Origin of the sequence: Streptomyces sp. AC550_RSS872, from assembly GCF_019049285.1 — a bacterium.
Taxonomy (GTDB): Bacteria; Actinomycetota; Actinomycetes; order Streptomycetales; family Streptomycetaceae; genus Streptomyces.
On the sequence record NZ_JAGMUL010000120.1, the window covers coordinates 160,420 to 215,731 of the forward strand.

At 72.0% G+C, this 55,312-nt stretch carries 52 protein-coding genes and 2 pseudogenes (2 of these 54 running past the window's edge); 27 read left to right on the forward strand and 27 right to left on the reverse strand.

Going from position 1 to position 55,312, the window contains the following annotated elements:
- Both KUM44_RS33685 and KUM44_RS33690 read right to left on the reverse strand, forming a co-directional pair.
- Positions 1-1,079 carry the 5' portion of a serine/threonine-protein kinase gene (locus KUM44_RS33685; protein WP_217213552.1) on the reverse strand. It extends 901 nt beyond the left edge of the window, so only the first 1,079 of its 1,980 coding nucleotides appear in the window; it begins with the start codon at positions 1,077-1,079; its stop codon lies off the left edge, out of view.
- 104 nt (positions 1,080-1,183) lie between these two features.
- Positions 1,184-2,488: an aldolase/citrate lyase family protein gene (locus KUM44_RS33690; protein WP_217213553.1), complete on the reverse strand. Its 1,305-nt coding sequence runs from the start codon at positions 2,486-2,488 to the stop codon at positions 1,184-1,186.
- 210 nt (positions 2,489-2,698) lie between these two features.
- On the opposite strand from KUM44_RS33690, the gene KUM44_RS33695 reads away from it, so the two are divergent.
- Positions 2,699-3,607: an endonuclease/exonuclease/phosphatase family protein gene (locus KUM44_RS33695; protein ID WP_217213554.1), complete on the forward strand. Its 909-nt coding sequence runs from the start codon at positions 2,699-2,701 to the stop codon at positions 3,605-3,607.
- A 57-nt stretch (positions 3,608-3,664) separates the two neighbouring features.
- Here KUM44_RS33695 and KUM44_RS33700 read toward each other — a convergent pair whose 3' ends face one another.
- From KUM44_RS33700 to KUM44_RS33715, 4 genes are all read right to left on the reverse strand, one after another.
- The gene (locus tag KUM44_RS33700; RefSeq protein ID WP_217213555.1) at positions 3,665-4,627 is read right to left on the reverse strand and encodes an electron transfer flavoprotein subunit alpha/FixB family protein; all 963 of its coding nucleotides are present in this window, start codon (positions 4,625-4,627) and stop codon (positions 3,665-3,667) included.
- Positions 4,628-4,702: 75 nt separating this feature from the next.
- Positions 4,703-5,491 (reverse strand): electron transfer flavoprotein subunit beta/FixA family protein, encoded by a 789-nt coding sequence (locus KUM44_RS33705; protein ID WP_217213556.1) that lies wholly within the window; start codon positions 5,489-5,491, stop codon positions 4,703-4,705.
- A 242-nt stretch (positions 5,492-5,733) separates the two neighbouring features.
- On the reverse strand, positions 5,734-6,243 hold the full coding sequence (locus KUM44_RS33710) for a flavin reductase family protein (RefSeq protein WP_217213557.1): 510 nt from the start codon (positions 6,241-6,243) through the stop codon (positions 5,734-5,736).
- A 209-nt stretch (positions 6,244-6,452) separates the two neighbouring features.
- Positions 6,453-6,866, reverse strand: coding sequence for a thioredoxin family protein (locus KUM44_RS33715; protein WP_217213558.1), 414 nt, complete (start codon positions 6,864-6,866; stop codon positions 6,453-6,455).
- Between the two features lie 76 nt (positions 6,867-6,942).
- Between KUM44_RS33715 and KUM44_RS33720 the strand changes: the two genes are divergently transcribed.
- Both KUM44_RS33720 and KUM44_RS33725 read left to right on the forward strand, forming a co-directional pair.
- Positions 6,943-7,359, forward strand: a complete 417-nt coding sequence (locus KUM44_RS33720) for a DUF4395 domain-containing protein (RefSeq protein ID WP_217213559.1) — start codon at positions 6,943-6,945, stop codon at positions 7,357-7,359.
- A gap of 186 nt (positions 7,360-7,545) precedes the next feature.
- Entirely contained in the window at positions 7,546-8,280 is a 735-nt protein-coding gene (locus KUM44_RS33725; RefSeq protein ID WP_217213560.1) for a 1-acyl-sn-glycerol-3-phosphate acyltransferase, read from the forward strand.
- A 113-nt stretch (positions 8,281-8,393) separates the two neighbouring features.
- On the opposite strand, the gene KUM44_RS33730 is transcribed toward KUM44_RS33725, so the two are convergent.
- The gene (locus tag KUM44_RS33730; RefSeq protein ID WP_217213561.1) at positions 8,394-9,080 is read right to left on the reverse strand and encodes a B3/4 domain-containing protein; all 687 of its coding nucleotides are present in this window, start codon (positions 9,078-9,080) and stop codon (positions 8,394-8,396) included.
- A gap of 181 nt (positions 9,081-9,261) precedes the next feature.
- On the opposite strand from KUM44_RS33730, the gene KUM44_RS33735 reads away from it, so the two are divergent.
- A complete protein-coding gene (locus KUM44_RS33735; protein ID WP_217213562.1) occupies positions 9,262-10,632 on the forward strand; it encodes a hypothetical protein in 1,371 nt (456 codons plus the stop codon).
- Positions 10,633-10,645: 13 nt separating this feature from the next.
- Here the strand turns inward: KUM44_RS33735 and KUM44_RS33740 are convergent, their stop codons facing one another.
- Genes KUM44_RS33740 through KUM44_RS33750 form a run of 3 tightly spaced genes read right to left on the reverse strand, consistent with a single transcriptional unit; the run spans position 10,646 to position 13,916 of the window.
- Complete coding sequence (locus tag KUM44_RS33740) at positions 10,646-11,722, reverse strand: low specificity L-threonine aldolase (protein WP_217213563.1); 1,077 nt, start codon at positions 11,720-11,722, stop codon at positions 10,646-10,648.
- Positions 11,719-12,468 carry an SDR family NAD(P)-dependent oxidoreductase gene (locus KUM44_RS33745; RefSeq protein ID WP_217213654.1) on the reverse strand — a complete coding sequence of 250 codons (750 nt, stop codon included), beginning with the start codon at positions 12,466-12,468 and terminating at the stop codon, positions 11,719-11,721. Before KUM44_RS33745 ends, KUM44_RS33740 begins: the two co-directional genes overlap by 4 nt.
- Before the next feature lie 50 nt (positions 12,469-12,518).
- A complete protein-coding gene (locus KUM44_RS33750) occupies positions 12,519-13,916 on the reverse strand; it encodes a DUF6421 family protein (protein ID WP_217213564.1) in 1,398 nt (465 codons plus the stop codon).
- A gap of 405 nt (positions 13,917-14,321) precedes the next feature.
- Between KUM44_RS33750 and KUM44_RS33755 the strand changes: the two genes are divergently transcribed.
- Entirely contained in the window at positions 14,322-15,005 is a 684-nt protein-coding gene (locus tag KUM44_RS33755) for a glycerophosphodiester phosphodiesterase family protein (RefSeq protein WP_217213565.1), read from the forward strand.
- A gap of 70 nt (positions 15,006-15,075) precedes the next feature.
- Here KUM44_RS33755 and KUM44_RS33760 read toward each other — a convergent pair whose 3' ends face one another.
- Positions 15,076-15,627, reverse strand: coding sequence for a GNAT family N-acetyltransferase (locus tag KUM44_RS33760; protein ID WP_217213566.1), 552 nt, complete (start codon positions 15,625-15,627; stop codon positions 15,076-15,078).
- Positions 15,628-15,694: 67 nt separating this feature from the next.
- Here KUM44_RS33760 and KUM44_RS33765 point away from each other — a divergent pair, with 67 nt between their 5' ends.
- Positions 15,695-16,087, forward strand: coding sequence for a VOC family protein (locus KUM44_RS33765; RefSeq protein WP_217213567.1), 393 nt, complete (start codon positions 15,695-15,697; stop codon positions 16,085-16,087).
- A gap of 1 nt (position 16,088) precedes the next feature.
- Here the strand turns inward: KUM44_RS33765 and KUM44_RS33770 are convergent, their stop codons facing one another.
- A complete protein-coding gene (locus KUM44_RS33770; protein WP_217213568.1) occupies positions 16,089-17,003 on the reverse strand; it encodes a GNAT family N-acetyltransferase in 915 nt (304 codons plus the stop codon).
- 170 nt (positions 17,004-17,173) lie between these two features.
- Here KUM44_RS33770 and KUM44_RS33775 point away from each other — a divergent pair, with 170 nt between their 5' ends.
- Complete coding sequence (locus KUM44_RS33775; RefSeq protein ID WP_217213569.1) at positions 17,174-17,938, forward strand: VOC family protein; 765 nt, start codon at positions 17,174-17,176, stop codon at positions 17,936-17,938.
- Positions 17,939-17,964: 26 nt separating this feature from the next.
- Here the strand turns inward: KUM44_RS33775 and KUM44_RS33780 are convergent, their stop codons facing one another.
- Both KUM44_RS33780 and KUM44_RS33785 read right to left on the reverse strand, forming a co-directional pair.
- Positions 17,965-18,501, reverse strand: a complete 537-nt coding sequence (locus KUM44_RS33780; protein ID WP_217213570.1) for a MarR family winged helix-turn-helix transcriptional regulator — start codon at positions 18,499-18,501, stop codon at positions 17,965-17,967.
- Positions 18,498-18,803, reverse strand: a pseudogene (locus tag KUM44_RS33785) (FUSC family protein); the annotation flags it as partial. The pseudogene KUM44_RS33785 and the gene KUM44_RS33780, both read right to left, overlap by 4 nt.
- A gap of 121 nt (positions 18,804-18,924) precedes the next feature.
- On the opposite strand from KUM44_RS33785, the gene KUM44_RS33790 reads away from it, so the two are divergent.
- From KUM44_RS33790 to KUM44_RS33805, 4 genes are all read left to right on the forward strand, one after another.
- Positions 18,925-19,464, forward strand: a complete 540-nt coding sequence (locus tag KUM44_RS33790; RefSeq protein WP_217213571.1) for a DUF5134 domain-containing protein — start codon at positions 18,925-18,927, stop codon at positions 19,462-19,464.
- A 79-nt stretch (positions 19,465-19,543) separates the two neighbouring features.
- Complete coding sequence (locus KUM44_RS33795; protein WP_217213572.1) at positions 19,544-20,215, forward strand: phosphatase PAP2 family protein; 672 nt, start codon at positions 19,544-19,546, stop codon at positions 20,213-20,215.
- Positions 20,216-20,289: 74 nt separating this feature from the next.
- Positions 20,290-21,033, forward strand: a complete 744-nt coding sequence (locus tag KUM44_RS33800; protein WP_217213573.1) for an HAD family hydrolase — start codon at positions 20,290-20,292, stop codon at positions 21,031-21,033.
- Between the two features lie 151 nt (positions 21,034-21,184).
- Positions 21,185-21,871, forward strand: coding sequence for a TetR/AcrR family transcriptional regulator (locus tag KUM44_RS33805; RefSeq protein WP_217213574.1), 687 nt, complete (start codon positions 21,185-21,187; stop codon positions 21,869-21,871).
- On the opposite strand, the gene KUM44_RS33810 is transcribed toward KUM44_RS33805, so the two are convergent.
- Positions 21,859-23,361, reverse strand: coding sequence for an LVIVD repeat-containing protein (locus KUM44_RS33810; protein WP_217213575.1), 1,503 nt, complete (start codon positions 23,359-23,361; stop codon positions 21,859-21,861). The two genes, KUM44_RS33805 and KUM44_RS33810, sit on opposite strands and share 13 nt — an antisense overlap.
- A gap of 64 nt (positions 23,362-23,425) precedes the next feature.
- Here KUM44_RS33810 and KUM44_RS33815 point away from each other — a divergent pair, with 64 nt between their 5' ends.
- Complete coding sequence (locus KUM44_RS33815) at positions 23,426-24,109, forward strand: DUF305 domain-containing protein (protein WP_217213576.1); 684 nt, start codon at positions 23,426-23,428, stop codon at positions 24,107-24,109.
- Complete coding sequence (locus tag KUM44_RS33820; RefSeq protein WP_254390489.1) at positions 24,106-25,485, forward strand: MATE family efflux transporter; 1,380 nt, start codon at positions 24,106-24,108, stop codon at positions 25,483-25,485. Before KUM44_RS33815 ends, KUM44_RS33820 begins: the two co-directional genes overlap by 4 nt.
- Here KUM44_RS33820 and KUM44_RS33825 read toward each other — a convergent pair.
- Positions 25,420-25,929, reverse strand: coding sequence for a DUF6214 family protein (locus tag KUM44_RS33825; RefSeq protein ID WP_217213577.1), 510 nt, complete (start codon positions 25,927-25,929; stop codon positions 25,420-25,422). The genes KUM44_RS33820 and KUM44_RS33825 overlap by 66 nt on opposite strands.
- 226 nt (positions 25,930-26,155) lie before the next feature.
- Between KUM44_RS33825 and KUM44_RS33830 the strand changes: the two genes are divergently transcribed.
- Complete coding sequence (locus tag KUM44_RS33830; protein ID WP_217213578.1) at positions 26,156-27,499, forward strand: FAD-dependent oxidoreductase; 1,344 nt, start codon at positions 26,156-26,158, stop codon at positions 27,497-27,499.
- Between the two features lie 29 nt (positions 27,500-27,528).
- Here the strand turns inward: KUM44_RS33830 and KUM44_RS33835 are convergent, their stop codons facing one another.
- On the reverse strand, positions 27,529-27,882 hold the full coding sequence (locus KUM44_RS33835) for a helix-turn-helix transcriptional regulator (protein WP_217213579.1): 354 nt from the start codon (positions 27,880-27,882) through the stop codon (positions 27,529-27,531).
- A 145-nt stretch (positions 27,883-28,027) separates the two neighbouring features.
- On the opposite strand from KUM44_RS33835, the gene KUM44_RS33840 reads away from it, so the two are divergent.
- The gene (locus KUM44_RS33840) at positions 28,028-29,107 is read left to right on the forward strand and encodes an NADH:flavin oxidoreductase/NADH oxidase (RefSeq protein WP_217213580.1); all 1,080 of its coding nucleotides are present in this window, start codon (positions 28,028-28,030) and stop codon (positions 29,105-29,107) included.
- Between the two features lie 120 nt (positions 29,108-29,227).
- On the opposite strand, the gene KUM44_RS33845 is transcribed toward KUM44_RS33840, so the two are convergent.
- Positions 29,228-33,568 (reverse strand): cation-translocating P-type ATPase, encoded by a 4,341-nt coding sequence (locus KUM44_RS33845; protein WP_217213581.1) that lies wholly within the window; start codon positions 33,566-33,568, stop codon positions 29,228-29,230.
- A gap of 474 nt (positions 33,569-34,042) precedes the next feature.
- On the opposite strand from KUM44_RS33845, the gene KUM44_RS33850 reads away from it, so the two are divergent.
- Positions 34,043-35,023, forward strand: a complete 981-nt coding sequence (locus tag KUM44_RS33850; protein ID WP_217213582.1) for a polysaccharide lyase family 1 protein — start codon at positions 34,043-34,045, stop codon at positions 35,021-35,023.
- A gap of 31 nt (positions 35,024-35,054) precedes the next feature.
- The gene (locus KUM44_RS33855; RefSeq protein WP_217213583.1) at positions 35,055-35,837 is read left to right on the forward strand and encodes a pectate lyase; all 783 of its coding nucleotides are present in this window, start codon (positions 35,055-35,057) and stop codon (positions 35,835-35,837) included.
- Between the two features lie 80 nt (positions 35,838-35,917).
- Here KUM44_RS33855 and KUM44_RS33860 read toward each other — a convergent pair whose 3' ends face one another.
- Positions 35,918-36,682 (reverse strand): PaaX family transcriptional regulator C-terminal domain-containing protein, encoded by a 765-nt coding sequence (locus tag KUM44_RS33860; RefSeq protein WP_217213584.1) that lies wholly within the window; start codon positions 36,680-36,682, stop codon positions 35,918-35,920.
- A 75-nt stretch (positions 36,683-36,757) separates the two neighbouring features.
- Here KUM44_RS33860 and KUM44_RS33865 point away from each other — a divergent pair, with 75 nt between their 5' ends.
- Positions 36,758-38,443, forward strand: a complete 1,686-nt coding sequence (locus KUM44_RS33865) for an acyl-CoA dehydrogenase family protein (RefSeq protein WP_217213585.1) — start codon at positions 36,758-36,760, stop codon at positions 38,441-38,443.
- 35 nt (positions 38,444-38,478) lie between these two features.
- Here KUM44_RS33865 and KUM44_RS33870 read toward each other — a convergent pair whose 3' ends face one another.
- Positions 38,479-39,066: a hypothetical protein gene (locus tag KUM44_RS33870; RefSeq protein ID WP_217213586.1), complete on the reverse strand. Its 588-nt coding sequence runs from the start codon at positions 39,064-39,066 to the stop codon at positions 38,479-38,481.
- A gap of 274 nt (positions 39,067-39,340) precedes the next feature.
- Between KUM44_RS33870 and KUM44_RS33875 the strand changes: the two genes are divergently transcribed.
- From KUM44_RS33875 to KUM44_RS33885, 3 genes and pseudogenes are all read left to right on the forward strand, one after another.
- Positions 39,341-40,426 (forward strand): exo-alpha-sialidase, encoded by a 1,086-nt coding sequence (locus KUM44_RS33875; RefSeq protein ID WP_217213587.1) that lies wholly within the window; start codon positions 39,341-39,343, stop codon positions 40,424-40,426.
- A gap of 380 nt (positions 40,427-40,806) precedes the next feature.
- Complete coding sequence (locus KUM44_RS33880) at positions 40,807-41,754, forward strand: MIP/aquaporin family protein (protein WP_217213588.1); 948 nt, start codon at positions 40,807-40,809, stop codon at positions 41,752-41,754.
- Between the two features lie 71 nt (positions 41,755-41,825).
- Positions 41,826-42,216 (forward strand): annotated as a pseudogene (locus KUM44_RS33885) (DUF5937 family protein); the annotation flags it as partial.
- Positions 42,217-42,225: 9 nt separating this feature from the next.
- Here the strand turns inward: KUM44_RS33885 and KUM44_RS33890 are convergent.
- Positions 42,226-42,903 carry a uracil-DNA glycosylase gene (locus KUM44_RS33890; protein WP_217213589.1) on the reverse strand — a complete coding sequence of 226 codons (678 nt, stop codon included), beginning with the start codon at positions 42,901-42,903 and terminating at the stop codon, positions 42,226-42,228.
- A gap of 159 nt (positions 42,904-43,062) precedes the next feature.
- Here KUM44_RS33890 and KUM44_RS33895 point away from each other — a divergent pair, with 159 nt between their 5' ends.
- Together KUM44_RS33895 and KUM44_RS33900 are read left to right on the forward strand one after the other, a co-directional pair.
- A complete protein-coding gene (locus tag KUM44_RS33895; RefSeq protein ID WP_217213656.1) occupies positions 43,063-44,040 on the forward strand; it encodes an N-acetylglucosamine kinase in 978 nt (325 codons plus the stop codon).
- A gap of 120 nt (positions 44,041-44,160) precedes the next feature.
- Positions 44,161-45,084, forward strand: coding sequence for a sirohydrochlorin chelatase (locus KUM44_RS33900; RefSeq protein ID WP_217213590.1), 924 nt, complete (start codon positions 44,161-44,163; stop codon positions 45,082-45,084).
- 82 nt (positions 45,085-45,166) lie between these two features.
- On the opposite strand, the gene KUM44_RS33905 is transcribed toward KUM44_RS33900, so the two are convergent.
- Both KUM44_RS33905 and KUM44_RS33910 read right to left on the reverse strand, forming a co-directional pair.
- Positions 45,167-46,219 (reverse strand): lactonase family protein, encoded by a 1,053-nt coding sequence (locus KUM44_RS33905; protein WP_217213591.1) that lies wholly within the window; start codon positions 46,217-46,219, stop codon positions 45,167-45,169.
- Positions 46,220-46,528: 309 nt separating this feature from the next.
- A complete protein-coding gene (locus tag KUM44_RS33910) occupies positions 46,529-48,019 on the reverse strand; it encodes an FUSC family protein (RefSeq protein ID WP_217213592.1) in 1,491 nt (496 codons plus the stop codon).
- Between the two features lie 214 nt (positions 48,020-48,233).
- On the opposite strand from KUM44_RS33910, the gene KUM44_RS33915 reads away from it, so the two are divergent.
- On the forward strand, positions 48,234-48,713 hold the full coding sequence (locus KUM44_RS33915) for an Lrp/AsnC family transcriptional regulator (protein WP_217213593.1): 480 nt from the start codon (positions 48,234-48,236) through the stop codon (positions 48,711-48,713).
- 19 nt (positions 48,714-48,732) lie between these two features.
- Positions 48,733-49,419, forward strand: coding sequence for an HAD family phosphatase (locus KUM44_RS33920; protein WP_217213594.1), 687 nt, complete (start codon positions 48,733-48,735; stop codon positions 49,417-49,419).
- 18 nt (positions 49,420-49,437) lie between these two features.
- Here KUM44_RS33920 and KUM44_RS33925 read toward each other — a convergent pair whose 3' ends face one another.
- Entirely contained in the window at positions 49,438-50,232 is a 795-nt protein-coding gene (locus KUM44_RS33925) for a LysR family substrate-binding domain-containing protein (RefSeq protein ID WP_217213595.1), read from the reverse strand.
- Positions 50,233-50,290: 58 nt separating this feature from the next.
- Here KUM44_RS33925 and KUM44_RS33930 point away from each other — a divergent pair, with 58 nt between their 5' ends.
- Positions 50,291-50,683: a DUF5997 family protein gene (locus tag KUM44_RS33930; protein WP_217213596.1), complete on the forward strand. Its 393-nt coding sequence runs from the start codon at positions 50,291-50,293 to the stop codon at positions 50,681-50,683.
- A gap of 75 nt (positions 50,684-50,758) precedes the next feature.
- Positions 50,759-52,924 (forward strand): TerD family protein, encoded by a 2,166-nt coding sequence (locus KUM44_RS33935; RefSeq protein WP_217213597.1) that lies wholly within the window; start codon positions 50,759-50,761, stop codon positions 52,922-52,924.
- A 117-nt stretch (positions 52,925-53,041) separates the two neighbouring features.
- Here the strand turns inward: KUM44_RS33935 and paaE are convergent, their stop codons facing one another.
- The 3 genes in view from paaE to paaC are tightly spaced (each overlapping or abutting the next) and all read right to left on the reverse strand, a layout consistent with a single transcriptional unit that may run on beyond the window.
- Positions 53,042-54,157, reverse strand: a complete 1,116-nt coding sequence (gene paaE / locus KUM44_RS33940) for a 1,2-phenylacetyl-CoA epoxidase subunit PaaE (protein ID WP_217213598.1) — start codon at positions 54,155-54,157, stop codon at positions 53,042-53,044.
- A complete protein-coding gene (gene paaD / locus KUM44_RS33945; protein WP_217213599.1) occupies positions 54,158-54,670 on the reverse strand; it encodes a 1,2-phenylacetyl-CoA epoxidase subunit PaaD in 513 nt (170 codons plus the stop codon).
- Positions 54,664-55,312: the 3' portion of a 1,2-phenylacetyl-CoA epoxidase subunit PaaC gene (gene paaC, locus KUM44_RS33950; protein WP_217213600.1), read on the reverse strand. 179 nt of this gene lie beyond the right edge of the window; only the last 649 of its 828 coding nucleotides appear in the window; its start codon lies beyond the right edge, outside the window; its stop codon occupies positions 54,664-54,666. The genes paaD and paaC overlap by 7 nt, the downstream gene beginning before the upstream one ends.

The window sequence follows — 55,312 nt, forward strand, 5'->3', positions numbered from 1 at the left end:
GGAGTCCCGGGTCCCTGAGCCGCCGACGCGCCCGGTGCCGCGGCGCCGAAGCGCGGTGCCCCGGGCAGGCCGGAAGCGGGTACGCCCTGCTGCCCGACGGGGTTCGCCCCCGCCGCGGGCCCGAAGCCGGGCGGCGCCGAAGGGGCGCTGCGCTCCGTCTCGTCCGGTACGGGCCCGGCGCCCACCGGACCTCGCAGCGCTGCCGTCGCCGCGTCCGTGCCGCCCGAGTCCGCCACCGCCTGGAGGAGTTCTCGCGCCTCGTCGGCCTCGGGACGGGACTCGGGCCGCTTGTCCATCAGCCGTTGCAGGACGGGACCGAGGGCTCCGGCGTTGCGGGGCTCTTGCAGGGGCTCGCTGACGATCGCGGTGAGCGTGGAGAAGGTCGAGGTACGGCGGAAGGGTGCGGAACCCTCCACCGCCGCGTACAGCGTGGCACCGAGCGCCCAGACGTCCGAGGACGGGCCCGGATCGGCGCCCTGGGCGCGCTCGGGGGCCATGTAGTCCAGGGAGCCGACTAGATGGCCGGTGCGGGTCAGGTGGGTGGCCGAGCCGTCGGCCGGGTCTTCCATGGTGGCGATGCCGAAGTCGGTCAGGACTACGCGGCCGGAGCGTTCGAGCAGGATGTTGCCCGGCTTGACGTCACGGTGCAGGACGCCGGCCCGGTGGGCGGCGGCCAGCGCGTCCATGACCTTGGCGCCGATGCCGGCCGCCTCCCGTGCGTCGAGGGTGCCGCGCTCGCGCAGCACCGCCTCCAGGGAGGGGCCGTCGACCAGCTCCATGACGATCAGGGGGCGGCCGTCGACCTCGGCGACATCGTGCACGGCAACGACGCCGGGATGCTTGACCCGGGCCGCCGCGCGGGCCTCGCGCTGCATCCGCAGCCGCAAATCGGCGAGTTCGGGACCGTCCGCGTCCGAGTAGGTCCGCAGTTCCTTGACGGCGACCTCACGGCCCAGCACCTCGTCGACGGCCCGCCAGACCACACCCATGCCGCCGCGTCCGAGCTGCGCCAGCACGCGATAACGCCCGGCCAGCAGCCGACCGGTCTCGTCCGCCTGTCCGTTCTCCCCCGATGACACCGCTGCCCCGTTCCTGTGACACCACTGACACGTCGATGCGTGGCGTACAGACTACGGGGCGGGGGTGACAACTCCAGCCGGTGGTTGCGAAGGTGACAGGTCCGCTACTTCGCGGAAGCCGTCAAATCGCCCCTCCTGGGCGCCGCGAAGCCCTCCAGATCGACTCGGGTGAGGCCGGTCAGGCGGGCGACCTCGCCGATGTCGAGGGCGCCGCAGTCCAGGCCGCGCAGCAGGTAGCCGCTGAGGGCCTTGGCGGTGGCGGGCTCGTCCATGACGTCGCCGCCGGCCCGGTTGGCGTAGCGGGCGAGGCGGGCAGCGGCCTGCTCAAAACCTTCACGGTAGAAGGCGAAGACGGCCGCGTACCGGGTGGGGATGTGGCCGGGGTGCATGTCCCAGCCCTGGTAGTAGGCGCGGGCGAGGGCACGGCGGGTGAGGCCGTAGTGCAGTCGCCAGGCGTCGTGGACCTTCTCGGTCGGGCCGACGGGCAGGACGTTCGTCGAGCCGTCGGAGACGCGTACGCCGGTGCCGGCCGCCGCGACCTGCATGATCGCCTTGGCGTGGTCGGCGGCCGGGTGGTCGCTGGCCTGGTAGGCGGCGGAGACGCCGAGGCAGGCGCTGTAGTCGAAGGTGCCGTAGTGCAGGCCGGTGGCGCGACCCTCGGCGGCCTGGATCATCCGGGCGACGGTGGCCGTGCCGTCGGTGGCGAGGATGGACTGGCTGGTCTCGATCTGGATCTCGAACCCGATCCGGCCGGGCTCAAGACCACGTGCCTTCTCGAACTCCTCCAGGAGCCGCACCATCGCGGTGACCTGCTCGGGATACGTCACCTTGGGCAGGGTGAGGACGAGCCCGTCGGGCAGGCCGCCGGCCTCCATCAGGCCGGTGAGGAAGATGTCGAGGGTGCGGATGCCCCGGTCGCGTACGGGCGCCTCCATGCACTTCATGCGGATGCCCATGTACGGAGCGGCCGTGCCGTTCTCGTAGGCCTCGGCGATCAGCCGTGCCGCGCGGGCGGCGGACTCGTCCTCCTCGGCGTCGGGGCGAGGGCCGTAGCCGTCCTCGAAGTCGACGCGCAGGTCCTCGATGGGCTCGCGCTCCAGCTTGGCGCGCACCCGCGCGTGGACGGGCTCGGCGAGTTCGTCGGACAGGCCGAGGACCGCGGCGAAGGAGGCGGCGTCCGGGGCGTGTTCGTCGAGGGAGGCGAGCGCCTGGTCGCCCCAGGAGCGGATGGTGCCGGCGGCGAAGACGTCACCGGGGACGTAGACGGTGTGGACGGGCTGGCGGCCGCCGGGGTCCCCGGGGTAGCGACGCTCCAGCTCGGCGTCGACCGGCGCGAGGGAGGCGCTGATCTCCTCGCTGACGGCGCCCGCGAGGCTCGTCGCCACCTTCTCCTGCTGGCCCTGACCCATCCCACACCCTCCTGTTTTCCACCATACGGAATCAACAATCCGTAGAACGAAGTTATCTGGGGATCTTCCGCCTGGTCAACACCATGTCCACGGAGAGACACTCCGCCATCTCGCCATGTTCACGTCCACCTCAGGGCGCGGTATCACACTTCCATATCCCTACGCACGCCCCGCACGACTCGTCCGGCCGTTCCCACCGAAGGAGCCCCTGTGCCGAAACACAGCCGAGTCACGCGCCGTCTGGGCCTGAAGGCCGTGCTGGCCGCGGCGGTCACCGCGCCCCTCTCCAGTACAGCACTGCCCACGTCGTCCGCCTCGGCGGGCGAACCCGCCCCCCGTGGACAGCTCCGGGCCATGTCCTTCAACCTGCGCTTCGCGAGCACCGCCGAGCCCAACAGCTGGGCCGTCCGCAGACCGGTCATGCGCGAGCTGCTGCGCCACGAGGCACCGCATGTCATCGGCACCCAGGAAGGCGTCTTCGCACAGCTGCTGGACCTCGACTCCGACCTCGGTCCGCACTACGACTGGCTGGGCACCGGCCGGCTGCACGGCAGCCGCGACGAGGCCATGGCGGTCTTCTACGACACCCGGCGTCTGCGCCCGACCGAGTACGACCACTTCTGGCTCTCCGACACCCCGGACGTGATCGGCTCCAACACCTGGGGCGCGGCCTTCGCCCGCATGGTCACCTGGGTCCGGTTCCGCGATCTGGCCGACGCCGGACGGGAGTTCTACGTCCTCAACACCCACTTCGACCATGTCAGCCAGTACGCGCGCGAGCGCAGCGCCGCGCTCATCGCCGCGCGGATCGCCGGGTTCGGCCGCTCCCTGCCGGTGGTGGTGACCGGGGACTTCAATGTCGCCGCCCACCGGAACACGGTGTACGACACCCTGCTCGGCGCCGGGCTCGTCGACACCTGGGACACCGCACGCGAGCGCAGCGCGCTGTACGCGACCTTCCACGGCTACAAGCCGCTGACGCCGAACGGCGACCGCATCGACTGGGTCCTGACCACACCCGGGGTCACGGCGCACCGGGCGGCGATCAACACGTTCTCCGACGACGGCCAGTTCCCGAGCGACCATCTGCCCGTGCAGGCGTTCCTGAGCCTGGGATGACACGAGGCCCCCGTGACCGCCGGACGGTCACGGGGGCCTCGGTGTGCCCGATCGGGATCAGCCCTTGCGGGTCTTGATCTCCTCGGTCAGCGCCGGGACGACGTCGAAGAGGTCGCCGACCACGCCGTAGTCGACCAGCTCGAAGATCGGGGCCTCGGCGTCCTTGTTGATCGCCACGATCGTCTTCGAGGTCTGCATGCCCGCGCGGTGCTGGATCGCGCCGGAGATGCCGGAGGCGATGTACAGCTGCGGGGAGACGCTCTTACCGGTCTGGCCGACCTGGTTGGTGTGCGGGTACCAGCCCGCGTCCACCGCGGCACGCGAGGCACCCACGGCCGCGCCGAGGGAGTCGGCGAGGGCCTCGATGATCGCGAAGTTCTCCGCGCCGTTGACACCACGGCCGCCGGAGACCACGATCGCGGCCTCGGTCAGCTCCGGACGGCCGGTCGACTCACGCGGCGTGCGCGCGGTGACCTTGGTGCCGGTGGCCTGGGCGGAGAAGGTGACGGACAGAGCCTCGACCGCGCCGGCGGCCGGGGCGGCCTCCACGGCGGCCGAGTTCGGCTTGACCGTGATGACCGGGGTGCCCTTGGAGACACGGGACTTGGTGGTGAAGGACGCGGCGAACACCGACTGGGTGGCCACCGGGCCCTCGTCGCCGGCCTCCAGGTCGACGGCGTCGGTGATGATGCCGGAGCCGATGCGCAGCGCCAGACGCGCGGCGATCTCCTTGCCCTCGGCGGAGGAGGGGACGAGGACGGCGGCCGGGGAGACGGCCTCGACGGCGGCCTGGAGGGCGTCGACCTTCGGGACGACCAGGTAGTCGGCGTACTCGGACGCGTCGTGGGTGAGCACCTTGACCGCGCCGTGCTCGGCGAGCGTGGCGGCGGTGTCGGCGGCGCCGTTGCCCAGCGCGACGGCGACGGGCTCGCCGACGCGGCGGGCCAGGGTCAGCAGCTCCAGAGTGGGCTTGCGGACGGCACCGTCCACGTGGTCGACGTAGACGAGAACTTCAGCCATGGGATTGCTCTCCTGCGGAATGCGAAGTCTTGAAGGGCGGAAGGGGTGTTGAGCCTCGAGCGGGCCGACGGACCCTTAGATGAACTTCTGGCTCGCGAGGAACTCGGCGAGCTGCTTGCCGCCCTCGCCCTCGTCCTTGACGATCGTGCCCGCGGTACGGGCCGGACGCTCGGTCGCGGCGTCCACGACGGTGTACGCACCCTCCAGGCCGACCTCCTCGGCCTCGATGTCGAGGTCGGACAGGTCCCAGGACTGAACCGGCTTCTTCTTGGCGGCCATGATGCCCTTGAAGGACGGGTAACGCGCCTCGCCCGACTGGTCGGTGACCGACACGACGGCCGGCAGGGAGGCCTCGAGCTGCTCGGAGGCGGCGTCGCCGTCCCGGCGCCCCTTGACCGTGCCGTCCTCGACGGAGACCTCGGAGAGCAGGGTGACCTGCGGGACGCCCAGGCGCTCGGCGAGCAGGGCCGGGACGACACCCATGGTGCCGTCGGTGGAGGCCATGCCGGAGATCACCAGGTCGTAGCCGGCCTTCTCGATCGCCTTGGCCAGCACCAGCGAGGTGCCCAGCGCGTCGGTGCCGTGCAGGTCGTCGTCCTCGACGTGGACGGCCTTGTCGGCGCCCATGGACAGCGCCTTGCGCAGCGCGTCCTTGGCGTCCTCGGGGCCCACCGTCAGAACGGTGATCTCCACGTCGTCGTCGGAGTTCTCGGAGATCTGCAACGCCTGCTCGACCGCGTACTCGTCGAGCTCGGAGAGCAGACCGTCCACGTCGTCCCGGTCGACGGTCAGGTCATCGGCGAAGTGCCGGTCGCCAGTGGCGTCGGGCACGTACTTCACGGTGACAACGATCCTCAAGCTCACGCCGGCTCTCCTACTGCGTCGACATTTCTCTGCTGCCTACTTGCAGGCAGCATAGGCGCCCCAAGCGGCTGATCCCGATCGGGGCGACCTGCGCCCCGAGCGAAATATTACTCGTCAGTACACCCAGTTCGTCCCCGCTAAGCAAGCGCTTTGAACTGTGACCTTCGCAACGCAGCGTAATCGGAAACCGACGGCTTCGCAGAACAGCGGGCGGCCGGTTCGGTCACATCGGTCCGGTGAGCTCAGTCACGCAGCCCGTTGAACCGGCCCTGGTGGTACAGCAGCGGACGCCCGGGGCCCGTGGAGTCACCCAGCAGGACCTCGGCCAGCACGATGCGGTGATCGCCGGCGGGCACGCGCCCGACGACCCGGCACGCCATCCACGCGAGTACGCCGTCGAGGACGGGGACACCCCCGGGGCCCTCGTCCCAGACCGTGGGCGGGCCGAAGCGGTCGGCGCCGCTGCGGGCGAAGGTGGCCGCCAGGTCCTGCTGGTGCTCGCCGAGTATGTGGACGCCGACGTGGTCCGTCGCGGCGATCGCGGGCCAGCTGGAGGCGCCCGTGCCGATGCCGAAGGAGAGCATCGGGGGCTCTGCGGAGACGGAGCTGAGGGAGGTGGCGGTGAAGCCGACCGGGCCCGTCTCACCGCGGGCGGTGATCACGGCCACTCCGGCGGCATGGCGCCGGAAGACGGAGCGGAGCAGATCGGGTGAGGCGAGCCGGGGAGCGCCGAGGCCGGACGTGGCCGTCATGGACTTGTCCTTCTGCGAGGGGATGCGTGCGGGCCGGTGGCTGTTCAACAGCCCGGACAGCGCGCGCTCGCGGTGCGGGCCAGATCGACGTGGGCCCGTCCGAAGAGAAGGAGTTCCTCAGGCATCAGGTCAGGCTGACGATAGGTGGTGCGCACAGTCAAGTGTGTTCCGGGATGTGGGAGATGACTCACCCTCGGCATCACAGCCCCTCAGACCGCTTCGCCCAGGGCCGCGATCACGTCCGCCTTGCGCGGCTGCCCGGTGGCCCGCCGTACGACGTTTCCGTCGGCGTCCAGGACCAGCACGGTCGGCGTCTTGAGGATGTCGAGGCGGCGCACGAGGTCCAGGTTGTCCTCGGCGTCGAGTTCTACGTGGGTCACGCCCGGGACCATGCCGGCCACCTCGCCGAGCACCCGTCGGGTGGCCCGGCAGGGCGCGCAGAAGGCACTGGAGAACTGCACGAGGGTGGCGCGTGCGCCCAGCTCGCCGCCCAACTCGGCCGCCGCGAGCCGTTTTCCGTCGTCCCGCCCGCGCACCCGTACTCTCCCGCTCCGCCGCCGATGCAGCACTCCGTAGGCGCTCGCCGCCGCGAGCACCGCCACGCACACCACCAGTCCGGTCATCACCCTCCTCAACCCTTCACGAGACTGCAAAGATTCCCGACGCCCTGAATCCTTTCCCATGCGGAATGCTTGATTCATGGACATCGATGTGAGGGGGCCGCGCTTCGGGGCGGCCGTGACGACCGCGGTGCTGGCGGTCGTTCTGGTCACCGGGAGCGCCTGGCTGCTGGCCTGGCAGACGCTGGCGTTCGCGCTGGGCGCGGCGGGCGGGGTGAGCCGTTCGCCGTACGGCTGGGTGTTCCGTACGGTCGTACGGCCCCGGATCGGGCCGCCTACCGAGTTCGAGGCGCCGCAACCGCCTCGGTTCGCCCAGGCGGTGGGCCTGGTCTTCGCGGGCCTCGGGCTGGCCGGCTACACGCTCGGCCCTCACTGGCTGGGGCTCGCCGCCACCGGGGCAGCCCTCGCGGCCGCCTTCCTGAACGCCGTCTTCGGATACTGCCTGGGGTGCGAGATGTACCTGCTCGTGCGGCGGATGACGGTGCGCGCCGGGTAAAGGGGGCACAAAAGACCGAGGTGGATCACGGGGCGACGTGACGAGGATCTCGCGCTTCCCCGGCACTTGGGCTTGGCCCTCGGCCGTTCTTGGGGCACGATCTGCGACATGCCGTAAACCTACGGCTGCGTAACTTTTCACTGGGAGCTCCCTTCCCAGGCAGAGAAGGAAGGGTCCACCCCGTCCATGGCAGAGCTTGTCTACCGTCCCGTCGTAGGTTTCGCCCAGGCGTTGTTCAAGGCGTGGGACCTCAAGATCGACTGCAAGGGATCGGAGAACATTCCACGCTCGGGCGGCGCCGTGCTGGTGAGCAACCACATCAGCTACCTGGACTTCGTCTTCAACGGCCTGGCGGCCCTCCCGCAGAAGCGCCTCGTTCGCTTCATGGCGAAGGAGTCCGTGTTCCGGCACAAGATCTCCGGGCCGTTGATGCGCGGCATGAAGCACATCCCCGTGGACCGCATGCAGGGTGAGGCGGCGTACGCCCACGCGCTGGACTCGCTGCGTTCCGGCGAGATCGTCGGGGTCTTCCCGGAGGCCACGATCTCGCAGTCGTTCACGCTGAAGAGCTTCAAGTCGGGCGCCGCCCGGCTGGCCCAGGAGGCCGGCGTGCCGCTGATCCCGATGGCCGTGTGGGGCACGCAGCGGCTGTGGACCAAGGGCCACCCGCGTAACTTCAAGCGCAGCCACACCCCGATCACCATCCGGGTCGGCGAGGCGATCGAGGCCTCCAAGGACAAGTACGCGGGTGCGATCACCCGGCAGCTGCGCGAGCGCGTCCAGGAGCTCCTGGAGGCCGCGCAGCGTGCCTATCCCGTCCGCCCCAAGGACGCGCACGACACCTGGTGGATGCCCGCCCACCTCGGCGGTACGGCGCCCACGCCGGAGCAGGTGCGCGCGGCGGAGAGCTCAGCTGGATAGTGCCGCGCGGTGTCGTCGATCGACTGCGGCGCCAACGTGGCTGGTCGCGCCCGCGCGGCAGGGCCGCACATCGAGACGGTCCCGCGCCTCTGAGGGACGTTTCCGAACCGCCTCTATCGACGGACCGTGATCTCTGCTCCCGGGCTGAACTTCTCCAGGAGTTCGGTGAGTTCGGTGGCTGCCTGTTCGGCCTCGGCCGGCGGCATCGGGGACAGGGTCTCCAGGAGGAAGATGCCGGAGACGGTCTGCTCGGTGAGCCGGGTGCGGGGGCCCTGGCGCCAGTTCCAGCGGCGGCAGGTGACGCCCGCGTCGTCGCGCCAGACGACCTCGCCCGCGTCGGGGTGCTCGACGACCTCCTCACCGCCGGCGACGGTCACGAAGTCCTCCTCGCCGGTGGCGCGCACCAGGCGCATCCCGCCTTCGATGCGGTCGATGTCCTCGCCACCGACGGGGACGAGGTGGGCGACGCTGATCGCGTTGTAGACGTCCACCAGCAGGTTGATCCGGGGCAGTCCCGCCTCCGTCAGGGCCCTCTTGGCCAGCGCTTCCGCGGAGTTGCGGGTCCTGGAGGGCTTCGATCCGAACGCCGTGTAGACCTCACGCCAGGCCGCGATGTGCGGGTCCTCGTGCGGAGCGCGCCCCTCCAGGCGTACGGCGAGCCGACGGGCCGCTTCGTCGAGGAGCGCGGAACTCTCCTCGGTGCTCGGCCCGTTGACCAGACCGTACGCCTCGACAGCCACGTGGGTGAAGCCCGGCGCCAGGGCGCGCACCTCGTCGGAGACGGTCAGCGTGAGAGTCATGGTCCACCTTGCGTCGAGGATCAGAATGCGGTGCAGCATACCGGACTGCGCAGTTCATTTCATTGGACGCTTGATCGGGTGTGAAGAACGGCTGAACATCGCCGCAACCCGGCGCCCTGCTACAACCCCTCCCCCGTCCCACGGGTCTCGGCCACCGACCGCTCATCGACAAGGGGGAATCATGAAGCATCGCCTGCTCGCAGCCGCGCTCGCCGGCTGTGCCCTGGCCGCGGTCGGGGGCGGGCCCGTGCACGCCGCGTCCGACCAGTTGTGGATCAGCGTGCCGTCCGAGACCGTGCTGCCCGTGCCGGCCGCCGGCGGTGAAGCCTCCGAGCGGACCCTCGATGTGCGGGTCACCCACGACAACACCGAGAACGGGGTACCGGCCGGGCGACTGACCGTGGACGTGAGCGAGATCGCCGCGTTCGCGCAGGTGTCGTGGCCCGCGAACTGCGTGCCCGAGTCAACGGTCAGGGCGGTCTGCGACTTCGCCGGGATGCCGCCCGGGACGGACAGCGCGGCGGCCGCCCTGCTGGGGCTTCGCGCGCTGCCGGGCGCGGAGCTCGACGCGGCCGGGTACGTGCGGTACTCGGCCGTCGCCGGGGAACTGACGGCCTACCCGGCCCAGACCCGGATCACCGTGGGCGACGGGCCGGACCTCGGGCTCAGCCAGGCCGCGAACCAGCGCGACCTCAGGCCCGGCACGAACACCCGGGTGCGGGCGACGGTCGCCAACAACGGCAGCCGTGCCGTGGACCGTACCCTGCTGTCGGTCTACGCGTCCTACGGGCTGCGGTTCCTGGAGCGGAACTCCAACTGCGAGTACCGCGACCACGCGATCGGTACGTCGGCGCTGTGCGTGCTGGACGAGGCGGTGGCTCCGGGCGAGCGGTACGAGTTGACGAGCGCCCTACAGGTGGGACGGAAGGCGCTGTACGAGCGGTTCGACCACTCCGTACTGCCGTATTCGGACGCGGCGCTGGAAGAGGCTCGGGGTGGCGGGACATGGACTCCGGGGACGGGTCCCGAGCTGGATCTGCGCCCGGTGGCCTCGCGGCAGGCCGTCGTCGGGGGCGAGGACCTCGATCTGTCGGACAACTACCGGACCGTCATCCTCGACGCCCGGAACACCGCCGACCTGAAGGTCACCGGCAGCAAGGTGCGCGGGGCCGCCGGGGACACGGTGACGGCGCGGATCACCGTTCACAACCGGGGCCCGGCGTGGGTCGCGTCGCTGGGCGCGGGCGCGGCCGTGGCCACGGTGCGGTTCCAGGCACCGCAGGGCACGACGGTCGTCGGATGGCCGGAGGAGGAGTGCGGGGAGGAGCTGCCGCCGTCCGAGGAGGGGCCGGCCGTCCCGACCTATTTCTGCCGGACGCCGATCCACCTGCACGACAAGGCCTCGCACACATTCGACGTGCGGCTGCGGATCGACGAGGTGGTGCGCGCAGCACGCACCACCGTCGAGACCCTGAACGACGATCCGGAGCTGTCCATCAGGAAGTTCGACCCGAATCTGCGCAACAACAGCGCCCCGATCGTCGTCAACTGACGGTCCGCATCCGCTAGTCCGTGCGCGCCATCTCCTCCTTCAGCGCCGCCACGAACGCGTCCACGTCGTCCTCGGTCGTGTCGAACGCGCACATCCAGCGCACGACACCGGCCGCCTCGTCCCAGAAGTAGAACCGGAACCTCTTCTGGAGCCGTTCGCTCACGTCGTGCGGGAGCTTGGCGAAGACGCCGTTGGCCTGCACGGGGTAGAGGATCTCCACCCCGTGCACGGCGCGCACGCCCTCGGCGAGGCGCTGGGCCATCTCGTTGGCGTGGCGGGCGTTGCGCAGCCACAGGTCCTTGGCGAGCAGGGCCTCCAACTGCACCGACACGAAGCGCATCTTGGAGGCCAGCTGCATGGACAGCTTGCGCAGGTGCTTCATGTGGCTGACGGCGTCCTGGTTCAGGACGACGACCGCCTCGCCGAACAGAGCGCCGTTCTTGGTGCCGCCGAGGGAGAGGATGTCGACGCCGACCGCGTTGGTGAACGTCCGCATGGGCACGTTCAGGGAGGCGGCGGCGTTGGCTATGCGGGAGCCGTCCAGGTGCACCTTCATGCCGTGCGCGTGGGCGTGGTCGCAGATCGCGCGGATCTCGTCCGGCGTGTAGAGGGTGCCGAGCTCGGTGCTCTGGGTGATCGAGACGACCTGCGGCATCGCGCGGTGCTCGTCCTCCCAGCCGTACGCCTGCCGGTCGATCAGCTCGGGGGTGAGCTTGCCGTCGGGTGTGGGCACGGTGAGCAGTTTCAGGCCGCCCATGCGTTCCGGGGCGCCGCCCTCGTCGACGTGGATGTGTGCGCTCTCGGCGCAGATCACGGCGCCCCAGCGGTCGGTGACCGCCTGGAGCGCGACGACGTTGGCGCCGGTGCCGTTGAAGACCGGGAACGCCTCGGCGGTGGCGCCGAAGTGGCTGCGGACGATCCGCTGGAGGTTCTCGGTGTAGTCGTCCTCGCCGTATGCCACCTGGTGCCCGCCGTTGGCCAGGGCCAGGGCGGCGAGCACCTCCGGGTGGGCGCCGGCGTAGTTGTCACTGGCGAAGCCGCGGACGTCCGGGTCGTGATGGCGCCGGGCGTCGGTCTTCGGAGGGTTCACGGCTTCTCGGTCAGCCACAGACGGTTTCCGTTCACTTCGGCGGCGGGCTTGTCCCAGACGTCGACGATGGCCTCGGCCAGGTCCTTGACGTCCGTGAACCCCGCGAACTTCGCGTTGGGGCGGTCGGCGCGCATCGCGTCGTGCACCAGCGCCTTCACCACCAGGATGGCAGCCGCTGACGTCAGCTCCTCGCCGCCCCCGGCCTTGCGGAAGGCGTCGGCGAGCGCCAGCGTCCAGGCCTCGGCGGCGGCCTTGGCGGCGGCGTACGAGGCGTTGCCCGCGGTCGGCTTCGTGGCGCCGGCGGCGCTGATCAGCAGATACCGGCCGCGGTCGCTGCGCTGGAGGCCCTCGAAGAAGGCCAGCGAGGTGTGCTGCACGGTGCGGATGAGCAGCAGCTCCAGGAAGTCCCAGTCGTCGAGGCTGGTCTTGATGAAGGTCTCGCTGCCGCGCCAGCCGCCGACGAGGTGGACAAGGCCGTCGACGCGCCCGAACTCCTTCTCGATGTGGTCGGCCCAGTCCCGGGTGGACTGTAGGTCGAGCAGGTCGACGGGTTCGCCGGTGACGGTCGCGCCGCCCGACGCGTAGCGGGCCGCGTCCACGGCCTCCGCGAGCCGCTCCGGGTCGTTGTCGGCGGCGGCGACGGTCGCCCCTGCCTCGGCCAGCCGCAGCAGCGCCGCCCGGCCCGCGGGTCCACCCGCGCCGGCCACCGCGATCACCGCACCGCTGAGAGCTCCGTTCCCCGCCATCTTCTTCGCCTCCTGAGCAGCGTTCTGGGTCACGCGGACGACTGTGCCGCTCACGCGGCGATCCGCTCGGCGCTGTCCGCCGTGATGCCCTTGGTGGAGGCGATCACGTTCTTCAGCTTCTTGGACAGGGCCTCATAGAACATGCTCAGCGGAAACTCGTCCGGAAGCACGTCATCGACGAGCTTGCGCGGCGGCTGGGTCAGGTCCAAGGCGTCCGGTCCCTTGGCCCAGCGGGAACCGGGGTGCGGGGCGAGGTAGGTGGAGACGAGCTCGTAGCCCGCGAACCAGTGGACGAGCTTGGGGCGGTCGATGCCGTCTCGGTACAGGTTCTCGATCTCGGCGCACAGCTGGTTGGTGACCTGCGGGGCCCGGTCCCAGTCGATGTCGAGCTTGTTGTCGGTCCAGCGGATCACGCCGTGCTTGTGCAGGTAGGCGAAGAGGAGCTGGCCGCCGAGCCCGTCGTAGTTGCGCACCCGCTCGCCGGTGACCGGGAAGCGGAACATGCGGTCGAACAGCACCGCGTACTGCACGTCACGGGCCTGCGGGACGCCGTCCGCCTGGAGCTTCACGGCCTCCTTGAAAGCGGTGAGGTCGCAGCGCAGCTCTTCCAGGCCGTACATCCAGAACGGCTGGCGCTGCTTGATCATGAACGGGTCGAACGGCAGGTCGCCGTGGCTGTGGGTGCGGTCGTGGACCATGTCCCACAGCACGAAGGCCTCCTCGCAGCGCTTCTGGTCGTGGACCATCGCGGCGATGTCCTCGGGCAGCTCCAGGCCCAGGATGTCGACGGCGGCGTCGGTGACGCGGCGGAAGCGGGCGGCCTCGCGGTCGCAGAAGATGCCGCCCCAGCTGAAGCGCTCGGGCGCCTCGCGCACGGCGATCGTCTCGGGGAAGAGCACGGCGGAGTTGGTGTCGTAGCCGGCCGTGAAGTCCTCGAACTTGATGCCGCAGAACAGCGGGTTGTCGTAGCGGGTGCGCTCCAGCTCGGCCAGCCAGTCCGGCCAGACCATGCGCAGCACGACCGCTTCGAGGTTGCGGTCGGGGTTGCCGTTCTGCGTGTACATCGCGAAGACGACCAGGTGCTGGAGGCCGTCAGCGCGGCCCGCGGCGGGCTGGAAGGCCAGCAGGGAGTCGAGGAAGTCGGGCACCTCGAAGCCGCCCTCGGCCCAGCGGCACAGGTCCTTCACGAGCGCCTGGTGGTACACGGCGTCGTGCGGCAGCAGCGGGGAGAGCTCCTCGACCGCGTCCACGACACGCCGTACGGCTGCCTCGGCGTCCGCGCGCTCGGGCGCGCCCTCGGCGCCGAAGTCGATCGATCCGTCCTTGGACTGCCATGGCCGGATCTGCTCCACGGCATCCTTGAGCACCGGCCACGCCGGGTGCTCCACCACCCTGGTCGCCGGAGGAACCTGCTCCCCCGAAGCCGCCTGCACAAGAATTTCCGTCATGTCCCATCCTCCACGGGAGAACCTCGCGTAAGGAGACCGTATACATACGAGGTTTCTCCCAGCAAGAGGAGTCTCGGGAAATTATCCTGCACACCCCCATGGTCACCGCATTTTTTCCTGTCGGTCATCCAGATGGCGCATACTCCGGCCACACCTGGGCATACGGGGGGCCGGACAGGCGCCGCGGCCCGCCGCGCGGCCGGTCAATTCCCGCGGGGACTCGCCCACGCCAGGGTGACCGCCTGGAGGCACGCACTCCAGGTACGCCAGGCCCGCCGGCGCAAACCCTGTGTACACGTGGGGTTCATCACGCGCCCGGGCCACTAGGCTGCGGATCTGCCGCGCGAACACCCCGCTCCGGTTTGCGCGCGCGCCGAGCCGCCGTCGACGGAAGCGAGTTGAACCTTGAACTTCCTTACCATCGGTCATCGCGGAGTCATGGGTGTCGAACCCGAGAACACCCTCCGTTCCTTCGTCGCCGCCCAGCAGGCCGGCCTCGACGTCATCGAACTCGACCTCCACCTGAGCAAGGACGGCGCCCTCGTCGTCATGCACGACACCGACGTGGACCGCACAACCGACGGCTCCGGCGCCATCGCCGACAAGACCCTCGCCGAGCTGCGCGCCCTGGACGCGGGCCGCGGCGAGCGCGTGCCCGTCTTCGAGGAAGTTCTGGACGCCGTGAAGTCACCGCTCCAGGCCGAGATCAAGGACGTCGCGGCGGCACGGGCGCTCGCCGAGGTGATGACCGGGCGAGATCTGGTCTCCCGGGTCGAGGTGTCCTCGTTCCACGACGACGCCGTGGCCGAGATCGCCCGCCTGGTGCCCGGGGTACGGACCGCGCTGATCGCCAGCCGCTACGGCACCGACGTCGTGGACCGCGCCGTCGCGGTCGGCGCCACGACCGTCTGCCTCAACATCCGCCGCCTCACCCTGGAGGTCGTGGAGCACGCCCGCAAGGCGGACCTGAAGATCATCGGCTGGGTGGTCAACACGCAGGACCACCTGCGTCTCGTACGGGCCCTGGAACTGGACGGCGCGACGACCGACTACCCGGAGATCAAGCGCACCGGCCGCTTCACCGCGTGAGCGCTCCGCCGGGTGGAGCGGGGTCGCGCCGTCGGTCGCCCCTGGTGGGGACGCGGCCCGACCGCCATGACTACACCAGCTCCTTGACCAGCAGCTCGAACTGAAGGTCGTCGCGCTGCGGGATGCCGAAGCGTTCGTCGCCGTACGGGAACGGGGTCATCCGTCCCGTACGGCGGTAGCCGCGCCGCTCGTACCAGGCGATCAGATCGTCGCGTACGGAGATCACCGTCATGTGCATCTCGGTCGCGCCCCAGGTCGCGCGGGCCTGCCGCTCCGCCTCCGTGATGATCACCTTGCCGAGTCCGGCGCCCTGGAACGCGGGGCTGACCGCGAACATCCCGAAGTAGGCATGGGTGCCGCGGTGCTCGAGCTGGCAGCAGGCGACGACCGTCCCGTCCCGCTCGACGGTGAGCAGCCTGCTGTCGGGCGACTTGACGACCTCCAGCACGCCCTCCGGGTCGGTCCGCTGTCCTTCGAGGATGTCCGCCTCGGTGGTCCACCCGGATCGGCTGGAGTCACCGCGGTACGCGGACTCGATCAGCGCCACCAGCGTGTCCACGTCGGCTTCGGTGGCGTCGCGGAAGGTGAGGCCGCCGACGGCGGTGGTCGCGGCTGTGTCCATGGGGTGCTTCTCCACTTCTCGGGCACGACTCGGCACCGCAGAGCGTAACGCCCTAGGATCCGACCGCATGGTGCACGTACTGAGCGGACGGACTCTCCTGCGTCCCACCCACCCCGAGCGCTCCCGGGTCTTCTACGGCGAGCAGCTCGGCCTGGATGTCTACCGCGAGTTCGGAACGGGGCCGGAGCGCGGCACCGTCTACTTCCTCGGCGGTGGCTTCCTGGAGGTCTCCGGCCGTTCCGAGACGCCGCCGTCCCCGGCTGTCCAGCTGTGGATGCAGGTCGCGGACGTGGCGGCGGCCCACGACGAGCTGCGCGGCAAGGGCGTCGAGATCGTGCGGCCACCGGTGAAGGAACCGTGGGGCCTGATCGAGATGTGGATCGCGGACCCGGACGGGACGCGGATCGTACTGGTAGAGGTGCCGGCGGATCATCCGCTGCGCTACCGGCCGGGGATCTGAGTCACCGCGGGCGGTGCTCCCAGCGGCGGTCGGTGCGGGTCAGCTCCCGGAATCCGGCCGAGGTCAGATGGTCGATCAGCGTGCCGTCGTCGGCTGCCTCGTAGGCGAGGACGCGGTCCACCCCGCCCAGTCGCAGCCAGTCGGCGGCCTGGCCGAGCAGCCGGCGCTCCAGGCCCTCGCCGTACGCCGAAGGGTCGATGTGCAGGTTGCCGATGTCGGCGAGGCCCGCGCCGCGCGTGTGGCGTTCGGCGCGGGACAGCGAGGTGTCGACCTCGATGAAGCCGAGGACGCGGCCGTCGGCGTACGCCGTGAAGCGTGTGCCGCACTCCCCCAGCGTGCGGTCGACGGCGACGTCCGGTCGTGGCTCGTGGTGCGGCAGATCGGCGACCCGCGCGATCAGGATCACCTCCGTGCCCCCGGTGTGCCGGAAGCCCGCGCGCTCGTAGAGGGCGCGGATGTGCGGCCAGTTGCGGGGCAGGCCGTAGACGGCCGGGGCGGGGAGATCGCCGCTCGCATACCGGGCGCGTACGTTCCAGTGGGCCAGCTGTGCCAGGCAGGCGTTCATCAGCAGGTCGGCGGCCTCGTCGGAGTCCGGCCAGAAGGAGGCGGGCGGACGGCGGACGAACCAGTCGATCTCGCCGATGTCCCGGTAGTCCGCAGCGACCTCGTCGTCCGCCCGGTAGCGCAGCAGATGCGCGGCGGCCACGACGTGGTCGCGCTGTTCGGCGACGAGGGTCACGCGCTCGCTCACCCAGGGGTCGGTGATGAACTCGTCCGGCTGTCGCTCCAGAGCGCTGAGCACCGTGTTCACGGAGACGGAGACGCCGGGAACGACGGCGGCTACGTGCGCGTTGATCAGTTCGGTGAGCTGGTCGCGGTCGGCGCGGCGGAAGGGGCGCACCTGAAGCGCGGGCATGCGGGACCTCCGGTCGGAGAACGGTGTCGGGAGGCCGCCACGCGATGCGGTACGGGGTCGAGGGTACGTCGGGGGCGGCACCCGGCTCCAGTGGGTTTCGCCGGCCGGCTGGCCCGCGCCCCGCGCCGGGCTTAGCGTGCTGGAGGGGGTTTTCCCCCGGGAGGAACGCCATGAAGCTCGACAAACCGGTGACCGGCGGGCCCTGCTGGACGGAGCTGGGCACCAGCGATCTGGCCGCAGCGAAGCGGTTCTACGAGGGGCTGTTCGGCTGGCGTGCCGAGACCGATCCGCGGAGCGAGGCCGGCGGCTACTCGATCGCGCACCTCGGGGACGCGGCGGTGGCCGCGCTGACGCCGCTGTACCAGGAGGGGCAGCCGGTGGCGTGGAACGTGTCGTTCGCGGTGCCGGACGCGGATGCCGCCGCCGCTCAGGTGACCGACGCGGGCGGCACGGTGCTGGTCGGTCCGATGGACGTGTTCGACGTGGGCCGTTTCGCGGTGGCCGTGGACCCGACGGGGGCGGTCTTCCAGCTGTGGCAGGCGCGTTCGTTCCCGGGTGCGGGGCTGCTGAGCGCACCCGGCGCGCTGGGCTGGGTGGAGTTGCTGACCCGGAGCCCCGAACGGGCCGTGGAGTTCTACACGACGGTGTTCGGCTGGAGCGTCAACGCCTCGGAGCAGTACACGCAGTGGGGCATCGACGGCGCCGACTTCGGCGGCATGGTGACGATGGACGACAAGTTCCCGCACGAGGTGCCCGCGCACTGGCTGCCGTACTTCGCCGTCGAGGACGTGGACACCACGGCGGCGGGCGCGACGGCGGCGGACGGGACCGTCCTCATGGAGCCCACCTCTGTCCCCGACGGGCCGCGCATCGCCGTGCTGCGGGACCCGCAGGGGGCGGTGTTCGGGGTGTACCGCGCGGCCGACGAGAAGTGACGGACGCGAGAACCAGCCGGGTCGGGTCAGCCGCGCAGCGCGCCGAGCCGCCCCTCCAGCTCGCCGAGCAACTCGCCCAGCAGAGCGGCGAGTTCGCCCTGGCCCTGCGGGGCGAGGCCGGACAGTACCGTCGTCTCGTACGCGAGTTGCTCGGGCAGGATGCCGTCGACCAGGTCCCGGCCGGCGTCGGTGAGGCGGACGTGGGCGACGCGGCGGTCGCGGGTGTCGCCGCGGCGTTCCACCAGGCCGCGCTCGGTGAGCTGCTTGAGGCGTTTGGTGACGGCGGCGCCCGAGGAGAAGGTCTCGCGGGCGAGTTCACTGGGCGTCAGCTCATGGCCGGTGCGGCGCAGCGCGCCGAGCAGGTCGAACTCGGGGCGGCTGAGGCCCGCCCGGCGCAGCGGAGCGTCCTCGGCCTGCTGGAGCAGGGCGGCACAGCGGTTGATCCGGCCGATGATCTCCATCGGGGCGGTGTCCAGATCGGGGTGGACGCTGTGCCACTGCCGGACCACGGCGGCCACCGTGTCCTGTCTCGTCCCGGTCGGCCCGCCGTTCGTCGCCGTCATGGCCGTACGCCCTCCGTCGTCTCGCCTGTGCGTCGGTCCGGGCGCGGTCCCTGACTCCGACCCGTGGCCGCGAGCGTACGGGGTCCGGTCCGCTCGGTGCGCACGACCCGCTGCCGCCGCCGGTCGGGTACGGCCACGGCGGCGGCGAGCCCGACCAGCGCGCCGACGACGGTGTCCACGACCCGCTCGGTGATCAGCCGCCCGGGTTCCTGGAACCCGGCGAACTCGGTGATGAGCAGCGCCATGGGGGTCACGCAGACGCTGCCGAGCCAGTAGTTGCGGCCGATCAGCGCCTCGGCGCCGACCTACGGTGACCTGCCGTGCTCCGTCGAATGCTCCCCGTGTACACCCTTGCGCTCGCGTGCGCGCCCGACCACGGGGGCATCGACGGACTGTTCGGGACCGTCGAGCGAGGAGGCGTGCGTGCACGGACCGGCTTCGTACGGCTGGCTGCTGGTCGCGCTGTGTGCGGCGACCGGCGCCTACTGTCTGCTGCGGATGCGCAGCCAGGTCGAGGAGCAGCGCCGGGCCGCGGGCGGCGAGGCGTTGATGGGCTTCGGGATGGCCGCGATGGCGGTGCCCGCCGCGGTGTTCACACCGCCGGCGTGGGCCTGGCCCGTCTACGCGGCCGTGTTCGGTGCCGCCGCCCTGCACGCCCTGTGGTCGGCGCGCGAGGGCGCGCATCATCTGCATCACCTGGTGGGGGCCACGGCCATGGTCTACATGGCGGTCGCGATGGCCGTCTCGCCCGGCGGTCACAGCGGGCACGGCGATCCGGGCATTCCGCTCGTGACGGGCGCTCTGCTCCTGTACTTCACGGGCTATGTGCTGCTGTCCGGCGTCCGGCTGGTGCCCGTGGCGGGCGGGGGCGGGGGCGGCGGCTGGGGCGACCGTCCGGAGCTGGCGCGGGCCTGCCGGCTGTCGATGGGGATCGCGATGGTGGCGATGTTGCTGGCTCTCTGAAACCCCGGAAAGCCCGGCAGGCGTCGCGGACCCACCCCCGCATTGGCCTCTCGCCCCATCCGTCGGCGAGGATCGCAGTATGCACACCCAGTCCGTTGATTCCCCGCCCCGCCCGCCGGCCGAGCGCAGGACCGCCCGCTGGGCCGGCGCCCTGGCCGTGGGCTCCGTGCTGCTGCTCGCCCTGGTCGCGGTCCGGTGGTACCCGCTGATGACCTTCGACGGTGACGTCGCGCAGACCACGCACCGCTGGGCGCTCGAGGAAAGCGGCGTCACGCACGCGTTCCGCATCCTGACGGACTGGGTCTGGGATCCGTGGACGATGCGCATCCTGACGTTCGCGGTCGCGATCTGGCTCGTGTGGCGGAGACGAGCGCGCTGGACGGCCGTGTGGCTGGTGGCCACGTGTCTGCTCGCCACGCTGATCCAGCAGACCCTGAAGGCCGTGGTCGACCGCCCGCGCCCGGTCTGGTCCGACCCCGTCGACTCCGCCCACTACGCGGCCTTCCCCTCCGGCCACGCCATGACGGCCACGGTGGTCTGCGGCCTGCTGCTGTGGCTCCTGCACCACTACGGCGCCGGACGCGCCCTGTGGCGTACGGCCGTCGCCGTGGCCGCGGTCTCCGTGGCCGGTGTCGGACTGACCCGGGTGTGGCTGGGCGTCCACTGGGCCACGGACGTCGTCGGCGGCTGGCTGCTGGGCGCCCTGGTCGTGGTGCTGGCGGTGGAGGTGCACGCGCGGCAACGGCGCTGAGGGCGCGGCCGGTTCGGTGCGCGGCCCGCGCGATCTTCCCGCGCGGTGCGACGTGGCCCCGTAGGATCCGCACCATGACCGCCGTCCTGTTCGACTTCTCCGGAACCCTCTTCCGTGTCGAGTCCACCGAGTCCTGGTTGCGCGGAACGCTCGCCGAGGCCCAAGTGGAGTTCGACGAGACCGAGTTGGTCGAGGCGGCTCGGGCGCTGGAGGCCATGGGGGCACTGCCGGGCGGGGTCGACCCGTCCTGGCTGCCCGAGGACGTCGCGAGCGTCTGGGGAGTCCGGGACAAGAGCGCGGAGCTGCACCGGGCCGCCTACACCGGGCTCTCACGGCATGTACGGCTCCCCGACGACCGGTTGCACGACCTGCTCTACGACCGCCACATGGCACCGGCCGCGTGGAGGCCGTACCCCGACAGCGCCGAGGTGCTGCGGACGCTGCGCGAGCACGGCATCGGGGTGGGGGTGGTCAGCAACATCGGCTGGGATCCGCGCCCGGTGTTCCGGGAGCACGGCCTCGATCCATACGTGGACACCTATGTGCTGTCCTACGAGCACGGCATCCAGAAGCCCGACCCGCGGCTGTTCGCGGCCGCCTGCGCGGCGCTCGACGCCGATCCGCGCGATGTGGTCATGGTGGGCGACAACCGGCGGGCCGACGGCGGTGCGGCGGCGCTGGGCTGTGCGGTGCACTTCGTGGACCACCTGCCGGCCGAACAGCGGCCCGACGCGCTGCGGCCGGTACTGGATCTGGTGGGCGCCGCGACTCGGGCGAACGGCGCCGGTCCGCGGCAGGAGATGCCGGAGAACGAGTAGCCTCCGGCGACCATTGGAGGGGGTCGGGCCCGCCCTGGACGATCCCCCGCGTCGCCCAGGGCAGACAGCAACCCCGACCAGGCCGAATGGAGGCCGGGCCGGACGCGCTGAGTATAGTTGGCTGGCAGCCAGTCAACGCAGGAGTTACAGCATGTCCCCGCGCAGCGCCTCGGTCAATGAAGAGTTGCGGCGGCGTTCCCGGGAGCGGCTTCTCCAGGCGGCGGTGGAGCTGGTCGGCGAGCAGGGCTACGAGGCGACGACGCTGGGCGACATCGCGGACCGGGCGGGCTCGGCGCGCGGTCTGGTGTCGTACTACTTCCCGGGCAAACGCCAGCTCGTGCAGTCCGCCGTGCACCGGCTGATGCACCGCACGCTTCAGGAGGCGCTGGAGCGCGAGCCCCGCACCGAGGACGGCCGGGAGCGGATGGCCAGGGCCATCGACGCGATCCTGGGGCTCGCCCGGGACCGGCCCGTGCTGATGCGCCAGCACATGGCGGGGATCCTCCAGGCCGAGGGCTTCATGCAGTGCCCTGAGCAGCGGCGCCTGGCCGAGCTGTTGCGGGAGGTCTGCGCGGGGGTCGGCTCGCAGGACGTCGACACCGACTACCCGATGCTGCGCTCGCTCCTGATGGGCGCCGTCTACGCGGCTCTGGTGCCCGGGGTGGCGATGCCCGTGCCGGTGCTGCGGGCCGAGTTGTTCAAGCGCTACCGGCTCGACTGGGACATGGGAGTCCCGCCGGACTCGGTGGCCGTGCCCGGCGGGACGTGCGACACGGATCTGTCGCGGTTCTTCGCCACCGGGTCCTCACCCGGCTGTCCGGACGATCAGTCGAAGTAGTCCGGCTGTGTCTGGACGTTGAGCTCGCGCAGGTGGACCCAGCGGGCCGGGTCCGTGCGCCGGTCGTCGATCCTCAGGACGTCGAAGCCCCTGGCCATCTCGTTCGAGTAGATGTAGCCGTTGTAGTAGTACGCCGACCACGAGCCGCCCGAGCTGATCGTGTCCGTGGTCAGCGGGCCGCGGTCGAAGTAGGCGATCTCCTTCGGGTGGGCCGAGTCGGTGAAGTCCCAGACGGAGATGCCGCCCTGGTACCAGGCCTGGACCATGAGGTCCTTGCCCCTGACCGGGATCAGCGAGCCGTTGTGGGCGACACAGTTCTCGGTGTCCGCCTGGTGGCGGGGGATCTTGAAGTAGCTGCGGAAGACCAGCTTGCGCTTGTCGCCCTTGCCGACGATGTCGTAGATGCCGTCAGCACCGCGGTCCGGGCCGATCTCCGCGTTGCAGGTGGCCGCGCCACCGCCGCCCAGCTCGTCGGCGAAGACGACCTTGTCCGCCCTCTGGTTGAAGGTCGCCGAGTGCCAGAACGCGAAGTTCACGTTGTCCTGGACCCGGTCGATGACCTTCGGGCGCTCCGGGTCCTTGATGGAGAACAGGATGCCGTCCCCCATACAGGCACCGGCGGCCAGGTCCTTGTCCGCGAGGACCGTGATGTCGTGGCAGCCGGTGGTCTTGGAGACACCCGGGTTGGTGGGCGAGCCGGGGTTGCCTCCGCCGTCCGGGCCCTCGCCGGGGAACAGCACCGGGAAGCCCACGACCGCCGCCTTCTCGGGGGCCTTGCGCGGCACCTTGATGACGGAGATGCCGTCGTGCGGGGGCCGGCAGTCGGGGTAGGCGGCGCTCGGCGAGTACGAGGAGACGTAGACGTAGACGTTCCTGCGCTCGGGCACCAGCGTGTGGGTGTGCGAGCCGCAGGCGGTCTCGACGGCGGCGACGTAGCGGGGGTTGCGCTTGTCGCTGATGTCGAAGACCTTCATGCCCTCCCACGACGACTTCTCGGTCGCGGGCTGGGTGGTGCTGTTGCAGCTGCTGTCGCTGCGCGAGGAGTCGGTCGACAGGAACAGCAGGTCGCCGGAGACGGAGATGTCGTTCTGCGAGCCCGGGCACAGGACCTGGGCGATGGTCTTCGGTGCCGTCGGCTTGCTGGTGTCGAAGATGCGGAAACCGCTGAAGTTGCCCGCGAAGGCGTATCTGCCCTGGAAGGCGAGGTCCGAGTTCGTGCCCGGGAGCGCGTCCTTGGGGACGTTGGCCAGGTGCTGGATGTTGTCGGAGTGGACGATCTCGTCCTTGCCCGGTATCTCGCCGTCCTTGAGGGCCTTTCGCACCTCGGCCCGGGTGCTGTCGGAGACCTCCTTCTCCGCGACGGGGCCGTCCCCGGGGTCGGGGATCGCGGCTGCCGGCTGCGCGGTGAGCAGCGCGGCGAGGAGTCCGGCGGCGGCAGCACCAACTGCCAGACGTCTGTGCCGCGTTCGAGGGCTGCTGAACAGGATCACTGTTTTCCTCCCTTGTACCGTGCGCACTGGAAGGGTTCATGCACGCCCGAGTATGGTCTCCGTCATGCACATTTCAAGAGCGTGCCGTGAACATGTAACGAAGGCGCCGCTCCGTCGGGCGCGCCGAGTTACGGCCTCACTGGCCGCCTTGGCCGTGCTCGTGCTCGGAGGCTGCGACTCCGGTTCCGGCTCCGAGTCGGCCGCGGGGGACGGGCCTTCGGTGATCGTGCCGGGCAAGCCGGGCGAGTCGAACCGGGTGCTGTCCACCGAGGAGGCGGCACGGCAGCGAACCGAGGACGACTCCCCCAACTCGGCGGACGTCGCCTACGCGCGGATGATGATCGAGCACCACGACCAGGCCCTCGAGATGACCGAACTCGTCCCGGACCGCGCCGAGTCGACGAAGGTCAAGAAGCTCGCCGAGCGGATCGCCGCCGCGCAGGGGCCGGAGATCACGGCCATGAAGGGCTGGCTGAAGAGCCATGGCAAGTCCGAGCAGGGCGAGGGCCATGACCATGGTGCAATGCCCGGCATGGCGACCGAGGCACAGCTGGCCAAACTGCGCACCGCGCAAGGGAAGGCGTTCGACGAGCTCTTCCTCACGCTGATGATCACTCATCACGACGGGGCGATCACCATGGCCACGGACGTGAAGGGGCAGGGCAACAACATCCGGATCGAGGAGATGGCCGACGAGGTGGTCGCTCAGCAGACAAGCGAGATCTCGCGGATGCGGGACATGCTTTGACCGCCGTCCGGAGGATCGCGAAGGCGGCCCTCCCGCTCTACCTCAGCACCCTGGCCGCGTCGGCGGGCGCGCTCGTCGACACGGCGCTGCTCGGCCTGCACGGGACCGTCTCCCTCGCGGCCTTCGCGGTGACCCTCGCGGTGTTCGCTCCGGCCACCGCGACCGTCGCGGGCGCGTTGCGCGGCGTCATGCCGTTCGTCGTGCCCTGCAAGAGCGAGCCGGATGCACTGCTTCCGATCGTCCGGAACGCGATGTGGCTGGCGTTTGCCGTGGGCGGCGTGTGCGCGGCGGCCGTCGCCTCGGTACCGCTGATCGGCCGTGCGGCGGGGGCACCCGTCGCCGTACTGGACCAACTGGGCGTCCTCCCCTGGCTGTTGGCGGGAAGCGTGCTGCTCGTCGCCGTCGGCCAGTCGGCGACGTCCGTCCTGGTGGCCCTGGGCCACAGCGCCCAGGTCATGCGCGCCGGGCTGCTGAGCACCGCCACGTCCGTCACGCTGTCGGTCCTGCTGGTCGGCGCGCCCGGCCCCCTTCCCGGGTACGGCCTGACCGGGGCGGGCCTCGCCATGCTCGCCGCCGCCCTGGTCGGCGCATGGGTCAACCAGAGCACCCTGCGCCGCCGTACCGTCCTGGCCGGCCGCCCGCTGCACCCCGGACGGCCCGATCCGCGCCGGATGCTGCGGCTGGCCGCGGTGGGGATCCCGCTCGCGGGGACGGTGCTGATCAAGTTCGCGGTGCTGGGTGTGCTGACGTTCGCCGCCGCCCGGATCGGCACGGACGGCGCGGCCGTCCACGGCGTGTCCGAGTCGCTGGTCAACGTGATGTTCACCGTGGCGGTGGCGGTCGGTCAGGCCATGATTCCGCTGACAGCCGGCGCCGCGAACGAGGGGGACGTCGCGGGCCTGCGGCGAAGCCTGTGGGCGGGCGTCGGTGTGACGCTGAGCGCGATCACCGTGCTCGGTACCGTCCTGCTGCTCTGCCGGCACTCGGTCGTACCGATGTTCACCTCGGACGACGCGCTCCTCCCCCAGGTGGTGCGGCAACTGCCCCTGGTCCTGCTGGTGGTGGTCACCGACGCCCTTCAGGCGCTCGCCGGGTTCGCGCTCATCGGGCTCAGGCGGACCGTGCCGAGCCTCGCGTCCACCGCCATATGGTTCGGGGCGCTCGCCGCGGTCGCCGTCCCCGTGGCCGAGGCCGGCGGGCTCGCCGCCCTGTGGGCGGCACTGGCCGGCGCGAACCTGCTCCAGGCGGTGACGAAGTGGGCCTCGTTCCACCGTCACAGCGCGGGCGTCGGCGCGAGCGCGCCCTCCCGCTCAGTGGCGGGCCCGGCGCCGCGTCAGGAAACCGGCGTCACGGGCCTGGCCGATCAGCCGGAGTGACTTGCGGCGGCCGAACCCCGTGGCCGTCATGACGGCGAGGACGGGGTCGGCCCCCTGCTCCTGAGCCGCGCGGTACTTCTGCGCCACCAGCCACTGTCCCTCGATGCCACGCGGCCAGCCCGACCCGGCCGGACACGGTCCGGCGGCGTTCTCACCGTCCGGTCCGGCGGTATCCGTGTCGGCGCCCTCCGGTCCGGGATCCTCGTCCGGTACGGCCCCGATGCCGCAGGCCTGTGAGAGCGGCTCCTCGATCCAGTCGGCGAGCGCCGCCAGGTCGTCCAGGGAGAGCGCCGGCTCGGCCCGTACGTCCTCGATGGAGACGCACCCCTCGGCCACCACGGCGACCGCGTCGACATGGGCGCCGTCGTCGAACTCCAGCCGGAGCCCGAACCACGCCGTGGCCCCGGTGCCGTCCCGCACTTCCCACGCGGGCCACACGGACACGGCACCATCCGTCGCAGGGCGATCGGAAAGATTAAGAAAGGATGCTTCCAGCACACACGCAACGTAACCGCATGATCACACTCCATACGAACGAACACGCGTCCCGTACGCGCACAGCACCCTGTCAGCGGAGCGGCAGCGGTGCGATGCTGGACTCGAGAGCGACTCCGCGAGATCCCCAAGATCCCCGAAGATCCCCGAAGGTCCCCGGACGAGGAGTTCCGCAGTGCTGCGTGTCGCCGTCGTCGGCTCCGGACCGGGCGGGTGCTACACCGCCCAGAACCTGGTGCAGCAGGACCCCGACGTTCTCGTCGACGTCCTGGACCGGCTGCCGTGCCCGTACGGCCTGGTGCGGTACGGGGTGGCGCCGGACCACGAGAAGATCAAGTCCCTCCAGAACAACCTGCGCGCGGTCCTGGAGCACGAGCGGGTGCGGTTCCTCGGCGGCGTCCAGATCGGCCCGGGCGGGGTGCCGGCCGACCGGTTGCGGGAGCTGTACCACGCCGTCGTGTACTGCGTGGGCGCCGCCACCGACCGGCACCTCGGGATCCCCGGCGAGGACCTGCCGGGCAGCTGGTCGGCGACCGAGTTCGTGTCCTGGTACAGCGCCCATCCGGACGCCGTGGACGACGGGTTCGTGCTCGGCGCGCGGTCGGCGGTCGTCATCGGCGTCGGGAACGTCGCCGTGGACGTCACGCGGATGCTGGCGCGGGGCCCGGCCGAGCTGACCCCCACCGACATGCCGCAGGCCGCGCTCACCACGCTCTCCGCGAGCCGGGTCAGCGACGTCAGCATGGTCGGGCGGCGCGGCCCGTCGCAGGCACGTTTCACCACCAAGGAGCTACGGGAGCTGGGCACCCTGCCGGACACCGACGTGACCGTGGGCCCAAGGGAACTGGCGCTGGATCCGGCCTACGCCGACCCGTCCGGGCTGCCCGCCCCGCAGCGCCGCAACGTGGAGGTCCTGCGCGGCTGGGCCGAGAGCCCGCCCCGCGACGCCGGTCACCACATCCGGCTGCGCTTCTTCCTGCGCCCCGTCGAACTCCTCGCCGAAGGCGGGCGCGTGGGCGCGGTGCGCTTCGAGCGGACGGTGTCAGACGGACAAGGCGGCGTGACGGGGACGGGCCGGTACGAGGACATCGAGGCCCAGTTGGTGCTGCGTTCGGTGGGATATCGCGGAGTGCCGCTGGAGGGACTGCCGTTCGACCCGGCGACCGGCACGGTGCCGCACCTCGCCGGGCGCGTCCTGCGCGAGGGCAGCGTCGCGCCGGGCGAGTACGTGGCCGGCTGGATCAAGCGGGGCCCGACGGGCGTCATCGGCACGAACCGTTCGGACGCCAAGGAGACGGTGACGGCTCTCCTGGCGGACGCCTCCGTGCTCGCAGGCGAAGACAGGCCTGAGGACCCCCTCGCGGCCCTGCGCGCCGAGGGGGTCGAGCCGGTCGAGTGGACGGGCTGGTGCGCCATCGAGCGGGCGGAGGCCGAGCTGGGGGCGTCGCTCGGGCGCGGGGTGGTCAAGCTCCCGGACTGGCAGTCGCTCATGGCTGCCGCGCACGAGAGCACCCCGTAAGGGGCGCGGGGCGGCAGGGCCGCCGCGGTTCAGGCGCCCCCGAGGCGGGCGGCCTGGCGGGTGGCAGCGTCGAGGAGGCGGTCGAGAAGTCCCGGGAAGAGGCCGTCCAGGTCGTCCTTGCGCAGGCCGTTCATCTTGGCCGTGCCCCGGTAGACCTGCTGGAGGACACCGCTCTCGCGCAGCACCCGGAAGTGGTGCGTGGTGGTGGACTTGGTCACGGGCAGGTCGAAGTGCGAACAGGAGAGCTCGTCGCCGACGGCGGCGAGCTCGCGCACGATCTGCATCCGCATCGGGTCGGACAGTGCGTGCAGCACGCCTTCCAGCCGGATCTCCTCGCGCGTCGGATGCGGGAGGTCACGGCTGCTGACAGCGGCGCTGGTCACGGCGGCTCCACTTCGTCGGGTTTCCTCAGGTTCCCCGTGGTCGGGTCCCTCCATTGTACGAGGCCTCTCGTAGTTTGACACTTCCCGTACTACGACGTCTATCGTACGAGTCGACCGCTGGTCCCCGTGACGAATGGAGTCCGCCGTGAGTGCGCTCTTCGAGACCTACACCCTGCGCGATGTGACGATCCCGAACCGGGTGTGGATGCCCCCGATGTGCCAGTACTCGGCCGCACCCGAGGGCCCCGACGCGGGTGTTCCCGACGACTGGCACTTCGCGCACTACGCGGCCCGCGCGGCCGGCGGCACGGGCCTGATCATCGTCGAGGCCACGGGGGTCAGCCCCGAGGGCCGGATCTCGCCGTACGACCTGGGCATCTGGAACGACACACAGGTCGAGGCGTTCCGCCGGATCACGCGCTTCCTGCTGTCGCAGGGCACCGTGCCGGCGATCCAGCTGGCCCACGCCGGCCGCAAGGCGTCCACCGACCAGCCCTGGCGGGGCGGTGCTCCGCTGGGTGCGGACGCGCACGGGTGGCAGCCGGTGGCGCCGAGCCCGGTCGCGTTCGCCGACGGGTACCCGGTGCCGAGTGAGCTGACGGTCGCCGGGATCCAGGAGATCGTGCGGCGGTTCGCGGACGCCGCGCGCCGCGCCGTCGCGGCCGGCTTCGAGATCGCCGAGATCCACGGCGCCCACGGCTATCTGATCAGCGAGTTCCTCTCCCCGTACTCCAATCACCGCACCGACGAGTACGGCGGCTCGTACGAGAACCGCACCCGTTTCGCCCTCCAGGTCGTGGACGCCGTACGGGAGGTGTGGCCGGACGACAAGCCGCTGTTCTTCCGCATCTCCGCGACGGACTGGCTGGAGGAGGACGGCTGGACCGCCGACGACACGGTCCGCTTCGCCGCCGACCTCCGGGCCCACGGCATCGACCTGCTGGACGTGTCCACCGGCGGCAACGCCGCGGGCGCCCGTATCCCCGTCGGGCCGGGCTACCAGGTGCCGTTCGCGGCGCGGGTGAAGGCCGAGACCTCGTTGCCGGTCGCAGCGGTGGGGCTGATCACCGAAGCCGAGCAGGCCGAGAAGATCGTCGCCAACGGGGAGGCGGACGCGGTGCTGCTCGGCCGGGAGTTGCTACGCAGGCCGTCCTGGGCTCGGGAGGCCGCGCGGGAGCTCGGCGGGGACGTGCATGTGCCGGACCAGTACCACCGGTCTGTTTGATCGTCTGCTCGTGCTGATCGCCTGCACGGGGTGGTTCTGTATTCGTGCGACTACCGGCTCGTAGTGGTTGCTCGCGCAGTTCCCCGCGCCCCTGGGTTGGCAGACTCGCCTCGGCCGAGCTCATCCCGTTGGCAGTTGCCGGCGGACGGCCCGCTCCAGGTACGGCACAGCCCGCTGGCCCGCGACCGCCAGTGCGATCGACGCGGCGACGCCCGTCCAGGCGATCGGGCCGAGCGGGGTGCAGCCGAAGAGGTTGCTGAGGCCGGGGGTCTCGACGAGGACGAAGAGCACGGCGGCGGAGCCGAGGGCGGTGACGCGGACCAGGGGGCTGCCCCGGCGGTCGGCCAGGGTCTGGGCGAGCTGGGTGCCGACCACGGCGCACAGGGCCATGGTGGTGGAACGGCGGGCGGTGCCCGGGGTGAAGCGGCCGATCAGCCACGCGGACGTGGCGCCCAGCGTGGTCGTCAGGGCACGGTGGCGGATCTTGCTGGTGAGGGGTGTGCCGAGGAGCGAGGTGCCCAGGGGTTCGGTGCCTTCGGGGCCGGCCGCGGCCGCTTCCGCGTCCGTTCCCTCGGCCCCCTCCGTCGCCTCCGTCGCCTCCGTCGCCTCCGGCTCCTTCGGTGTCACCGCCACCGCCATGGCCGGGAACAGGTCCGTGAACAGGTTCACCAGCAGCATCTGACGGGTGGACAGGGGCGCCGCGCCGGACAGAAGGGTGCCGAGGAGGCCGAAGGCCACCTCACCGGCGTTGCCGCCGATCAGGATGGCGATGGCGTCGGCGACGCTGTGCCACAGGGCCCGGCCCTCGGCGACCGCCTCGATGAGGACCGTCAGGTCGCCGTCGGTGAGGACGAGGTCGGCGGCGTTGCGGGCGGCGGCCGAGCCGCGGGCGCTGATGCCGACGCCGATGTCGGCGGCGCGGATGGCCGCCGCGTCGTTGGCTCCGTCGCCGACCATGCCGACCACTCGCCCGGCGTCCCGCAGTGCCTCGACGACCTGGAGTTTCTGCTCGGGCGCCACCCGGGCGACCACGCCCATGTCGCGCAGCATCCGGGCGCGCGCCTCCCGGTCCGCGGACGCGAGTTCGTCGCCGGTGACGACGCCGGTGTCCTCGGGCCAGCCCAGTTCCGCGGCAATGGCGCGAGCGGTCTGCGGATGGTCGCCGGTCAGCATGACAGGTCGTACACCCGCCTTGCGCAGGCCCTCGACGAGGGCCGTGGAGGTGTCGCGGGGTACGTCGGCCAGTGCGAGCAGGCCCGTGAACTCCAGCTCCCCCAGCGGCTGTTCGAGGACGTCCGCCGCGTCGTCCGCCGCGTCCAGTCGGCGCCGGGCCACCGCGAGGACGCGCAGTCCGTCGGCGGCCAGGTCGTGCGCGGCCTCCGACGCCGAGGTGGGCAGGTCGGCGCAGGCGGGCAGCACCGTCTCGGGGGCGCCCTTCACCACCAGTACGGCGGTGGCGTCCCCCGACTCGCCGACCGCGGCGGCGTAGCCCCGGCCGGCCTCGAAGGGCAGGCCCTCGGTCTGGGACCACTCGGGGTCGGGTCCCGCCGCGTCCAGAACGGCCTCGTCGGTGGCGTGCACGGGCCGGTCCGAACCGCCGTTCAGCTGGGGGCAGGCGCGTGCCGCGGTGCGCAGCGCGGGGTCGTCCTCTTGCGGCTTGCCGACCGTGCCGTCGGCGTCCGTCACGCGGACCAGGCGGAGCCGGTTCTCGGTGAGCGTGCCGGTCTTGTCGAAGCAGACCGTGTCCATCCGGCCGAGCGCTTCGAGGGTGCGCGGGGCCCGGACGAGGACTCCGCGGCGGCTCAGCCTGCGGGCCGCGGCCAGTTGGGCCACGGTCGCCACCAGCGGCAGCCCCTCGGGGACGGCGGCGACGGCCACCGCGACGCCGCCGCTGACCGCACGGCGGATCGGTGTGCCGCGCAGCAGTGACAGTGCGGTGACCCCGGCACCGCCCGCGAGGGTCCACGGCAGTGCCTTGTCGGTGAGTTCCCGGAGCCTCGCCTGGACCCCGGCGGACGGGGGCGTACGGGCGGCGAGGGCCACGGCCCGTGCGGCCTCCGTCCGCTCCCCGGTGTCGACCACGACGGCGCGGGCCTCCCCCGCCACCACGGTCGTGCCCTCGAACACCATGCAGCTGCGGTCCGGCACGGCGGCGTCCGGCGTCGGGTCGACTCCCTTGTCGGCCGCCAGGGACTCCCCCGTCAGCGCGGACTCGTCGACCTCCAGGCCGTCCTCCCACACCAGTCGGGCATCGGCGGGCACCACGTCGTCCGCCCGGAGCTCGATCAGGTCGCCGGGGCTGAGCTTGGCGGCGTCCACGAGATGCGGCCGGGCCTTCGGCTCCTCCCCCGTGACACGTGCCTTCTGCGTCTGCTTCGCCAGCAGTCCGGACAGCGCCCGCTCGGCCCGCATCCGCTGGATGCCGCCGACCAGTGCGTTCAGGTCGAGCGCCCCGACGACCAGCAGGGCGTCGACGACGGAGCCGAGAATCGCCTCGGCGGCCGAGCCGACGGCCAGCACCGGGGTGAGCGGGTCGTCGAGTTCGCCGCGCACGGCGCGGGCGAGTTGCAGCGGCGCGGTCAGCGGGGCGAACACGCGTTGCCGGCCCACAGCCCGAAGTGCCTTGCGCGCACGGCCCGTCGCCTGCTCGGGCAGGGTCTGCTCCGGGCCCGGTTCGTGCTCCAGCCGTTCGCGGACCTCGGCGTGCTCCAGTTCGTGCCAGGCGACGCGGGGCCGGGGGTGCGGTGCGTGGGCCATGGCCACGCCGAGGGCGGCTCGTGTGCCGGTGAACAGGGCCCAGGTCGCGCTCGCGTCGACCGGTGTGTGCCGCAGCCCGGGCCACGGCGTGGGGCGGCCACGCCGCGACTTGCCGATGGCGACCAGGAGCCCGGACAGGGCGGCACCGGACCGTGCCAGGGTCTGTGACCTGCGGCCGACCTTGCGCGCGGCCGGGACCGCCCGCAACAGCCGCCACACATCGGCCAGCCCGTGCAGGGCCAGTACGTCCGCGCCCCAGACCACGGCCCCGTCCCGGTCGGTGAGGGCGACGGCCACATCACCGGCGAGCAGCCCGGCCAGGATGTCCTCGTCGTCCTCCCCCGGTCGGGCCACCGTGACGACGACGCCGTCGTTCTCGGCGCGCAACGCGTTCACGACGTCGCTCAGCGACCGCTCGTCGCGCACCACCTGGTCGGCGAGATTGGTGAAATCGGCCAGGGCGGGGTCGTCCACCATCACGACCCGCAGGCCCGCGCGCCGCGCCGCGTCCAGCACCGTCTCCGCCCACGGGTCCGCGTCGGCACCCGGAGTCCGCAGCGCGCTCGGATGCAGGAGGACCGTGTCGGCCATCTCCAGCTGCCGCAGCCGCTCGGTGTCGCGCACCAGGACGCCCGCGCGCGACAGCGCGGAACTCAGTACGGCGTGGAACGCGGCGGGCCCGTAGCGGGCGGCCTTGGGAGAGCCGGCGAGCACGGCCTCCGCCGCCTCGGTGCCGTCGTGCTTGACCAGCAGAGTGGCGACCGCGCCCACCAGGCTGCCGGTCTCGGCGTGCGCGGCGTACTCCTGGGCCGGGGAGGTACGCAGCGTCGGGCGCGGATGCCGGTCCCCGGCGACGCTGCCTCGCTCCGGCACGCAGACGTCGTCGTGCACCCTGTCGAAGGCCGCCGCGCGCGCGATCGTCTCCGCGAGCTGGAGCGAGCGCAGCGCACCGTCGAGCACCAGGGCGGTCGGGGTCCGTCCGGCACCGTGGGCGGCCGCGTTCGCCAGGGCCAGCAGCATGTCCATGCGGGAGCGGCCGACCCGCGCCCGCAGCCATCCGCGGAAACGGGGGTTCTCCCGCAGCAGCGTCACCAGTGCCGTCACCGACCGGGGCGAGGTCGGCAGCCGTAGGCCGTACCCGATGAACGCGGCCGCGATGCCGAGCCCGTCGGCGGCGAGCGTCACGGCGGCGTCCCGCACTCCGGCCCGGTTGGCGGGGTGGGGGATCTCCTCGACCTCCTCGTCCGTACGGGCCAGCCCGTACCGGGCCGCGAGCTCGCTCGCCTTCTCCAGTACCCGGTCGCCTGCCGACTCCTCGACGGCGGTGACCACCAGTCGGCGCAGTCCGCCGTCCCAGTACGCGAGGGCCACGTCGGGCCGCTCCGCCAGCGCCGCGGCGACCTTGCGCGCGGCCCGCTCGGTCCCGCCCTCCCGCCGTACCCGCTCCGGTGCCTCGGGCCGCAACGCGAGATGGGTCCGGGTGCCGGACCGCCAGGGGTGCGGCCGCCCGGGCCATGTGTCGCGGGCGACCCGTACGACACGTGCCGCGCTGTCGGCGCCCCGTACCCCCGCCCGGGCCGTCCCGGCCACCGCCCCCGCGGCGGCTCCCACCGCGGGGGCGGCTCCTCTGGCGAGCAGGCGGGGGCCGGCCGCGACCAGTCCGGCCGCGGCGGCTGTCGGACGTGAGAGCACTCCCAGAACCATCGCTCGCCTCGCTCCACCTCGTTCGACGTCGCCCTTCGGTGGAGCCCGGGTTCCCGCAAAACGGCATGTCATCCATGTGCGGGCACTCGGTGACTCAGCGAGGTCCGGGAAGGTCAACCGACAGTGCAGGCGGTCCCGCCCAGTGTGAAGGCCCCCGGCGCCGCGCTGTTCCCGGAGTGGTTCACATGGGTGGAGGCGGTCGCCCATCGTGACATGCACACGCCCATCATGGAAGCGCTCCTACGCCATGGGTGCCGACCACGGCCGAGGGCCCTCACCCCCCACCAGGACTGACGGACTTCTTCTGCGGAAAGCGTTGACCAGAAAGCGCTTGCCCTCTACGTTCCGTTCAGCAGGGTGACCGAGCCGCATTGCCGCACCCCCACACGGTCGCCCTGTCCGCGCACAGCGTTCAGCATGAAGCACATCGTTCACATACACGATCGCTCTGCTCCTCCGAAGGGACGCACCCGCATGCGTACGCTCCCCCCACGTGCACGCCCGCAAAGAACCGCACTGGTGACGGTCGCCGCGGCCGCCCTCGCCACCGCGGCCGTCCTGGTCCTGCCGCAGTCCGCCGGGGCGGCCGAGGCCTCGCCGATCGGATTCGGCGCCGGGACGACCGGCGGCGGCAGCGCCTCGGCGGTCACCGTCTCGAGCCTGGCCGCCTTCAAGTCGGCCGTGACCGGCAACTCGGCCAAGGTCGTCCGGGTCAACGGCCTGATCTCGCTGAGCGGTCAGGTCGACGTCGGCTCCAACACCACGGTGCTGGGCGTGGGTTCGTCGTCCGGGTTCACCGGAGGCGGGCTGCGGCTGAAGAACGTCACCAACGTCGTCGTCCGCAACCTGGACATCAGCAAGCCGGTGGCGCCGGCCGACGGCATCACGGTCCAGGCGTCGACGAAGGTGTGGATCGACCACAACTCCTTCTCGGCCGACCGGGACCACGACAAGGACCACTACGACGGCCTGCTGGACATCAATCACGGCTCGGACAACGTCACGGTGTCCTGGAACACCTTCAAGGACCACTTCAAGGGCTCGCTCGTCGGCCACAGCGACAACAACGCGAGCGAGGACACGGGCCGTCTGAAGGTGACGTACCACCACAACCAGTTCAGCAACGTCTACTCGCGCATCCCCAGCCTGCGCTTCGGCACCGGGCACTTCTACAACAACCACGTGGCCGGCGCGGACACCGCCTGCCACTCGCGCATGGGCGCCCAGCTGCTCGTGGAGAACAACGTCTTCCGCGACACCAAGATCGCCGTCACCACGAACCGCAGCAGCGACGTCGACGGCCACGCCAATCTGCGCGGCAACGATCTCGGCGGGGCCGCGACCGAGATCTCCCAGGCCGGCTCCTTCACCGCGCCGCCCTACAGCTACACCGCGGAGTCCGCGTCCACCGTCGTCGCCTCGGTGACGTCCGGCGCGGGCGCCGGAAAGATCTGACCACCCCCAACTGGAGGAAGGCATCCGGGACATGACTTCACCAGCGAAGCCCCGCGCCCACCGGCGCACCCTGACCGGCACCCTGACCGCACTCGGGCTTTCGGCTGTCATGATCACGACAGCCGGAGCGCCGCCGGCGAGCGCGGCCACCTGGCCGACGCCCAGCAGCAGCCAGCCGGTGAGCTCCACGATCAACGTCTCCGGCGTCCGGGACGGCGGCATGGTCCGCTACTACGGCAGCGGCGACCTGGCGGGCGACGGCCAGGAGGAGGGCCAGGACCCGATCTTCAAGCTCGCGGCCGGCGCGACCCTGAAGAACGTCATCATCGGCGCGCCCGGCGCCGACGGCATCCACTGCGAGGGCAACTGCACGCTACAGAACGTGTGGTGGGAGGACGTCGGCGAGGACGCGGCCACGTTCCGGGGCGGCTCGACCTACACGGTGACCGGCGGTGGCGCGAAGAAGGCAGCGGACAAGGTCTTCCAGCACAACGGGCCCGGCACGCTGAACATCTCCAACTTCGCGGTCAGCGAGTTCAAGACGCTGTACCGCTCGTGCGGCGACTGCTCGACGCAGTACACGCGCAAGGTCAACCTCAGCAACATCGAGGTGACCGGCACGGGGTCCACCGCGCGCCTGGTCGGCATCAACGTCAACCGGGGCGACGTGGCGACGCTGCGGGGCATCACGATCCTCAACGACGCCGGCCGCAAGGTCATCCCCTGTCAGAAGTACAACAACAACACCGCCGTGGGCACAGGCCCGGACAGCACGAACTGCCTGTACTCCAGCTCGGACATCACCTACAGGTAGCCCCCACCCGCAGGCAGTCCCCCCACGGTGAAGGCGGCCGTCCGAAGCGTCCCCGCACGGCGTTTCGTACGGCCGCCGCGTCATTCCCGGCGGCCACGCGCGCGTACCGCCTCGGTGAGCTCCCGCTGGTAGTCCCCGTACACGGTGCGCAACTCGGTGCCCGGCCAGTCGGCGGGGAGGAGCTCGGAAGGCAGGACGGGGTCGGCGAGCAGATGGCGTACGACGGCCGCGAAGGCGGTGAAGCGGTCGGCCGGGCGGTCCGCCCCGGCGGCATGGACGAGCAGGGCCCGGGCGGTGGCGGACCAGGCATCGAGCGGCCAGAGGTGCGCGGCCAGTTCGCGCGGCGGGCGGTCGTCCGGACGGGCCGTGTAGCGCTGGGCCACCTGGTCCAGGTCGTCCGGCAGGGACCGGCGCAGGTTGGCGGGCCGCAGCCAGACGCCCTCGCGGAGTTCGGCGAGCCGGAGGGCGGCCAACCGGCTGCGCAGGTCGGCGCGTTCCGCGGGTCCGCGCCCGGTCGCGGTGATCACGACCATCTCCCACTCGCCGTCCCACGCGCGCGTGCGCGGATGCACGGCCTCGTCCTGCCGGCGTTGCCGTTCCCGCAGACGTTCGCTGAGCCGGTAGACACCGCCCGCGCGCCGCAGATCACCGGCGGTCACCATCCGGCTGAGCGCGGCCCGCACCGCGGACCCGCCGACGCCGAACGGCTCCACGCCACGCACGAGGTCCCGTACGGGCAGCTCGGGAGGATGCGAGCCCAGCAGCAGGCTCAGAACGACCGACCGCGCGGACAGCGGGCGCAGCCCGACCCCGCCGACCTGCTGCGCTGTCATGTTCGCCCGCATGGTCACGTACTGTACGCGGCGGATTTTCATGTTGCAGGATTGCTACGACTGTAGTCAGAGTGCAACACTCGCCGTATGGCCTCGACACTGGCGCAGGAGCAGCAGCACCCGGGTTACGCAACGCACGACGTCACCAACCAGCCCCCTCCGCCGGCCCCCTACGACGCGTCCGAGGACACGGCCCTGCTCGAAGGGCTGCGCCGAGAGGGCGCAGCGTGGGCCGAGGAGGACATCCGGCGGCTCGGCCGGCGGGCCGGGAGTGCCGAGGCGCAGGAGTGGGGCGAGCAGGCCAACCGCCACGAGCCCGAGCTGCGCACGCACGACCGGTACGGCCATCGCGTCGACGAGGTCGAGTTCCACCCGAGCTGGCACCACCTGATGCGGGTCGCCGTCGCCGAGGGGCTGGCGGGGGCGCCGTGGGCGGACGAGCGGCCTGGAGCGCATGTCGCCCGGACGGCTGGCGGGCTGGTGTGGGGGCACACCGAGGCCGGACACGGCTGCCCGACGTCGATGACGTACGCCGCGGTCCCCGTGCTGCGCCGGCAGCCCGAGCTCGCGAAGGTGTACGAACCCCTGCTGACCGGCCGGGAGTACGACCCGGAGCTGCGGGTGCCGACCGAGAAGCGGGGTCTGCTCGCGGGTATGGGGATGACCGAGAAGCAGGGCGGCTCCGACGTCCGTACGAACACCACCACGGCGACCCCGACCGCCGAGCCCGGCGTGTACACGCTGCGGGGGCACAAGTGGTTCACGTCGGCGCCGATGTGCGACGTCTTCCTGGTGCTGGCCCAGGCCCCCGGCGGCCTGTCCTGCTTCCTCGTGCCGCGCGTCCTGCCCGACGGCAGCCGCAACACGTTCCGCATCCAGCGGCTGAAGGACAAGCTGGGCAACCGTTCCAACGCGTCCTGCGAGCCCGAGTTCGACGGGACCGTGGCCTGGCTGGTGGGGCCCGAGGGACGGGGCGTGAAGACGATCATCGAGATGGTCAACTGCACCCGGCTGGACTGTGTGATGTCGTCGGCGACGCTGATGCGCAAGACGCTCGTCGAGGCGGGGCACCATGTGCGCCACCGCAGCGCGTTCGGCGCCCGGCTGCTCGACCAGCCCCTGATGCGCAACGTCCTGGCCGACCTGGCGCTGGAGTCCGAGGCGGCGACGACGCTCACGCTGCGGCTGGCCGGGGCGGCGGACCGTGCGGTGCGCGGCACCGACGCGGACGGGGCCGAGACGGCGTTCCGGCGCATCGCCACCGCCGTCGGCAAGTACTGGGTCACCAAGAGGGGGCCCGCTTTCACCGCGGAGGCCCTGGAGTGCCTCGGCGGCAACGGCTACGTCGAGGAGTCGGGCATGCCCCGCCACTACCGTGAGGCTCCGCTGCTGTCCATCTGGGAGGGCTCGGGGAACGTCAACGCCCTCGACGTTCTGCGGGCGTTGAGCAGGGAGCCGGGTACGGCGGATGCTCTCTTCGCCGAACTCGCCCTGGCGCAGGGGGCGGACGCCCGCCTTGACACGGCCGTCATCCGCCTGAAGGGCCTGCTCGCAACCGGTTCCGAGTCCGCCGCCCGCCGCCTGGTCGAGCTGATGGCCCTGACCCTCCAGGCCTCCCTCCTGGTCCGACACGCCCCCGCGGCGATGGCCGACGCCTTCTGCGCGAGCCGACTGGGCGGCGACTGGGGGCACGCGTTCGGGACCCTGCCGGACGGGGCCGACCTGGACGGGATTCTGGGGCGGGCGTTGCCGGGTGTCACGGCAGCGCGCTGACGCCCCGGGCACCCGCCGCCCACCCCCACCCCCGGTCACCCCGTCGTCCGCCCACCCCACAACGGCCCGAACCGTGCCCACTCGTAGCCCCACTGGTCGATGCGTCGGCTCTCCAGGCGGTTGCGGAGGGCGCGGCCGGCAACGAAGGGGACGCATGCGGCGCAGACGCCCGCGAGGCCGCCGACCAGGGTGGCACGGGTGTGGGCCTCGGAGGGGCTGACGGGCTGGGTCACCAGGCGGCCCTGCGGGTCCGTCCAGACCGTGACCGGGGTGCCGACGCCGCTGCCGGGGCGGACGCGCGCCTGGCCGGTGTGCGGGGAACCGTCGCGCGCACTCCAGCGGACCTTCGCCCACACCTGCTCGCTGCTCGGGGTGCGGGCGCGCGAGTCGGTCGTGCCGGGAGCCCGCTCGGTGAGCAGGGCCACCACGGGCCGCCACTCGACGCGCTCGCGGGCCATGCCCTGCTCCACGGTGCGGGCGGTCGTCAGACCGGCGAGCACTCCGGCGAGGACGGTGACCGCCCAGGCGGCGAGCAGCACCCAGGCCTCCACCGAGTCGGCCCGGCGTTTGAGCGGATTGCGCCGCCACCGCCACAGCCACACCTTCGGACCACGGAACGCCATCGAAGGCTTCCTCCTCATGAGCGCACGAACGAGCCGGACCCACCGCCCTCCCATACGGCAGACGGCACACGGATGCTCACGGCACCGGCCGGGATCGGCCGTGGTACCGGTCACGCACCCTCGCGGGCGTCTGCGCGACGGCGACGCGCAGCCGGCGGCCGGGAGCTGCCCTCGCCGCTCTGACCTGCGATGCAGGCCGTTCCAGGGGTGACTGTCAGTGGCGAGGTGCAGACTGGCCGGTACCTGAGACAAAGACGTCGCGGAGGTGACCGGCATGACCGAGGTACTGCTCGCCGTGGGGACCCGCAAGGGCCTGTTCATCGGGCGGAGGCGAGGTGACACCTGGGAGTTCGACGAGAGCCCCTACTTCAACGCCCAGGCCGTGTACTCGGTCGCCATCGACACCCGGGGCAAGCGTCCTCGGCTGTTGGCCGGTGGCGACAGCGCGCACTGGGGCCCGTCCGTGTTCCACTCCGATGACCTGGGCCGCACCTGGACCGAACCGGCCCAGCCGGCCGTGAAGTTCCCGAAGGACACGGAGGCTTCCCTGGAGCGGGTGTGGCAGTTGCACCCGGCGGCCGCGGAGCCGGACGTGGTGTACGCGGGCACGGAACCGGCCGCGCTGTACCGTTCCGAGGACCGCGGAGAGACGTTCGAGCTGGTCCGCCCGCTGTGGGAGCACCCGACCCGGTCGAAGTGGGTGCCGGGCGGCGGCGGTGAGGGCCTGCACACCGTGATCACCGACAAGCGCGACCCCCGGGCCGTGACGGTCGCCGTCTCCACCGCCGGTGTGTTCAGGACGGCCGACGGCGGTGCGAGCTGGACGCCGTCCAACTCCGGTGTCTCCGCGGTGTTCCTGCCGGATCCGAACCCCGAGTTCGGCCAGTGCGTGCACAAGATCGCCCAGGACGCGACGACGGCGGACCGCCTCTATCTCCAGAACCACTGGGGCGTGTACCGCAGCGACGACGCGGGCGCGCACTGGACGGACATCGGCGAGGGCCTGCCGTCCACGTTCGGCTTCGCGGCGGTGGCACATCCCCACCGCGGCGAGACGGCGTACGTGTTCCCGATCAACGCGGACTCGGACCGCGTCCCGGCCGACCACCGCTGTCGCGTCTTCCGTACGGCGGACGCGGGCAAGAGCTGGGAGCCGCTGTCGGCGGGGCTGCCGCAGGAGGACCACTACGGCACGGTGCTGCGCGACGCGATGTGCACGGACGACGCGGACCCGGCAGGCGTGTACTTCGGCAACCGCAACGGCGAGGTGTTCGCGTCGGCCGACGAAGGCGACAGCTGGCGGCAACTGGCCTCGCACCTGCCGGACGTGCTGTGTGTCAGGGCCGCGGTGGTCGGATGAGGCATCGGGCTTCCCGGGACGCGTTGCCGAGCGTGTAGCCGGTCGGCAACGCGTCCGCGGGGGTCTTCAGAGGGCGGCGGCCAGGGCCGGGACCGAGGCCGGGACCGAGGCCGGGACCGGGACCGAGGCCGGGGATCGAGGCCGGGGATCGAGGCCGGGACCGGGACCGAGGCCGGGACCGAGGCCGGGACAGGGACCGAGGCCGGGACCGAGGCCGAGGCCGGGATCGAGGCCGGGACCGAGGCCGGGATCGAGGCCGGGATCGGGGCCGGGATCGGGGCCGGGGATCGGAGGTTCCTGCGGTTGCCGCGGCTCACGTGCCGAGTTACGACGTGACTACTGCGTTCGGACGTGACCGCAGCAAGCCCCGGGAGGATCACATGGCAGTGGAGATCGAACCTCTGGTGAAGCCCTCAAGGTTCCGGAGTCGCGCGGGTCTGCCGGGCGAGTGCATGGCGGAGTTCCTGGGGACGTTCGTCCTCATCGCCTTCGGCACCGGCGTCGTGGCGATGGCGGTGGCGGCGCTGCCCGGCTCCGGACGCACCGAGGGGCCCACCACGTTCTTCCTCGGCGCCGGGGACTGGCTGCTGATCACCTGGGGCTGGGCCATGGCCGTGATCCTCGGCATCTACGTGGCCGGCGGCGTCAGCGGAGCACACATCAACCCGGCCGTGACGCTGGCCTTCGCCGTACGCCGTAAGTTCCCGTGGGCCAAGGTCGCCCCCTACTGGGCGTCACAGGTGCTCGGCGCCCTGGCCGGGGCGGCGCTGGTCTACGGGGTGTACCACGACGCCATCAACACCTTCGACGACGCCATGGAGGGTCCCAAGACGGGCGGACACACCCTGGCCTCGTTCTCGATCTTCGCCACCTTCCCGGCACCGTACTTCCACGGCGGGATCTGGGGGCCGCTGATCGACCAGGTCGTCGGCACCGCCTTCCTGGTCATGCTGGTGGTGGCGATCATCGACCTGCGCAACACGGCCGTGAAGGCGAACCTGGGTCCGCTGGTGATCGGCTTCGTGGTGGCGGCGATCGGCATGTCCTTCGGGGCGAACGCGGGGTACGCCATCAACCCGGCCCGCGATTTCGGTCCGCGTCTGTTCACCTGGATGGCGGGATGGCAGGACCTGGCGTTTCCGGGCAGCTTGTCCGGGGCGTTCAGCGGCTACTGGTGGATTCCGATCGTCGGGCCGCTCGTGGGCGGTGTGATCGGGGTGCTGGTGTACGACCTGTTCATCGGCGACGTGCTCCACGCCCGCGCGCAGCAGGGCGAGCTGGAGCCGGAGCCCGGCCGGACCCGCCCCACCACCTCGGACGAGGAGTAGCCGGGGCGGGGGCCCGCCCCTGCGGCTGGGTGGCCAAGGCGACCGCCGTCCGCGGCGCCGGGGTCACCTTCACCGGGGTCACCTTCATCCCCGCCGTCTTCGGCCGCCCGCGCCTGGTCGCGGCCCGCGCGCCCGGGTGGCAGCCGGTGGTGCAGTACCCGGTGGCCGAGCCGAGCCCGGCGGAGCCGGTGTCGCTGGAGACGGTCACCCTGCGGCTTGAGGCACTCGCCCATCCAGTACTCCTGTGCCTGCTGCGCGCCTTGGCCCGTGGCCCCGCACACCACCGGTGACCTGGCCCACGCCTGGGAACTGTCGCCACCGGAGGTCTCCCGTTACCTCGCGGTCCTGCGCCGCACGGTCCTGCTCACGACCCGACGGCACGGCCGCTACGTCCGCAACACTCTCGACGTGCCCGATCCGACCGCGCCGGGCACCGGCCTGCTGACGGCCGTGCTGCGCTGAGCCGCGGCTCTATGGCAGCCGCCACTCCACGGGCTGTCCACCCTGCCTGATCAGCAGGTCGTTGGCCCGGCTGAACGGGCGTGAGCCGAAGAAGCCCCGGTCCGCCGACATCGGGGACGGATGCGCGGACTCGATCGTCGGAAGGTCTCCCAGCAAAGGCCGCAGATTGCGGGCGTCACGCCCCCACAGGATGGACACCAACGGCTTGCCGCGGCCGGCGAGCGCACGAATGGCCTGCTCGGTGACCTCTTCCCAGCCCTTGCCGCGGTGCGCCGCGGGTTTACGCGGGGCCGTCGTCAGCGCCCTGTTGAGCAGCAGCACGCCCTGCTGGGTCCACGGTGTCAGGTCACCGTTCGACGGCCTGGGCAGTCCGAGGTCGGTGTGCATCTCCCGGAAGATGTTCTCCAGGCTTCCCGGCAGCGAACGCACCTCGGGCGAGACCGCGAAGCTCAGCCCGATGGCCATTCCGGGTGTCGGGTAGGGGTCCTGACCCACGATCAGGACACGGACGTCGTCGAAGGGCTGCTGGAAGGCCCGCAGCACATTCGCCCCGGCCGGAAGATAGGTCCGGCCCGCCGCTATCTCGGCGCGGAGGAAGTCCCCCATGGCCGCGATGCGTCCGGCCACAGGTTCAAGGGCCTTCGCCCAACCGGCTTCAACAAGTTCATGCAAGGGTCGTGGTGCCACGGCGCGTCACTCTACTGGTACGTGCCACGCCCCCGCACAAGCGCAGAGAAGTCCCCGCCCACGCCGGTGCTCCCGGCGTTACTCTTCCTGCTCGTCGAGATCTTCGAGCCGGTCGAGCGGATCACGCGGCAGCCGGTGACCGGGAAGAAGGGGAACCCCATGCCCGACGACCACGGCTTCCTCGCCGTCGACTCCGGAGGGTCCGGGATGCGGGTCGTCGTCGGCACCGTCGACCGCGGTGCTCTGGCCCGCCGCGAGTCCCGTGAGCCCGTGCGCACCGGGGACCGGGGTATCGATCCCGGCCACTTGATGGAACAACTGGCGCCCATGGTGCGGGCGTTGACGGCCGCGACCGGGGTCGCCCGGCTGAGCGCTGCCGCGGTCGGCGCCGCAGGGATGGCCAGCCTGGGTGATGCCCTGCGTGCCGAACTGCCGGGCGCGCTGGAGCGGGAGTTCGGCATCGGGCACGTCGCTCTCGCCGCCGACGCCGTCACCGCCTATGTCGGCGCCCTCGGCGCCCGGCCCGGCGCCGTGGTCGCCGCCGGTACGGGGCTGATCGCGATCGGCACCGACCTGACGTGCTGGCGCCGTGCGGACGGCTGGGGGCATCTGCTGGGCGACTGCGGCGGCGGCACCTGGATCGGTCGGGCCGGACTGGAGGCGGCGCTGCGTGTGCACGACGGGCGGCCGGGCGGGTCGGCCGGGCTGCTGGCCCGCGCCGAAGAGCTGTTCGGCCCGATCAAGGGGCTGCCCGGGAAGCTGTATCCGCGCCCGGACCGCCCCGCCGTCCTCGCCTCGTTCGCCCCGCACGTGGCCGCCTGCGCCGACGGCGACCCGGTGGCCGCGGACATCCTGCGGGCCGCCGCGCGGCACATGGCCGACTCCGCGGCCGCCGTGTGCCCCGCGACCGGGGAGCCCCAAGTCGCGGTCACGGGTGGCCTGCTGAACATGGGCGACCCTCTTGTCGTACCTTTGGAAGAGGAGTTGTCGAAACGGTTGCCGCACGCACGGCAGGTGCCGGCCGCCGGGGATCCGTTGCAGGGGTCGGTGTGGATCGCGGCCGATCTGGCGGCGGGCGGGCTCACGCTGCCGAGCGACGAGGCGATGCTCAGCGTGGTGAGGGGAAACGGGGACTGATCCACCTACGCCGCCCGGTACCGCACTGCACGTAACTCAATCAGACAAAAGCGGACGGATACCGCTCACCTGCACCCTCCCCGAACAGGGGAGCCCAGGAAGCCAGTAACATGCGTCGCCATGAGCTCCCCCACTGGGCCCGCGTCCGGCCTGCCAGTACGAATGCCGCGACCTCGTCAGCCCGGGCGGCACCGCCGACCCGAGCCCCTGGCGGCTCCCGAGGGCGCGCCCGCGCTCGTCCTCGCGGTGCCGGGCGCGCCGAGCGCTGCCACCCGTGGCCTCGCCGAGGAGGTCGTGAGCATCGCCCGCTCCGAGCTCCCCGGTCTCGACGCCCGGATCGGGTACGTCGACGGCGATGACGTGGAGTTCCCCACGCTCCAGTCGGTGCTCGTGCACGCCGCCGACGAGCGCACCGCCCGCTATGAGCAGGCGCTCGCGGCCGGTGTGGAGGTCAAGGAGCCCGAGGGCCCCGTCGCCGTCGTGGTGCCGCTGCTCGCCGGCCCGGACAACGCGCTGCTGCGTGTCATCCGCCAGGCCGTGATGGACAGCCGTGTCGCGGCCGAACTGACCGATGTGCTCGGCCCGCACCCGCTGCTCGCCGAGGCGCTGCACGTGCGTCTGTCGGAGGCCGGTCTGGCCCGTGCCGACCGCGCCCGGCTGTTCACCGTGGCCACGGCCGCGGACGGCATCGTCCTCGCCTCTGTGGGCGGCGAGGAGGCCGTGCAGGCGGCCGGGATCACCGGCATGCTGCTCGCCGCGCGCCTGGCCGTGCCGGTGATGGCGGCGGCCCTGGACCAGGACGGCTCGATCTCGGCCGTGGCCGACCAGCTGCGGTCCTCGGGCTCGCAGCAGCTGGCGCTGGCGCCGTACCTGATAGGGCCGGAGATCGACCCGAGCCTGGTCGCGGAGGCCGCCCGGGAGGCGGGCTGCTCCGCCGCCGAGCCGCTCGGCCCGTACCCGGCGATCGGCAAGCTCGCCCTGTCGAAGTACACGACGGCGCTGGGCATCGCCCCGCAGCAGTCGCAGGGCACGCCGGTCCGCTGAGCCGCGCCCCGCACCTCACAGCCGTAACGCCGAAGGGCCCCTCCTCAGCCGCGAGCCGGGAGCGGGCCCTTCGGCGTCGCGGTCAGGTTCCGTCGGCTTCCGGGCCGATGACCACGCAGGACGCGGCGGGCATGTCGATCGAGCCCTCGTAGCGCGGGAGTCCCGTGTCGGGGTCCAGGGCGAACCAGGACACGTCGCCGGAGCGCTCGTTCGCGACGTACAGGAGGCCGCCCGCCTCGGTGAGCGCGCGCGGCCAGTGACCGGCGCAGGTCACCGTGCCGATCAGCCGCAGTTCCTCGCCCTCGACGGCGAACGTCGACAGCACGTCCTCGCCGCGTGTCGCGGTCCACACAAAGCGGCCGTCGGGCGAGGCGACGATCCCGGACGGATAGGCGTCGCCGGCCGGCGCGCCCGCCAGGACCGACACCTCCGCCAGCGGCTTCAGCGTGCCGTCGTCGGCGTCCCAGTGGCAGACGGTGACGGTGGGGGTGAGTTCGTTGACGACGTACGCGTACGGACGGCGGGGGTGGAAGGCCAGGTGGCGGGGCCCCGAGCCCGGACGCAGCGCGATCTCCCGGTGGACGGCGAGGGTGCCGTCGGTCAGCGTGCACACCCGCACGGAGTCGGTGCCGAGGTCGACGCTGACCGCCCAGCGGCCGCTCGGGTCGGGCTGCACCTGGTGGGCGTGCGGGCCCTGCTGACGTGGCGTGTGCGGGCCCGAGCCGCTGTGCTGGAGGACGGATGACGGGGCGCCGGCCAGGGTGCCGTCCGCGCGGACGGGTACGGCGGTGACGCTTCCGGAGCCGTAGTTGGCGGCCAGGACATGGCCGGCGAACAGGCTCAGGTGCGTGGGTCCGCTGCCGCCCACCGGCACCGGCGATCCGACGAGCTCCGGCCTGCCCTCGGTCACGCGGTACGCGGCCACCGCGCCCTCGGCCGTCTCACTGACCGCGTAGAGCGTGTCGCCGCCGGGCGACAGGGCCAGATACGCGGGGTCGGGCACGTCGGCCGCCCTGCCCAGCACGGTCAGCGCGCCACTGCCCGCGGCCACGGACGCCGCCACGATCCCGGGGCCGCCGGCCGCCGTGAACGACCCGAGGTAGGCCCGCCCTGCCCGCCTGCCACCGTCTGCCACCGCTGTCCCCTTTCGGTCGGGTGCCGTTCGAGGTGACGGTAGCAGCGGATCATGATCGGTCTAGACCAAGAGGGGCTGAGTCATCGGGCACGGAGTCACGCCCGGCACGCGCGGGTCCCCTGCTGCCCGCGGGCGGGGCGCCGCCCCACCCCTCTCGCGACCGCGGTGGCGGACGGGCGTGGCGGGCGTGGCGGGCGTGGCGGGCGTGGCGGGCGTGGCGGGCGTGGCGGGCTGCCGGGGATCGGCGGCGCGGAGGCTTTGCTACGTCGCCTCATCCGCCGCCGGCTCCCGCACGGCCGGCCAGCAGCCTCAGGCCCCGACAAGCGGCGACCCCGACGGCGCGCGCAAGGGCTGGGCCAGTTCCGCCAGAGCCCGCTCCAAGCCGTGGAGGTGAGCCAGCGCGGGGTCGGACTCCGTGGGGCGGGCGGCAGGGACGGTGATGGCCGTGCCGTCGGTGAGGGCCTCGACCGCTGCCTCGACGCGCCAGCATGCGGCGGCCAGGCGGGCGTCGTGGGAGGCCACGGGGTCGGCGGCGACGGTGACCAGGCCGCGGATCTCGCGGGCGCAGTCGTCGAGGAGGGCGAGGACGTGGCGGGCCCGGCGTTTGCGGGCCGGTATCGGGTGCAGGGGGTGCACGAGCGGGGCGACGGCGAGCCGTACGCGGCCGAGCAGCTGTTCCAGTTCGGCCACCCGGGCGGCGGGATCGGCGCTCTCGTCGCCGGCGAGGCGTGCGGCGGCCTCGGCAGTGGCCCTGTGGACGCAGCGCAGGGCGCGCTGGATCCAGGCGTCGGTGACGGTGTGGGTGGTGACGGGCAGGACGAACAGGACGGCCAGCACCGCGCCGAGCGCGCCGACGCCGGTCTCGGCAAGTCGTAGCGCCAGCAGGGCGGGGTCGAGGACGCCCAGCAGGCCGTAGAGGAGCTCGGCGAGCACCGTGACCGAGAGCATCATCCAGGTATAGGAGACGGCGGCCGTGTAGAAGATGCCGAAGACGCAGACGGCGAGGAGCGCGGCCGTGGGGACCGGCGCGCCGTCCAGCGGGACGGCGACGAGCAGGCCGAGGCCGATGCCGATGACCGTGCCGAGCACCCGGCGGAAGCCGCGGACCAGGGTCTCGCCGCGCGAGGTGGTGTTGACGAAGATCCACCAGGTGGCGCCGACGGCCCAGTACCAGCGCTGTCCGGACACCAGCTGGCCCACGACGAGGGCGAAGCCGGCGCCGGCGGTGGCCTGGATCGCCTGGCGTGTGGTCACGCGGGCCAGTCCGCTGCCGCCCGGCGGTGCGGGTACGGGTGCCGGGGGCAGGCGGCGCTCGTAGCACCAGAGGCCGAAGCGGACCGTGGACGCGGTGAGCAGGGAGAGCAGTACCGCGGCGTAGAGCTCGGGGAGCTGTCCCGGGGTGGCGTGCAGGAACTGCGCCACGAAGAAGGTCATGAACGCGAACACACCGAGGCTGTGACCGCGTGGCCCCCAGCGGCGCGCGTACACACCCGCGCCGACGACGGCGAGGAAGGTGAGGTCGCGGGCGACCGGGTGGTCGTGCAGCTCGGCCGCCGCCGCGAGGACGGGGAGCCCGACGAGCGGCAGCAGCACGGTGGTGACCGCCTGTCCGCGCACGGTGGCGTCGGTGACGGTGAACAGGGCGAGCAGCGCGGCGAGCCCACCGGTGACGGCACCGACGAGGGAGTGTCCGGCCAGTGCGCACACGACGACCGCGAGCCCGATGCCGAGGACGGCCCGCACGGCGGAGCGCAGTCGCGCCCGCCCCGGGTCCGGCGCCAGGAACACCCTTTTCAGCACTGCTTTCCACCCCTCCGCGTCGGCATGAAAAAGGCGCCGCGGGATCCGCAGCGCCATCGACGGGTTCATTGCAGCATCAAGGGGCAGGCTGGCTCAAGTGTCTCGTAGAATGCTGAGCCATTGGCACAGACATAACGGGCCCCACACGTCCACCGACGAGCCAACGGACCATGACCATGACGGACGGGGCCGGCGAACGGAGACCCCGGACGGTATGGCCGTGGACGAGCTCGACACCCGCATCCTGCGGCTGCTGCTGGAGCAGCCGCGCACCAGCGTCCGCGAGTACGCCCGCATCCTCGGCGTCGCGCGGGGCACGCTCCAGGCGCGGCTCGACCGGCTGGAGCGGGACGGTGTGATCACCGGGACGGGCCCGGCGCTCTCGGCCGCCGCCCTCGGCCACCCGGTGCTGGCGTTCGTGCACATCGAGGTCACCCAGGGCCACCTCGACGACGTGGGCGACGAGCTGGCCGCCGTACCGGAGATCGTCGAAGCGTTCTCGATCACGGGCGGCGGGGACCTGCTGACCCGGGTGGTGGCCCGCGACAACGCCCACCTGGAGGATGTGATCCAGAAGCTGATCAGCCTGCCCGGCGTGGTCCGCACCCGCACCGAGGTGGCCCTGCGCGAGCGTGTGCCGCACCGGCTGCTGCCCCTGGTGGAGTCCGTCGGGCGGGCGGCAGTCCGGAAATGACCTTTGACATCCTGGGGCCATGAGCGGTCTCGCCAACACTTCGGTCATCTTCGATCTCGACGGAACCCTCGTGGACAGCGAGCCCAACTACTACGAAGCGGGCCGACAGCTCCTCACCGAGCACGGGATCACCGACTTCACCTGGGCGGACCACGAGCGGTACGTCGGCATCAGCACCCTGGAGACGGTCACCCTCTGGAAGCGGGAGTACGGCCTTCGGGCCTCCGTCGACGAACTGCTCGCCGACAAGAACCGCCGCTATCTGGACCTCGCCCGCACCGCCACGCGCGTGTACCCCGAGATGCGCGAGTTGGTCGAGTTGCTGGCGACCGAGGGCGTCGTGATGGCCGTGGCCTCGGGTTCGTCCCGGGAGGCCATCACGGCGATCCTGTCCGGCACGGGCCTGGACATCCACCTCCGTACCGTCGTCTCGGCCGACGAGGTCGAGCGCGGCAAGCCCGCTCCCGACGTCTTCCTGGAGGCGGCCCGCCGCCTGGGTGCCGCACCCGGCGACTGCGTGGTCCTGGAGGACGCGGCCCCCGGCGCCGCCGCGGCGCACGCGGCCGGCATGCGGTGCATCGCGATCCCGTACGTGACCGGCCAGGCGGACGCGCCGGAGTTCACGACGGCGGGACTGCTCCTGCGAGGCGGGCAGGGAGAGTTCACCGCGCAGACCGCGTACGACTGGCTGCGCGGGGCGAAGTAGCGCCCGGCTTTCCGTCGTCTACGAGCGGCGGCGGGGCTTGCCTCGCTTGGCGCCCTTGGCGCCCCTCGTGCCCTTGGTCCCGCCCGAGCCACCGGAGCCGCCACGTTGGCTCCGGCCGGTTCCGGCTTGCTTCCCCGAGCCGCGGCCGCCTTCGGAGGGCTTGCGCCTGGGCTGCTGCTGGGCGGCCGGGGCCTGGGACGTCGTACGACCCCGGGTGCTGTTGAGCGTGCGGCCGCGGACCACGCCGATGAAGTCCTCGACCAGGTCGGTGGTCGCGTCCTCCGGCCAGGACAGGGCGACGCTCGACTGGAGGGCGTCCACGAGCGGCCGGTAAGTGAGGTCCTTGCGGTGGTGGAGACGGGCCAGCGACTGGGGTACGACGAGCAGGCCGACGTTGGCCGCGACGAGTTCGACGGCGTCCGCGGTGGTGGCGGGGCGCTCGAAGGCGGGCTGCCCCGGTGGCCGCTCCCAGCCGAGGACGTCGTCGAGGGGGTGGAAGACGACCTCGTCGGCCAGGTCCTCGGCGCTCACCTCGTCGACCGCCGCGATGACGTGGTCCTTGGGGACGACGACGACCGTGGCCTCGGTGTAGAGGGGGATCGCGCTGAGGACCGTACGGTCGACCGGCAGTCGTACGAGACCGGCGTCGGCGGCGCCGTCACGGAGCACGTCCGGCGCCTCGGCGGCGGTCACCGAATGGAGGGTGAGGGGGACGTCCGGGAAGCGCTCGTTCCAGATCCGCACCCACTTCGAGGGGGTCACTCCCGGGACGTACGCGAGCCTGAACGAGGGGGGTGCTTCCGAGCCTGTCACCTGGCCAGGTTACCGGCCGTGGTCGGCGGCGGTTCACTCAGTCGATACCCTGGGCACCATGACGTCGCACCAAAGCACCCAGACCATGAAGCCCGCGACCGCGGCGAAGAAGCTGGGTGTGTACCTCGAAGCCACCCCCGCCGAGTTCCGGGAGGGCGTGGTCACGCGCGCGGAGCTGAACGCGCTCCAGGCCGACCCGCCGCAGTGGCTGCGCGACCTGCGACGCGACGGCCCGCACCCCCGTCCGGTCGTCGCCCAGAAGCTGGGCGTCTCCATCGCCGGGCTGGCCCGCGGCGGTGTCACCGAGCCCCTCACCACCGAGCAGATCGAGGCCCTGAAGCAGGAGCAGCCCGAGTGGCTCCAGAAGGAGCGCACGACCCAGGCCGAGGTCCGCAAGGAGGCGGCCCGGCTCAAGCAGCGCGACGCGGACCGCACGGCAGAGGGCTCCTGACCTGCCCGTCGCTGTCGCGGGCGGGGCGCGGAAATCCGAATGCGCCCGATCGCCCCGCTCTGCGACCATCCCTGAATGGTCCACCGCCTCGAGCCCCTGGTCATCCGGCACACTCACCGCCTCCCCTCCCCCACGGGACCCGTCGGCGAAGGCGCCGTCGCGGCACGGCAGTTCGACGCCGCGCTCATGTCGGTGGGCTTCAAGCTCTCGGCGGAGCTGCTGGCACGGCTGTCGGGGCTGTCCGAGGGCACGGTGCTCGACACCGCCGTACGGACGCTGGACACCGTGCGCGAGATGGCCGGCGACCATGTGCGGCACAACGTGTACTTCATCGACTTCCCGGCCAATGTGCCGGACACGTACGACTTCTGGACGAGCTGCATAGCCGGGGCGCTCGCCGACGACACGACCCGCGCGAGCACACTGGAGCAGCTGAGCGACGGTGTGGTGAACCTGCTCACCCTGCCGTCGTACGGCCGCTACCAGCACACGTACACGGAGATGCTCGCCCGCCACGACGAGCTGATCGCCGCGGCGGGCGACCGGATGACCGTGCTGCACCTCGGTGGCGACGCGGAGGCCGAAGTCACCGCGCTGTACCTGGCGTTGGCGGGCAGCGGCACGCCGCTGGGCGAGGAGGGTCTGCGGGATCTCGAGGTGCTCGCCGAGATGTGCGTGGACGGGCCGCAGCCCGAGGAGATCCCGGTGCGGGAGAGCCGTGCCGTGATCAACCGGGCTCGGCTGCGGGCCGGTTCTCAGCCGCTGCTGGACACGGTGACCGATGTGCTGCGGCTGGCCTGCGCTCTCTCCGGCGGTGACGTGACGCTGGTGGAGGCGACGCGGTTCCGGGGGCTGTCCCGGCCGGTGCGCCGGGCTCTGCTGGCAGGGCTCGACGCGGTGGTCGCGGCGGTCCCGGCCAAGCTCGCGGACGTCCACGCCCACCGTGAGGGCTTCAAGCGGCTGGGCGAGCGGCTGCACCCGCACGAGTATCCGCAGTGGCCGCACGCAGCCGAGGTGTTCGCGGTCGCCCGGGGTGAGAAGCGGGCCCGTTCCTTCGACAGCCAGGTCGAGGAGCTGCTCGGCACGCACGATGTCATCGGCGCGGTGACCCTGCTCAAGTCGGCGCCGGGCAAGCTGTTCCGCGCGCTGGACCGGCTGCTGCGGACGGCGTCCACACCAAAGGAGCGGGACGCGGTCGTGGCCGCCGCCGTGGAAGTCGCCCCGCGGGTCGCCGGGCGGGTCGTGCTGTCGGTGCGTGAGCACCTGCACAACCGGGCGGAGAAATCCTGCGCGCGCCGGGTGTTCATCAACCGCCTCGGCCGGGCCTGGGTCACCGGGGACGCCCGTCCGCCCGTACCGCAGGGTGAGCGGGAGCGCCTGATCGCCGCACTCGACGCGGAGCTGCGGCGCCGGCTCCCGGCCCCTGGGCATCTGCTGGTCGACCCGGACGTCCTCGACGTCGCGCTGCCGCTCAGTGGCAGGACGACCGCGGCCGGGCTCGGGGTACTGCCGCGCGGCTCGGTGTCGCCGGTCGACGGCGAGCTGCTGCGGTTCTTCGTGTACTGGAAACAGAGGAACTGGACCACGGACTACGACCTGTCGGCGCTGATGCTGGACGCCGACTACCGGACCCTCTTCTGGCTGTCGTACACCAACCTCAGCGAGCTGGAGGGGGAGCACTCCGGCGACGTCACGGAAGCGCCGGACGGGGCCTCGGAGTTCATCAACCTGCGGCTGGACGCGGTCCGGGGCACCTTCATCGTGCCGCAGGTCAACCTCTACTCCGGGGAGGGCTTCGAGGAGGTCGAGGAGTCGTTCTTCGGGTTCATGCTGCGCGACGGCGAGCAGCGGGGGCTGCCGTTCGAGCCGCGTACCGTGCGGATGAAGTCGGAGCTGCGCGGTCCCGGCCGGGTGGCACTGCCGCTGGCGTTCCAGCGCGGGAAGGACGGGCGCTGGCGTGCCAAGTGGCTGCACCTCTACCTCAAGGGCCACCCGTCGACCAACCGGGTCGAGGGCAACCGGGTGTCGGTGGCGACGCTGCTGCGTGGCATCGTGGAGCGGGAGCAGCTGACGGTGCGTTACCTGACGGAGCTGATGGACGCGACGGCGACGACCCTCTGGGACGGCGAGAAGGTCCCGGACGGTCCGGTCACGTTCATCGGTCTCCAGCGGCCCGAGGGGCTGCACCCGGACTCTCGGATCGTGACCCCCGAAAACATGCGCGACCTGATCCCGGAGTGACTGATAGCGTGAGCCGTGGCGAGGCCATGAAGGGGGCTTCCTTCTCATGTACCGCGAGAGCGGCTTTCCTGAAACTAGTCCCCTCGCTCTCCTCGCCACCCAACTCTTCTCGACGGCTCAGCTGTCGTAGTCGACCGTCAGTGTCTCCGAGACCGGGTACGACTGGCAGGTCAGCACGTAGCCCGCGGCGACCTCGGACGGTTCCAGGGCGAAGTTGCGGCGCATGTCCGCCTTGCCCTCGGTGACCAGGGCCCGGCAGGTGCCGCAGACGCCGCCCTTGCAGGCGAACGGCAGGTCGGGGCGGGTCCGCTGGGCTCCGTCGAGGACGGTCCGCTCCCTCGGCAGCGCGGCGACGGTGGAGCGGCCGTCCAGGGTGATGGTGACCTGGCTGACGGGTCCCTGCGGGCCGGCCTCCTCGTGGTGCACCTCCCGTACGGGCTCGTCGTCGGCGAAGAACAGCTCCTGGTGCACCCGCTCCACCGGAACCCCGAGCCGCTCCAGTACCCCCTGCGCGTCCCGGACCATGCCGTGCGGACCGCACAGCCACCAGTGGTCGGCGGTCGTCACGTCGACCAGGGCGTCGATGAGCGTCGCGAGACGGCCGGCGTCGATACGGCCGGAGAGCACCTCGGCCTCGCGGGGTTCACGGGAGAGCACGTGCGCGAGCTGGAACCGGGTCGGGTAGAGGTCCTTCAGGTCCGCGAGCTCGTCGGCGAACATCACGGTGTCGCTGCGGCGGTTGCCGTAGAAGAGGGTGACCGTCGAACGGGCGTCGGCGGCCAGGACGGACTCGGCGATGGACATCATCGGCGTGATGCCGGAGCCCGCCGCGATCAGCACATGGTGGGCTGCGGCGCTGAGGTCGGGGGTGAAGGCACCGGTCGGAGCCATCACCTCGACGGTGTCGCCGGGGCGTACGTCGTTGACGAGCCACGACGAGAACAGGCCGCCCGGCACGACCCGCACACCGATCCGCGGGCTCGACCCGACCGGCGAACAGATCGAGTAGGAACGCCGCTCGTCCCGCCCGTCGATCTCCCGCCGCAACGTCAACGACTGACCGGGCTCGAACGCGAACTCCTCGGCCAGCTCCACCGGAATGTCGAACCCGACGGCGACCGCGTCCGCGCACAGGGGCTGCACGGCGGCGACGCGCAGGAGGTGGAAGGCCGGACGGCGGCGGGCGCGCGGGCGTACCGACGCAGCCGTCTGTGCTTCCTTCAGGCCTTCCATTCAGATCTCCTTGACGTACTCGAACGGCTCGCGGCAGGCGCGGCAGCGCCACAGGGACTTGCAGGACGTGGCGGCGAAGCGGGAGGTCTCCTCGGTGTTCGCCGAGCCGCAGCGCGGGCAGGTGACCGTGTGCCGGGTGGGGGACAGTACGAGCGGGACGGGGCCGCCGGGCGGGGCGGCGGGGCCGGGTGGGGCGATGCCGTGCTCGGTGAGTTTGCGGCGGCCCGCCGGGGTGATCCAGTCGCTGGTCCACGGCGGGTCGAGGACCGTGCGGATCTCCACGCGCGCGTACCCCGCGTCACGCAGCCGGGCCGCGACGTCCGCCCGCATCTCGGCCATCGCGGGGCAGCCCGAGTACGTCGGGGTCAGGCTCGCGACCACCGTGCCGTCCTCGGTCAGTTCGACGTCGCGCAGGACGCCGAGGTCGGCCAGGCTGAGCATGGGCAGCTCGGGGTCCGGCACCTGCTCGGCGATGTGCCGGGCGCGCCGGGCGTCGCGGAGGGTCGTCACCATGTCGCCTCCGGGTGGGCCCGGGCCACGCCCTGCAACTCGGCCAGCAGCGGGGCGAGATGCTCGGTGTGCTCGCCGTCGCGGCCGGATCCGGGCAGCGGGCGGTACACCGGCATGGGCAGACCGGCGGCCCGGGTGACCTGGCGCAGGACGGCGACGACGTCGTCGCGTACGTCGAAGGCGGTGAACAACTCGCCCAGGTAGGGCGCCACTTGCTCCAGGGCCTTGCGGGTCCGGCGGTGGGACTCCTCCGTGCCGTCTCCCAGCCGTACCGTCCACTCCGCCGCGTACTGCCGGTGGTAGGCCAGCTCCTTGACGCCCTTCGCGGCGATCGCGGCGAGCACGGGGTCCGGGTGGGACGCCAGTCGCTCGAAGTGGGCGAGGCGCCAGCTGGAGAGGACCAGGAGCCGTACGATCGAGAACGCGAAGTCTCCGCCCGGTACTTCGGACAGGCGTACGTTGCGGAAGTCGCCGGCGTCGCGGAAGTAGGCGTAGGCGTCCTCGTCGCGGCCGGTGCCGTCGGCCTGGCCGGCCCGGGAGTAGAGCAGGCGGGCCTGGCCGAGGAGGTCGAGGCCGATGTTGGCCAGCGCCACCTCCTCCTCCAGCTCGGGCGCGCGGGTGATCCACTCGGCGAGGCGCTGGGCC

Coding starts and splice junctions, on each gene's coding strand:
- KUM44_RS33795 (WP_217213572.1), top strand. CDS start 19,544: ATGCACACCCAGTCCGTTGATTCCCCGCCCCGCCCGCCGGCCGAGCGC.
- KUM44_RS33735 (WP_217213562.1), top strand. CDS start 9,262: ATGAAGCATCGCCTGCTCGCAGCCGCGCTCGCCGGCTGTGCCCTGGCC.
- paaD (WP_217213599.1), bottom strand. CDS start 54,670: ATGGTGACGACCCTCCGCGACGCCCGGCGCGCCCGGCACATCGCCGAG.
- KUM44_RS33745 (WP_217213654.1), bottom strand. CDS start 12,468: ATGGCGGGGAACGGAGCTCTCAGCGGTGCGGTGATCGCGGTGGCCGGC.
- KUM44_RS33860 (WP_217213584.1), bottom strand. CDS start 36,682: ATGCGGGCGAACATGACAGCGCAGCAGGTCGGCGGGGTCGGGCTGCGC.
- KUM44_RS33880 (WP_217213588.1), top strand. CDS start 40,807: ATGGCAGTGGAGATCGAACCTCTGGTGAAGCCCTCAAGGTTCCGGAGT.
- KUM44_RS33855 (WP_217213583.1), top strand. CDS start 35,055: ATGACTTCACCAGCGAAGCCCCGCGCCCACCGGCGCACCCTGACCGGC.
- KUM44_RS33690 (WP_217213553.1), bottom strand. CDS start 2,488: ATGGGTCAGGGCCAGCAGGAGAAGGTGGCGACGAGCCTCGCGGGCGCC.
- KUM44_RS33920 (WP_217213594.1), top strand. CDS start 48,733: ATGAGCGGTCTCGCCAACACTTCGGTCATCTTCGATCTCGACGGAACC.
- KUM44_RS33915 (WP_217213593.1), top strand. CDS start 48,234: ATGGCCGTGGACGAGCTCGACACCCGCATCCTGCGGCTGCTGCTGGAG.
- KUM44_RS33935 (WP_217213597.1), top strand. CDS start 50,759: ATGGTCCACCGCCTCGAGCCCCTGGTCATCCGGCACACTCACCGCCTC.
- paaE (WP_217213598.1), bottom strand. CDS start 54,157: ATGGAAGGCCTGAAGGAAGCACAGACGGCTGCGTCGGTACGCCCGCGC.
- KUM44_RS33930 (WP_217213596.1), top strand. CDS start 50,291: ATGACGTCGCACCAAAGCACCCAGACCATGAAGCCCGCGACCGCGGCG.
- KUM44_RS33720 (WP_217213559.1), top strand. CDS start 6,943: ATGGACATCGATGTGAGGGGGCCGCGCTTCGGGGCGGCCGTGACGACC.
- KUM44_RS33775 (WP_217213569.1), top strand. CDS start 17,174: ATGAAGCTCGACAAACCGGTGACCGGCGGGCCCTGCTGGACGGAGCTG.
- KUM44_RS33770 (WP_217213568.1), bottom strand. CDS start 17,003: ATGCCCGCGCTTCAGGTGCGCCCCTTCCGCCGCGCCGACCGCGACCAG.
- KUM44_RS33760 (WP_217213566.1), bottom strand. CDS start 15,627: ATGGACACAGCCGCGACCACCGCCGTCGGCGGCCTCACCTTCCGCGAC.
- KUM44_RS33900 (WP_217213590.1), top strand. CDS start 44,161: ATGAGCTCCCCCACTGGGCCCGCGTCCGGCCTGCCAGTACGAATGCCG.
- KUM44_RS33725 (WP_217213560.1), top strand. CDS start 7,546: ATGGCAGAGCTTGTCTACCGTCCCGTCGTAGGTTTCGCCCAGGCGTTG.
- KUM44_RS33780 (WP_217213570.1), bottom strand. CDS start 18,501: ATGACGGCGACGAACGGCGGGCCGACCGGGACGAGACAGGACACGGTG.
- KUM44_RS33845 (WP_217213581.1), bottom strand. CDS start 33,568: ATGGTTCTGGGAGTGCTCTCACGTCCGACAGCCGCCGCGGCCGGACTG.
- KUM44_RS33850 (WP_217213582.1), top strand. CDS start 34,043: ATGCGTACGCTCCCCCCACGTGCACGCCCGCAAAGAACCGCACTGGTG.
- KUM44_RS33870 (WP_217213586.1), bottom strand. CDS start 39,066: ATGGCGTTCCGTGGTCCGAAGGTGTGGCTGTGGCGGTGGCGGCGCAAT.
- KUM44_RS33730 (WP_217213561.1), bottom strand. CDS start 9,080: ATGACTCTCACGCTGACCGTCTCCGACGAGGTGCGCGCCCTGGCGCCG.
- KUM44_RS33875 (WP_217213587.1), top strand. CDS start 39,341: ATGACCGAGGTACTGCTCGCCGTGGGGACCCGCAAGGGCCTGTTCATC.
- KUM44_RS33700 (WP_217213555.1), bottom strand. CDS start 4,627: ATGGCTGAAGTTCTCGTCTACGTCGACCACGTGGACGGTGCCGTCCGC.
- KUM44_RS33895 (WP_217213656.1), top strand. CDS start 43,063: ATGCCCGACGACCACGGCTTCCTCGCCGTCGACTCCGGAGGGTCCGGG.
- KUM44_RS33715 (WP_217213558.1), bottom strand. CDS start 6,866: ATGACCGGACTGGTGGTGTGCGTGGCGGTGCTCGCGGCGGCGAGCGCC.
- KUM44_RS33815 (WP_217213576.1), top strand. CDS start 23,426: ATGCACATTTCAAGAGCGTGCCGTGAACATGTAACGAAGGCGCCGCTC.
- KUM44_RS33865 (WP_217213585.1), top strand. CDS start 36,758: ATGGCCTCGACACTGGCGCAGGAGCAGCAGCACCCGGGTTACGCAACG.
- KUM44_RS33765 (WP_217213567.1), top strand. CDS start 15,695: ATGGTGCACGTACTGAGCGGACGGACTCTCCTGCGTCCCACCCACCCC.
- KUM44_RS33750 (WP_217213564.1), bottom strand. CDS start 13,916: ATGACGGAAATTCTTGTGCAGGCGGCTTCGGGGGAGCAGGTTCCTCCG.
- KUM44_RS33800 (WP_217213573.1), top strand. CDS start 20,290: ATGACCGCCGTCCTGTTCGACTTCTCCGGAACCCTCTTCCGTGTCGAG.
- KUM44_RS33710 (WP_217213557.1), bottom strand. CDS start 6,243: ATGACGGCCACGTCCGGCCTCGGCGCTCCCCGGCTCGCCTCACCCGAT.
- KUM44_RS33805 (WP_217213574.1), top strand. CDS start 21,185: ATGTCCCCGCGCAGCGCCTCGGTCAATGAAGAGTTGCGGCGGCGTTCC.